The organism is Streptomyces sp. NPDC008001, assembly GCF_042958085.1.
Lineage (GTDB): Bacteria > Actinomycetota > Actinomycetes > Streptomycetales > Streptomycetaceae > Streptomyces.
The window spans coordinates 1-57,067 of sequence record NZ_JBIBIZ010000008.1 but is presented as its reverse complement, the minus strand read 5'-3'; the positions used below and the strand labels follow the sequence as shown (position 1 = coordinate 57,067).

Sequence of the window (57,067 nt, the reverse complement as noted above, 5' to 3'; positions counted from 1 at the left end):
GATGACACGATGGAGTGACGTGCACATCACGTTCCCTTGGAGGCATGAACCATTTAGGCTCCGGGCACGTCCTCAAGAACACCGGCAAGCCGGCCGGTGAGGACGAAAGCCCCCAGCGATGTGAAACCGTAGGCCCACGCAATACGGCTCATTCGCCGCCAACCGTCAAGATCTGGCCGACTCGGAAGACACTCGGAAGGAACTTTCGAGGAAAAGCCGCGAGCGGGAACGTTTTCGGCCTGGTTGGATGTTGACCCTGGTACGACAGCTCGTCGAGCTAGAGAAGAGGCGACGTGACTACTGTTCTGACCCCCGCGAGCCCGCTGACGGCCGCTGACCGCTGCGACCGGTGCGGCGCTCAGGCCTACCTGCGCGTCGTTCTCATGAGCGGCGGTGAACTGCTCTTCTGCGCCCACCACGGCCGCAAGTTCGAGCCAGAACTCAAGAAGATCGCCGCGGAAATACAGGACGAGACGGAGCGGCTCACCGCCCCCCCGGCGTCTGCGCCCGACGAGGACCGCTGAGTCCGTAGCGGAACGCTGACACATCGCATCCGACGACGAGCGAGGTCCGGCCCCGAGCCGGACAGCCGCGGGCGGCTGCCCCCACACCGGGGGAGGCCGCCCGCTCTCGTGCGTTCCTCGGTGCGATCCTGGGACCCTTCCCGCCCTGCGGCTTCTGCGGCTGCACCGCCGCCTGCTGACCGGTCCCCGGGGCCGGCTGGGCGGCCGGCGGCTGGGCCGGCGCCTCCGGCGGCCGTGCCGCATCGCCGCTGTGCGCCGCCACGAGCGCCGTGTAGGCCGACATGCGGGTGTAGACGCCCGGGTACAGCGGCTGGCCGCAGCCGGCCCCCCAGGACACCACGCCCACCAGCTTGCCCTTGGCCACCAGCGGCCCGCCGCTGTCGCCCTGGCAGGCGTCCCGCCCGCCCAGCGGCATTCCGGCGCACAGCATGGACGCCCGGCGGTAGACCCCGTCCGCGCTTCCCGGATAGGCCCGCTCGCACGCCGCGTCCTGCAGGATCCGCACCCGCGCCCCGCGCAGGATGTTCGAGTACGTGCCGTTGCCCAGGACGTCGCCCCAGCCGTAGACGGTGGCCTGCCCGCCCGCCTGGTAGGCGGCGTCGCCCTGCTGCGCCATCGGGACCACGTAGCTGTCCGGCACAGCGTTCCGCAAGGTCAGCACGGCGATGTCCCCGGCGTTGGTCCCCGGGTCGAAGCCGGGGTTGACCCAGACCTCCCGCGGCTCCACCTCCGCGCCGCCGGCGCCCCGCAGGTCGTCCCGCCCGAGGATGACGCGCAGGTCGTTCGCCTCGCTCACGTCGACGCCCAGCACTTCACGGCTGAGGCAGTGCGCCGCCGTGACGACCGTTCTGCGGCTCACGACGACGCCGCCGCAGAACTGCCCGGCCCTGGCGCCCCCGAACCGCTGACGGCTACCCAGGGCCACCACCCAGGGCACCTCTGAGCTCTTGACGGCCTGCCCTCCGACGACCGCACGATCCGCCACCGCCGGAGCGGGGACCGCGACCAGCAGCGCGATCGTCCCGGCCAGCAGGCAGCTCAGCGAACGCATACGATCTCCTGACTCTGCGCGGTTCCTTGTACACCAAGAGTCAACCCGCAGGGCCTGCGGCGCATCCGGAACCTGGACGGCATGCCTCCGGATCCGCCGCACTGTCACCCGGACAGCCCACAGGGCCCGGTCCCTCGGAAGAGGTACCGGGCCCTGTGGGGACTGCTCTGTGCCGCTCCGGGTCTAGTCCAGGTAGTCGCGGAGGACCTGGGAACGGGACGGGTGGCGCAGCTTGGACATCGTCTTCGACTCGATCTGACGGATGCGCTCGCGCGTCACGCCGTAGACCTTGCCGATCTCGTCCAGCGTCTTCGGCTGGCCGTCGGTGAGGCCGAAGCGCATGGAGACCACGCCCGCCTCGCGCTCGCTGAGCGTGTCCAGGACGGAGTGCAGCTGCTCCTGGAGCAGGGTGAAGCTGACGGCGTCGGCCGGCACGACCGCCTCGGAGTCCTCGATGAGGTCACCGAACTCGCTGTCGCCGTCCTCACCCAGGGGGGTGTGGAGGGAGATCGGCTCGCGGCCGTACTTCTGGACCTCGATGACCTTCTCCGGGGTCATGTCGAGCTCCTTGGCCAGCTCCTCCGGGGTGGGCTCGCGGCCCAGGTCCTGGAGCATCTGACGCTGGACACGCGCGAGCTTGTTGATGACCTCGACCATGTGCACCGGGATACGGATGGTGCGGGCCTGGTCGGCCATCGCGCGCGTGATGGCCTGGCGGATCCACCAGGTCGCGTAGGTGGAGAACTTGTAGCCCTTGGTGTAGTCGAACTTCTCGACCGCACGGATCAGACCGAGGTTGCCCTCCTGGATCAGGTCCAGGAAGAGCATGCCGCGGCCGGTGTAGCGCTTGGCCAGCGAGACCACCAGACGGAGGTTGGCCTCCAGGAGGTGGTTCTTGGCGCGGCGCCCGTCCTCGGCGATGATCTCCAGCTCGCGCTTGAGCTTGGGGGCGAGCTTGTCGGAGTTCGCCAGCTTGTCCTCGGCGAACAGGCCCGCCTCGATGCGCTTGGCGAGCTCCACCTCCTGCTCGGCGTTGAGGAGGGGGACCTTGCCGATCTGCTTCAGGTAGTCCTTGACCGGGTCGGCGGTGGCACCGGCGACGGCGACCTGCTGTGCGGGAGCGTCGTCCTCGTCGTCGTCGGAGAGGACGAAGCCCTTGTTCTCGCCGGTCTCGTCCTCCTCCTCGCCCTTGCCCGGGGCCGGGGTCTCCTCGACGAGGTCCTCGTCGAGGAGCTCGTCGGCGTCCTTCTTCGCGGCGGTCTTCTTGGCCGCCGTCTTCTTGACGGCGGTCTTCTTCGCCACCGTCTTCTTCGCCGCCGCCTTCTTGGTGGCGGTCTTCTTGGCGGGCGCCTCCGCGCTCTCGTCGTCGCCGTACGCCGCGGAGGCGGACGTGGCGGACGCCGAGGACGCGGTCTGCCTGGCCGTGACCGTCTTGGAGGCGACGGCCTTGGTGGCGGTGCGCTTCGCCGGGCTCTTCGCTGCGACGCTCTTGCGGGTGCGCTTGGGCGCCTCGGCGGCACTGACCATCAGCGTCACACCCTCCTCGTCGAGGACCTGGTTGAGGCTGCGCAGAACGTTCTTCCACTGGGTTGGCGGAATCTGGTCAGCCTCGAAGGCCCGACGCACGTCGTCGCCGGCGATCTGCCCCTCGGCCTTTCCCTGCTCGATGAGCGCCATCAGAGACTCGGATTCGGCGATCTCCGGCGGGAGCGTACGGGATGTGCTGGCCGACACGAACAACCTCTCGGAACGATGGAAACGGCTTCCGGTCCCGGCTCGCCCTGATCGGGGAACCGGTTCCGACGACCGCCGGCAAGGATGAACCGACGGCGCGCGGGTGATGGGATGCAGACGGACACAGCGCCCCGGACGAGGCCGGTATTCCCTCCGCGTCCACCACCTCTTTAGTCATCGCACTGCCTCAAGGAGCGTTACGCCCAATCCCCGTGGCCCGAGTCACACCTCAAAACGGAACGAATGCCTGCTCAACCGGGCAGAACACCCCACCGCTCCCGGCTTCCCGGCATCCCGGTCCGAGTTCCGGGAGGGGCGCCGGCGCCACCGGACGGCTCACGGACACGGCCGCGCATCCGGCCGCACGCGTGGGCCCGGTTCCCGCCCGGCGCGTGCGGCCCTTCCGTACGACCCCACTCGTACCGTCCCGCTCCTCTCCGCTGTCAGTGCTCGCGCGGTGCGGGCACCACGCGCTCGACGTCCGGGTGGGCGATGAGCAGCTGCCGCATGGCGGCCTCGGCCCCGGCGCCGTCGCCCGCGCCGACGGCGTCGACGATGCGCAGGTGGTGCCCCACGCCGGCCTCGGTGGGGCGGTCACAGCCGCCGGCGGGCACGCCCGAGACGTGCAGGGCGGAGGAGACGATGCCGGCGAGGTGCTCCAGCATGCGGTTGCCGGCGACCTGCAGGAGCAGGGAGTGGAACTCGGCGTCGGCGCGGGTGAAGGTGAGCGAGTCGCCCTGGGCCAGGGCGTGGCCCATGATCTCGGCCATGTCGGCCAGGCGCTGCTGGACGTCCTCGCGGCCGTGCCCGGCGGCGAGGCGGGCGGCCAGCGGCTCGATGGTCCAGCGCAGCTCGCACAGCTCGCGGCGCTGGTCCTCCCGCTGGGGGCCGAAGGCCCGCCACTCGATGATGTCGGGGTCGAGGAGGTTCCAGTCGCTGACGGGGCGGACGCGGGTGCCGACGTTGGGGCGCGCGCTGACGAGGCCCTTGGCCTCCAGGACGCGCAGGGACTCGCGGACAACGGTCCTGGAGACCTCGAAGCGCTGTCCGATCTCCTCGGGGACGAGCGGGCGGTCCGCGCCCAGGTCCCCCGAGACGATCATCTGGCCGAGCTGCTGCACGAGCTGGCCGTGCAGGCCCCGGCCCCGGCTGCCGGCGGCCCTGCGGCCGGCGCGGCTCAGCTCCGCCTCGCCGTCCCAGGCGGGCGGTGCCCCGCGGTCGGGCCCTGGAGCCTCCCCGTAGGAGTAACGGTCAAGCTCGCCCGGGCCTGCGAGGCCGGAGTCGGCGGGGCGAGCCGCGGTCATCATGGTGTGCGCAAGGGTACTCACGCCTCCTTTGTCGGCGACACCTCGAGGTCCCTTGAGGTCTTTGGTGAAAAGCACACGAAAGGGTGATCGCCCATTACCTCACAATTGACGGCCAAACGGACAGAAATGGGCACGCTGAGAGACGGCTCATATGCGGAGCGTGATGCTCGCGGCCTGCGAACTCTCCATGTGAGAAGGGGCGTCGGAGGCCGGGGCGAGCGCGGCGGCGGACTTCATCGCGGCCGCCCGCGGAACACGGCGAGGACATAAGCCCCGAGAAGCGCCCCGAGCGACAACGCGAGCGCCCAGCCGACCGGTTGGGAGACCAGCCGCAGCGCGGCCGAGACGCCGCGGTCCACACCAGACGGCCACTGCACGATCGCGGCGGAGCGCAGCCGCTCCGGCAACCCGACGAGCGAGCGGGCCGCCGGCTCGGCGAGCACGCTGCCCAGCACCGGCACCACGAGCGTCGGCACGGCGAGCACCGCGACCACCCCCAGCGCCGTCGACCGGAAGAGCCCTGCGGCCAGCAGCCCCGCCCAGGCGCAGCCCAGGGTCAGCGCCGTCCAGCCCGCCAGCATCACGGCCCAGTCGTGCGGGAGGGAGACGACGTCGTTGCCGAAGAGCAGCCCGAGGGCTCCGGCGTCGAGGAAGAGGGAGGCGAGGGCGAGCAGCACGGCGGCCACGGCGGTGACGGCGAGCTTGGCGAAGAGCAGGCCGAGGCGGCGCGGAACCGTGCCCTGGTCGGGGGCGAGCGCGGGGTAACGGAACTCGTGGCCGAAGGCGAGCGCGCCGATGAGCCCCGCCCCGAAGACGGCGGGGGGCAGCGGCAGCAGGGCCGGCCAGCCGGTGACCACGCGCGGCTCGGGGGTGGACCCGGCCCTGGCGAGGAACACGGAGACCAGCAGGGAGGCGACGAGCGCGACGGCCGCGACGATCCAGCCGGTCCGCACTCCGGCGGCCCGGCGCAGCTCGTACCGCAGCGGCCAGGCGGGATCGGGCGCCGGGAGGCGGGGCTGGAGGCGGGGCAGCTGGACGGTGCCGGCTTCGGCGGACAGTGCGGATGCCGGCTCGCCCGCGCCTGCACCGCCGGACGCGTCGGCGGGGCGCGCGGCGGAGCCGGAGCGGCGGCCGTCGGCGCGCGTCAGGGGGGCGACGGGGCCGGTGTCGCCGATCTCCTCGGTCAGCCGGTGGAGCAGGATGCCGTGCCGGTAGGCGGTCTCGCCGACGACGGCGCAGGTGCTGCCGTAGACCGACAGCTTGCTGCCGCCTTCCTGCACGACCTCCATGGCTTGCCCGCCTTCTGCCGCCGCCTGGTCCGCCTCGGCGGTGAGGGCATGGGCGAGGCGGCCGGCCAGCGGCGACTGGACGGCGACGCGCGGCCGCAGGCGGGTCCGGGAGAACTCGGCGGCCTCCTGGTCGGCGATGAGGCGGCCCTCGTCGATGGTGACGACCTGGTCGGCGATGCGGGCCGCCTCGCGGGGGTCGTGCGAGGTGACGAGGACGGCGCCGCCGTGGTCGGCGTAGGCCCGCAGCATGCCGTGCAGCCAGGCGGTCTCGCGCGGCGAGAGCTCGTGGGCGGGCTCGTCGAGGACGAGGGTGTGGGGGTCGCCGAGGAGGGCGGCGGCGAGGCCGAGGCGGCGGTCCATGCCCAGGGAGAAGTCGCCGAGGCGCTGTCCGGCGAGGCCGGTGAGGCCGACGACCTCCAGCACGTCGTCGGCGCGCTCGGCGGGGACGCCCGCCGCGGCGCTGAGCATGCGCAGGTGTCCGCGGGCGGTACGGGCCGGGTGGCCGGGGACGTCTCCGAGGACGACGCCGATCTCGCGGGTGGGGTGCGGGACCCGGTCCAGGGGGCGGCCGCGGAAGAGGGCGACACCGCGGCCCGGGTCGAGGCGCAGCAGCAGGCGCAGGGCGCTGGTCTTGCCCGCGCCGGGAGCACCGAGCAGGACGGTGACCCGTCCGGGGCGGGCCTCGAAGGTGAGGTCGTCGACGGCGGGGAAGCGGTTGCGTTGGGGGGCGCTGGTGAGTCCGATGGCCTGGATCATGGCTTCTCTCGCGGGGCGTGAGACGGCTCGGCGGCGCCCCTCGGCCCGCTCGGTGACCGAGGCGGCCGAGGGCGCGGAGGATCGCTGGGACGTACGGCAGCACCGTAACCCGATATGCCCGAATTGCTCCGTAATGCAGGCAGTTGTTAGCGTGTCCCCTCATGGGCATGCACTCCACGGCATACCTGGTCACCGGGTGCGGCTGCGGCGCACGGCACTCCCGGCGGGGGCGGTGAGGGCTAGGCCTCGGGGCGCAGCATGGGCGGGTTGAGGAGCGTGGCCCCGCCTGCGCGGAAGAGCTGGGCAGGACGGCCGCCCTGACGGGTCGTCGTGCCGCCCGTGGGCACCAGGAAGCCGGGGGTGCCGGTCACCTTCCGGTGGAAGTTGCGCGGATCCAGGGCGACGCCCCACACCGCTTCGTAGACGCGGCGCAGCTCGCCCACGGTGAACTCCTGGGGGCAGAACGCCGTGGCCAGCGAGGAGTACTCGATCTTGGAGCGGGCACGCTCGACGCCGTCGGCGAGGATCTGCGCGTGGTCGAAGGCGAGAGGCGCCGCCTGCTCGCCGTCGCGGCCGTAGCCGGCGTCCTGGTCCAGCAGCTCCTCCACCGGCGCCCAGCGCACGCTGTGCGCGTCGCCCCCGGGGCGCGGGGCGGGCAGGTCGGGCGCGAGGGCCAGATGCGCGACGCTCACCACCCGCATGCGCGGGTCGCGCTTCGGATCGCCGTACGTGGCGAGCTGCTCCAGATGGGCGGCGTTGGGCAGCACGGGGCCCGCCGGGTCGTGGGCGTGCAGCCCGGTCTCCTCGGCCAGCTCCCGCGCGGCGGCGGTCGTCAGGTCCTCGTCGCCCCGGACGAACCCGCCCGGCAGCGCCCAGCGGCCCTGGTAGGGCGGCTCGCCGCGGCGCACGGCCAGCGCGCACAGCGCGTGCCGGCGCACGGTGAGCACGACCAGGTCGACGGTGACGGCGAAGGGCGGGAAGGCCGACGGGTCGTAGGGCATGAAGCGATCATAGTCGTCTTCCTGACGATAAACAGGGTCTTGCGAAGGGCCGGCGAGCGCCCCTTCCGCGAGCCTCGGAAGCAACCGGCTCACACCCCCAGCTGCAGGCCGTCGGCGGCTTCCTCGACCATGCCGAGCCCGAGCCTGCTGATCCGCATCGCGAAGGGCTGCTCGGCGATGCGCAGCCCGGTGAACCTGAGCGCCCCGAGCGGGGCGGTGTGCAGCGGCCGGACCGCCACGCACCCCGCCGGAGCGTCGGGCCGCAGACCGGCGAGCGCGGTCAGCAGGTGCACCGCGCCCGCGGCGGCGACGGCCGCGGGGCGGCAGGCGGCCGGGTGCGGCAGCGGCGCGCTCCCCGCCGTGCGCTGCTCCCCCGCGTACATCTCCGGCAGCCGGTGCCCGAAGGCGGCTGCCGCATCCAGGGTGCCGCGCAGCAGCGCGCCGGCCTCCTTCTCGTATCCGGCGGAGGCCAGGCCCGCGACGGCCACGGCCGTCTCGTGGACGCGGACCGCGCCGCTGCGGTGGCCGAAGGGATTGTGCCCGGGCTCCTTGGCCCCGAGGCTGCGCAGGCCCCAGCCGGAGTCGAGCGCCGGTCCGCCGAGGAGCCGGGCGAGCTGTTCCGTCTGGACCTTGTCGAGCAGCCCCGGTGCCTGCATTCCCCCACCCAGCAGGCCGGTGTCGAGGAGGTGTGCGGCCGCGCCGCCCAGGTGCGGTATCCGGCGTCCCTCGGGGGTGCGGGCGGCTACGGGGCGCCCGCCGGCCGGGTCCTCCACCCAGAAGTCCTCCCGGAAGCGCCCGCGGAGATCGGCCGCCCAGCTCCGCCACTGCTCGGCCCCGGGGCGGCCGCAGGCGTCCAGGAGGTCGGCCCCGAGCAGGGCCGCGCGGTGGGCGTGCGCCTGCGTCTCGCACCGGTACGGCCCGCCGGGCGCCGGATCCGCCAGATACCCGTCCTCACCCGCCGCGGCCTGCAGCCATGCGAGGCAGCGCTCGGCGGCGGGCAGCAGCGCCTCCGTCTCCCGCTCCGGAAGCCCCCACCGGCGGGCCTCGGCCAGGACGGCGGGGAACAGCAGGGTGGCTTCGATGCCGGTGCACCCCGGCGGCAGGTGCGCCCCCGAATGGCGCAGCGCCCCCGGGATCCGCCCGCCGTCGGGGCCCGGCCCCTTCAGCTGCGTACGGGCCAGGGTGCGCAGCGTCCCCGCGGCCAGCCGGACGCCGAGGGGGAGCGTCATCCGCGCCGCCCAGAGGGCTTCGGCGGGAGCGAGGCCGCAGCGCCAGGGGACGCCCGCCGCCAGGTGGACGTCGCCGGGGCTGCCGGGGTCGCGCACGAGCAGCGCACGGAGATCGTCGAGGGCGGCGGCGAGCAGGGCGCCCGCCCGCGGATCGTCACCCTCCGCCTGCGGGTCGCCCCAGGGCACCGTGGCGGCGCGGCCCGTCGGAACGGCCGCCTCGGGCTGCCGCACCCTGCCCGGCTGCTCGGGCAGGACGCGCAGCTCGATGCTGCGCGTGCCCCCGGGCGGCAGCTCGATCTCCCAGCACAGCAGCCCCGCCGAGGCCAGGGCATCACCCGGCGGCGGATCGGCGGTGACCGCCGCCTGTGCCTCATCCGTGGACCACCGCAGACCGGAGGCGTGCACCCCGGCGGGGACCTCGGGCCCGGCCACCCCCGCAGCGACCGCCCCCAGCTCCGCGAGGTCGGTGCCCAGCGACACCTCGACGGGCAGCCGCAGGGCACGGGCCGCAGTGCTGCGCAGGGCGATCCGCTCCACGCCCTCCGCCGAGCGCAGGCGCTCGACCGTGACGGCGGGGTCCGGCCCGGAATCCGCGGCCGTCCGCACCGCGCCGACGAAGCGCGCCCGGTCGGCACCGAGCATCAGCCCCTGCACGGGCAGCGGCTCGGCACCGCCGACCCGCACACTGCAGCGGGCCAGGAGCCGGCGCCCGCCGCGGTAGAACCCGTCGAGCCCCTGCCCCGTCATCTGACCGTGCTCCCCGGAGATCGCCAGGGCCGGCAGGGCGACGCAGATCATGACCGTGTGCACGGGCTGCGGGGCGGGCGGGCGCCCTGGCGCGGGGCGTTGAGGCGGCGCATGACGGGGTCGGGGCGGCTGACCATGGGGGACGATGCCTTGCACTTGACTGCGCTCCCCTGTGGGTGTCACGGACCGGGACGACGGACAACGTTTGCGGGCCACACGGATGAACGGCGCCGGACCCGCCGAGGTCACGGTGTGGGAGGCCGCCTGTGTGGGCCAGGGGTTCACTGCGGCCGCTCCTGCCGGCTGCAGTCCCCCTTCCGGGGGCTCCTCCGGCGTGCGCGAGCCTTGCCCGCAGGCCCGGTCATGCCCGCTGGGCGGGTGCTGCCCGCCGGGCCTCCGGGCCGCGTACGGCGGCGGACGCTCCGTGCACCGCCGGCGCCTTGTCCCGCCGAGGCCGCCGTTGCCGCGGTGGCCGCCTCAAGGCGCTCCACCTCCGCACGGACCGCGTCCTGCAGGGCGCGGTCGGCCTGCTCCTGCCGCAGGCACTGGCGGAGCGGCTCCGGGTCCAGGCCTTCGTTGCACGCGCGGTAGAGCAGCTGGGCGAAGACGTACTCGGGGTCGGCGGCCAGGGCCCGGCTCAGCGCGACCCGCGCTTCCGGCTGGTCGTCGGCGGCCCAGGCCACCCAGCCGGCGAGCGTGACCGGAGCGGCCGCGTACTCCGCGTACGGAGGCACGCAGCGGCGGGCCAGGGCGCGCCACACCCTCAGCACGGCAGCGGCCTGCGGGCCCTCCATCCACTCCGCGGCCCGGTCGCGGGCGACCCGGTCCTGCAGGCCCACGATGACCGTGGCGGCCTCCTCGTCGGTGAGGAGGGAGTCGTCGCACGCGTCGGCCGCCGGACGGCCGGGCGGCGGCGGCGCCGCGTGGAACCGGTCGACCAGGGTCCGCGCGAGGGCGAGCGTCTCCTGCCGCACGGGCTCGCAGCCGTCGCCGCCGAGGATGCGGGGCACCATCGTGAAGGCCGCGGTGTCCAGCGCCTTGCGCTGCTCAACTGCCCTGTCCCCCGTGAGGGGGGTGTACCGGTCCTCCATCTCCCGCAGGGTGCCGCGCACCTCGATGCCCGCGTAGGTGGCGGCGGCCGCCATGACCGACGTGCCGGGCAGGGAGAGAGGGGTGCCCTCGGGCGGGCAGCAGCGGGGGTCGGGGCAGCAGTACGACCAGAACCGGCCGTCGGAGATGCAGAGGGCTTCGTGCACGGGCATGTCCAGCCGGCCGCAGGCGCGGCGCAGGCTCTGGGCGAACGGGCGCAGCCGCTCCATCACCTGCTGGGGCGTCTGGCCGGCGGCGGTGTCCGGGTCCTGGCAGAAGAAGATGACCACGCCGTCGGGGCGGTTGCCGCGCTTGCTGCTGCCGGTCAGGAGGGTCTCGGCGAGCTGGTCGCAGACCTCCGGCCACTCCTCGCCGCTGCGCGGGATGCCGAGCCTGAGCCGGCCCCCGAAGCGGCCCCGGTCGCCGTGCAGCGCCACGAGGACCACGCTGTCCGTCGGGTGGAAGCCGAGGAGATACGGGAGGGCGTCGGCCAGCTCGGCCGGGGAGCGGAGGGTGACCTGCTGCTCGGGGCTCGTGTCCGGCGCTCCGGGCACGCCGGCGGACGGGGAGGAGGGGACGGACGGACGGGCTGATTCGTTGTGCTGCGTCATGGCCCGAGAGTCCCGCGGGGCCGCCTGGGCCCGCCAGGCCTGTGGATAACTCCGGAATATGGTCCTACTAATCCTGTGGACAGCGGTTTCCACAGCCGACCGGCCTCGTTCGCGCTTTGTCAGTGGACTCGTGTTGCATGGGGGCATGACGAACGAAGACCTCCGCGCCTCGGCCGACGCCGTCCTGGCCCGCCTCGTCGGGGACCCCACGGGCACGGCAAGACTGCGCGAGGACCAGTGGGTGGCGATCGAGGCGCTGGTCGCCCACCACCGCCGCGCTCTGGTCGTGCAGCGGACCGGCTGGGGCAAGTCGGCGGTGTACTTCGTCGCGACCGCCCTGCTGCGGGCCCGCGGCAGCGGTCCCACGGTGATCGTCTCGCCGCTGCTGGCGCTGATGCGCAACCAGGTCGACGCCGCGGCGCGGGCCGGGATCCGCGCGCGCACCATCAATTCCGCCAACGTCGAGGAGTGGGACACCGTCCAGGCCGAGGTGGCCGCGGGCGAGGTCGACGTTCTGCTCGTCTCGCCGGAACGGCTCAACAACCCCGACTTCCGCGATCAGGTCCTGCCCAAGCTCGCCGCCGCGACCGGGCTTCTGGTCGTGGACGAGGCCCACTGCATCTCCGACTGGGGCCACGACTTCCGGCCCGACTACCGGCGGCTGCGCACCATGCTGGCCGACCTGCCGCCGGGCGTCCCGGTCCTCGCCACGACAGCGACCGCCAACGCCCGCGTGACCGCCGACGTCGCCGAGCAGCTGGGCACGGGCGAGGAGTCCACCCGTGCGCTGGTGCTGCGCGGTCCTCTGGACCGCGAGAGCCTGAGCCTCAGCGTCCTGCAGCTGCCCGACGCCGCGCACCGGCTGGCCTGGCTCGCCGACCACCTCGCCGAGCTGCCCGGCTCGGGCATCATCTACACCCTCACCGTCGCGGCCGCCGAGGAAGTCACGGCGTTCCTGCGGCGCTGCGGCCACACCGTCGCCCCGTACACGGGCAAGACGGAGAACGCGGACCGGCAGCAGGCCGAGGAGGACCTGCTCGCCAACCGCGTCAAGGCGCTCGTCGCCACCTCGGCGCTGGGCATGGGCTTCGACAAGCCGGACCTCGGCTTCGTGGTCCACATGGGCTCGCCCTCCTCCCCCATCGCCTACTACCAGCAGGTCGGCCGCGCCGGCCGCGGCGTCGAGCACGCCGAGGTCCTCCTGCTCCCGGGCCGGGAGGACGAGGCGATCTGGAAGTACTTCGCGTCTCTCGCCTTCCCCCCGGAGGACCAGGTCCGCCGCACGCTGAGCGTGCTCGCCGCCTCGGACCGCCCCGTCTCCCTGCCGGCCCTCGAGCCCCAGGTCGAGCTGCGGCGCTCCCGCCTGGAGACCATGCTCAAGGTCCTCGACGTCGACGGCGCCGTGCACCGCGTGCGCGGCGGCTGGACGGCGACGGGACGCCCGTGGACGTACGACGCGGAGCGGTACGCCTGGGTCGAGCGGCAGCGCGGGGCCGAGCAGCAGGCGATGCGCGACTACGCCACCACGACGCAGTGCCGGATGGAGTTCCTGCGCCGCCAGCTGGACGACGAGCAGGCGGCCCCGTGCGGTCGCTGCGACAACTGCACGGGGCCGCGGTTCACCGCGGAGGTGTCCGCCGCGGCGCTGGACGCCTCGCGGGGCGAGCTGGGCCGCCCGGGCGTGGAGGTGGAGCCGCGCCGGATGTGGCCGACGGGGATGCCCGCGGTCGGTGTCGACCTCAAGGGCCGTATCCCGGCGGGCGAGCAGGCCTCGGCCGGCCGCGCCCTCGGGCGGCTGTCCGACATCGGCTGGGGCAACCGGCTGCGTCCGCTCCTCGCCCCGGGCACGCCGGACGGACCCGTGCCGGACGACGTGGCGGCCGCGGTGGTGACCGTGCTGGCCGACTGGGCCCGCGGGCCCGGCGGTTGGGCCTCCGGCGCCGCGGACGCCCCTGCCCGCCCGGCGGGTGTCGTCACGCTCGCCTCGCGGACGCGGCCGCAGCTGATCCGTTCGCTGGGCGAGCACATCGCCTCGGTCGGCCGGATGCCGCTGCTCGGCGCCGTCGAGTACGGGGACGCCGACTCCGGCACCCGGCTGCCGCGCACCAACAGCGCCCAGCGGTTGCGGGCGCTCGACGGTGCGCTGACCGTACCGCCGGACCTCGCGGCGGCGCTGGCCTCCGCCGGCGGGCCGGTCCTGCTCGTGGACGACTTCACCGAAACGGGGTGGACGCTGGCCGTGGCCGCCCGGCTGCTGCGGCGGGCCGGAGCGCAAGAGGTGTTCCCGCTGGTGCTGGCGGTGCAGGGCTAGCCGCGCCCGGCCGGCGGTGCGGCGGGGGCGGCCGGGGCGCCGAATGCCGCGTGCCGCCGGCCAATGGCGCCAATTGATCGTTGCCGCATGCCCCCGGCACGGCGAGAATTGGACGCGATCCCGCTCTCGTCCGTCCACGGCCCGCCGGGACGGGCGTCGTGGCGCGCACTCCTGCCCGGCGCCGCCCGGCCCGTGGCCACGCAGCCGAAGGGAGGGTCATGGCCTTCGACTTCGCACCGCCACCGCCCGCCGAGCCCGGTCACCGGCTGAGCCGGATGCTCGAGCCCTCCGAATGGGCCGCGGCCGGAATTCCCCTGCTGCGCAACCCGCGCGAAGTGATCACCGGTCTGCACGCCCGCCATCTGCCGGCGCCGTCGACGGCTGTCATCGCCGTCCTCGACCACGACGAACGGCTCGCGGCGAGCGCTTCGTTCGTCCGCCGGCCCACCCCGCCCGACGGCTGGGAGCTGCGCAACGCCCTTCTCGCGCAGCTTCGCCGGGTGATCCCGCACGACCTGCGGCGGCGCACCCCGGTCAGGACGGCGGTGCTTCTCTACTGCCGTCCGGGCGGGGCCCATTGGACGGAGGAGGACGGAGCATGGATGTGGGGTCTGCGTGACGCCTGCACGCTGCACGGGCTGCGCTGCGGGGCGTACATCACGCTGACCCCTGGTGGCTGGCAGATCCTCGGCGAGGGCCGCAGCGGACGCCGGCCGCGCTCGCCGGAACACCCGCCGGCACCCGTGACGTCGGGCGGCGGCGCACCGGAAGCGCACCGCCGCACGGCAGCCCGCTGACGGTGGTGAAATCCCGGGCGTCGCCCGCCCGGGATCAGGTCCGGACCCGCGGCCACCCCCGCAGGGAGGCGGCCGCCGGGTCCGGCCTCAGACGCCCGCGGAAATCAGGGCGTTGACGCGCTGCGGGTCGCCGCAGACGATCAGCAGCGCACCGGCGCGGCCCATCGCCGCGGGCAGCCCGCGGGCGACGGCATCGTCGTCGCCGCCGTTGACGGCCACGACCACGACGGGCCGGGTGCCGGCGCGGTCGGCGTCGGCGGCCGCGTAGAAGACGTCGTCACGGGCGTCGTGCTGCGCCCAGTAGGACGCCTCGCCGAAGGACAGCTCGTGCGCCGCCCACGGGTGCGGGTCGCCGGTCGTGAGCACCAGGATCTCGCCGGGTGCACGGCCGGTGTCGAGCAGCAGGTCGACGGCTTCGTCCGCGGCGTCCAGGGCACCCTGCGCGGAGGCGGGGATCAGCTGGACCTGCGGACCGGCGGCCGGCTCTGCCGCGGCGGGCCGGGCCGGCGCCGGGGCCGGGCCGCGCCGGGCGGCGGGGCCGGGACGCGGTGCCGGGCGGGGGCCAGGGACAGGGCGGGGGGTCGGCGTCGTACGGCCGGGGGCCGGCACGGCGCTGGGACCCGGGACACTCTCGTGAATCTGAGGCTCCTCGGGGATGAGAGGCATGAGTTGTTGTTTATCAAACGCCGGTGCGAGTCGCGTCGGCGGGTGGCGGTCAGGGCCGCTCAGAAATCGAAACCGAGCTGGCCACCGGCCTCCAGTGAAGCTGTGTCGGGGACGCTGCGAACCCGCTTGAGGTGCTGCCACCTGGGCAGTGCGTCCAGATAGGACCAGGACAGCCGGTGGTGCGGGGTGGGGCCCAGCGCCTCCAGGGCGGCGCGGTGCACCGGCGAGGGGTATCCGGCGTTGTCACAGAAGCCGAAGTCTTCGTAGCCGGCGCCCAGTTCCGCCATCATGGCGTCGCGCCGGACCTTGGCGAGCACGGACGCCGCCGCGACGACCACACAGGACTGGTCGCCCTTGATGACCGTACGGACCCGCCAGGGATCGCCGAGGTAGTCGTGCTTGCCGTCGAGGATCACCACCTCGGGCCGGACGGGCAGTGCCTCCAGGGCACGGGTCGCCGCCAGCCGCAGGGCCGCCGTCATGCCCAGCTCGTCGATCTCCTGTGGGGAGGAGTGGCCGAGGGCATGGGCGGTGACCCAGGTCTCCAGCTGCCCGGCTAGGACCGCTCGCCGCTTGGGCGTCAGCAGCTTGGAGTCGGTGAGGCCCTCGGGCGGGCGGCGCAGCCCTGTGACTGCCGCGCACACGGTGACGGGGCCGGCCCAGGCGCCCCGGCCGACCTCGTCGAGCCCGGCGACGACCTTGGCTCCGGTCGTTGCGCGCAGGGAGCGCTCGACGGTGTGGGTAGGCGGTTCGTACGGCATGGCGCCAGCAAGCGTACGCCCCTGCGCCTGGGCGGAGTAGCCCCGCCCCCTCCCCTGTCTTCCGGCCGGTTCCATTCCGGTTTCCCGCAGTCGCTCCGGTCACCCGCCGCGGCCGCCGCCGGTGCGCCTACCGGCGGCCGGCGCCCGGGGGAAGCCACTCCGGCAGCTGCTCGGTGTGCCGCAGCCAGTCGGCGGGCGGCGCGCCCCGCTCTCCCGCGGCGACCACTCCGCCGACGATGGCGCAGTTGGTGTCCACGTCGCCGCCCACCTGTGCGGTGGTCCAGAACGCGGACTCGTAGGACGTGAGGTTGCGCGCCGCGGACCACAGGGCGAAGGGCACCGTGTCGTGCGCGCTGGTGCGGCGGCCGCAGCCCAGGACGGCGGCGACCGTGGTCGGGTCGCCGTAGTCGAGCATGTCCCGCGCGCGGCGCAGCCCGGCCTGGACCGCGCTCCGCGGGACGAGGCCGATGACTCCGTCCAGGAGCGCTTCGGGGGCGACGGGGCCGGTCAGCCCCGCGGCGATGGCCGCCGCGGCGGCCACGGCCATCGTCCCGGCCACCGCCTCACGGTGCTGGTGGGTGGTGTACGCGGAGATCTCCGCCTGGTGCGTGGCCTGTTCCGGGTCGTCCGCGTACCAGGCGCCGAGCGGGGCGATGCGCATGGCCGCGCCGTTGCCCCACGAGCCCTGCCCGTTGAAGAGGGCCGAGGCCAGCTCCCGCCAGTCACCGCCCTCCCTGACCAGGCGCAGCATGCGGCCCACGGCCGGCCCGTAGCCCCGGTCGAAGTCGTGGTGCTCCGCGAAGGAGCGGGCCAGCGCGTCCTGGTCGATCCGCCCGTGCCCGGCGAGGACGGCCAGCACGGAGCAGGCCATCTCGGTGTCGTCGGTCCACTGCCAGGGGGGCGGGGGCAGCTCGCGGCGCTTGAGGGACGGGTAGTTGGCGGGGACGAAGAACTGGGAGCCGAGGGCGTCGCCGAGGGCCAGCCCGCGCAGGCTCGCCAGTGCGCGGTGGAAACGGTCAGCGGTCATCGCAGCGAACTCTAACCGGTGAAGCCGTACGGTTCAGGCGTACACCAGCGCTCGAACGGCCGGTCGAGGTGGTAGCGGCCGTCGGGGCCGAGGAGCAGGGAGCGGCTCTCGGCGTTGCCCGGGTTCGACAGGCACTCGAACTCGGCGACCGTCCAGTGGAACCAGCGCATGCAGAAGAGCCGCATGGTCAGGCCGTGGGTGACGAGCAGGACGTTCGGCGGGTGCCCGGGGTCCTCGAAGCTGCGCCACAGGCTCTCCAGGAAGGCACCGACGCGGTCGTAGACGTCGGCACCGGACTCGCCCTGGGCGAACCTGTAGAAGAAGTGGCCGTAGGCGTCCCGGTACGCCTTCTGCTTGCGTACGTCGATCGGGTCCTGCCAGTTTCCCCAGTCCTGCTCGCGCAGCCGCGGTTCCTCACGGACGCGCACGCGGCCCGGGTCGAGCCCCAGGGCGTGGAACGTCTGGTGAGCGCGGCGGTACGGGGAGACGTAGGCGGAGACGCGCTCGTCACCGAAGAGCTCGCGGAGCGGTCCCCCGGCGTCCCTGGCCTGGCGGCGGCCTCTTTCCGTCAGGCTCAGGGCGTGGTCGGGTTCCCGCTCGTAGACCGTGTCGTCGACGTTGCCCACCGACTCTCCGTGCCGGATGAGAACGATGCGTCGGGGGCGTGCCATGCCGCCACCCTAAATCGAGCGCCGGGACGCCGCCTCGCTAGCCCTCGGGCAGCGCCCGGCCGGCCCGTATCTCGCACCTCCGGCCCTCGAAGCGCTCCCGCAGCAGCCGGTCGTGGGTGACCACGACCAGGGCGCCGGCCCATGCGGCGAGTGCCTCTTCCAGCTGCTCGACGAGGCCGAGCGCGAGGTGGTTCGTCGGCTCGTCCAGCAGGAGGAGGTCGGCGGGCCGGGCGAGGAGGCGGGCGAGCCCCAGACGGCGTCGCTGCCCGGCGGAGAGCGCGCCGACCGGGACGTGGAGATCACGCTCCCGGAAGAGCCCGTAGGACATCAGGAGAGCCCGCTGCTCCTCCTCCGTGCCCGGCAGGCCGCGGCCGAAGGCGGCGAGCAGCCGCTCGGCGGGCCGGGTCACGGGGATCTCCTGGGCGAGGTAGCCGATGCGTCCGCGCCTGGTCACGGTGCCCTCGTCCGGTTCGGTGACGCCCGCGAGGAGGCGCAGCAGGGTGCTCTTGCCCGCGCCGTTGGCCCCGTGGACCAGTAGCCGCTCGCCCGCACGGACCTCCATGCGGTCCACCGCGAGCCGTTCCCCCGCGCGTACGCCGTCCAGGGCGACGAGGACGCCTTCCGCGGTGCCCGCGGCCGGGCGGGCGGCGAAGCGCAGCGGCTCCGGCGGGCGGGGCACCGGGTTCTCCCGGAGCCGTCGCAGCCGCTCCTGGGCGTTGCGCACCCGGCCGGCGACAGAGGCCTGGACCCGGCCCTTGTCGCGGTCGTAGGCCATCTTGTTGCCGTCCTTGGCGGCGCGGCCCGGGGCGACCCGGCGCGCGACATCGGCGGCGGCGTCCTCCAGGGCCGCCGTTTCGGCCGACCACTCCTCGTACGCCTGCTCCCAGCGGCGGCGGGCGGCGGCCTGCTCCTCGACGAATCCGGTGTATCCCCCGCCGTAGCGGACGAGGCACCTGCGGTCGGCGTCGAGCTCCACCACGGCGGTGGCGACGCGTTCGAGGAAGACGCGGTCGTGGGAGACGGCGAGGACGGTGCCGGGGTGCGCCCGCAGGGTGTCCTCGAGCCAGGTCAGGGCTGCGCCGTCCAGGTGGTTGGTGGGTTCGTCGAGGAGCATGACCTCGGGGGCGGCCGCGATGAGGCAGGCGAGTCCGAGCCGCGCCTGTTCGCCCCCGGAGAGGCTGCCGAGCAGCCTCTCCCGTCCGATGCGGGCGAGGCCCAGGGCGTGCAGGGCCTTGTCCACCCTGGCGTCGGCCTCGTAGCCGCCGCGAGCCTCGAAGGCGGTGAGCAATTCGCCGTACTCCGCGAGGGCCTCGGGGCGGCCCTCCCCCAGGGATGCCTCCAGCTCCCGCAGCCCGCGCTCCATGGCGCGGAGGTCGGCCAGGGCGTGGTCGACGGCGTCGCCCACCGTGCGGTCCGGCGGCAGTTCGGGCGTCTGCCCGAGGCGGCCGACACCGCCCTCGGCGGCGGAGACGACGGTGCCGTCGTCGGGCGTCTCGGCACCGGCGAGGAGCCTCAGGAGCGTGGACTTCCCGGCGCCGTTCTCGCCGACGATGCCGATCCGCTCGCCCGGCCGCACCGAGAACGTGACGTCGTCGAGGAGCGGGCGGTCGCCCCGGGACATGGACACACCACGCAAAGAGAGCTGAGTGGGCAAGCGAACCTCCGTCGGCTTCGGCAGGGACCGGGGTACGCGAGGGGACCCACGGAACGCACACCGGCCCGCCACCAAATGCGACCGGAGTTGCGTTACGCTCAGCATGACACGCCCCACCCAGCTAATGCAACAGGAGTTGCAGTTGCCTTCGAACCCTCCCCGGCCCCCCGCCGCCGAGCCGACGACGCCCGGCACCGTGCGACCCGGCACCGTGCGACCCGGCGGCCGGACCGCCCGCACGCGCGCAGCCGTGCGCGACGCCGTCCTCTCCGGCCTGGTCGAGCACGGCTATCCCGGCCTCACCGTGGAGTACGTCGCCGAGCACTCCGGCGTCCACAAGACGACGCTCTACCGGCGCTGGAGCAGCGTCGAAGGACTCGTCGCCGACGCACTGGACATGGCCGGCGAAGACAGCTGGACGCCGCCCGACACGGGCTCCCTGGAGGGCGATCTGCGCGCCCTGGCCCAGGAGGTCGTCGACACCTTCGGCGATCCGGCCGCCGGGGCGGCTCCCACCGCCTTCATCGCCGCCGCGTTCCAGTCGGAGCAGGCGGCGGACGCCCTGCGCGGCTTCTACGCCGGGCGCTTCGCGCGCTGCGCTCCCCTGGTCGAACGAGCCGTGGCCCGGGGGGAGCTGCCGGCGGGCACCGACGCCGGCTCGCTCGCCCGCGCCGTGTCGGCCCCGCTGTTCTTCCGGCTGTTCATCACCCGCGAGCCGCTCGACGGGACGGCCGCCGGTCAGGCCGCCGGTGCCGCCCTCGCCGCGGCCCGCGCGGGAGTCTTCGCATCACCGGCCTGATGCGCAGAGGCACCGCAGCAGACCGCACGGCGTGCCGTCCGGTGCGTCGTCCGGCACGCCATGCGTCACGTCACACGGTCCAGGACGGCTCCAGTGCGACGATGTCGCCGCCGATCGCCGCCACGTCCGCCTCGATCTGCGCGCGCAGGGCGAGCCGTTCCACCCGCTCCGTGCGGTACTTTCCGTGCTCGGCCTCGGAGTTCCACACGGAGAGCACCAGGAACTCCCGGCCGGGGGCCTCCCCGAAGACGCCGCGCAGCATGCCCGGGGACCCGGCCATGGCCGGGTTCCACACCTTCTCCTGCATCAGGGTGAAGTGCTCCACGCGGTCCTCCCGGACGCGGCAGTGGGCGATCCGCACCACGTCCGCGTCCGTGAACTGCGGGCGGAAGCCCACCTTCACGTCGAAGCGGTGCTCGAACAGCCGCACTTGGACGTCTTTGACCGTCCCGGCCTGCGCGGCCGCCAGCCTGTCGTGGGAGCGCGCCATGAAGGAGTCGTAGAACGCCCGGCTCTCCCAGAAGCCGAAGAGGTGCACGACGTGCGGGCGCCCCCTGCTCCATCCCCCGCCCTGCCCCCGGAAGCCGGGCTCGCCGAGCAGTCCCGCCCATTTTCGTTGGCCGCGTTCGAATCCGCGGCGGTCGACCACGGTGCAGCGAGTCCACTTGACCAGCACCGCGCCATCGTAAGGCCCGGGCAGCGGCCCGCAGTCACGTACCGGAGGACTGCACCCGTCCGAGGACCCCACCGTGCGCCGCACCCGGCTCGTTGCGGATCTCTCAGGCCGACGTCCGCACCAACATCGCCGCGCGCACCACCCGTTGCCCCTCCGAACAGTCCGCATGCGCAGCGACGAGCACGGGCTCACCGTGCTCCGCCGTACACCGGGCTCCGCCTGCCGCACCACCCGCGCGGGACGAAAGGCGGGGCGCGTGCGGGGAGATGCAGCGGTTCATGACTGCGCGGTCGACCGGGAAACGCTCCTACGGGCCGGAGGCGCGACACCGGCGGCCCCCAGCAACACTGCGGCGGCTTCACATGCGCGTCGCGCAGGGGCGGGCGTTCCGGCGACCGCCGCCGTGGTGATCGCGCCGTCGGCCAGGACGGCCAGCTGCTCCGCCAGGGGCGCAGGTTCCGCGACACCCGCATCCCGCACGAGGCCTTGCAGGTATCGCAGCACCTCGTCCTTGTGGTCCTTCACGGCTGCGGCCACCGCCGGGGAGCCCGTACCGAGTTCACCGTAGGCATTGATGAACGCGCAGCCCCGGAAGCCCGGTTCGGTGAACCACTGCTCCAGCCAGTCGAATACCGCGAGGGGCCGCTCCCCCACCGAGGGCTGCGTGGCGACGTACTCGGCCAGCGCGCCCCGCCAGCGTCTGTCACGACGCCGCAGATAGGCCTCCACCAACACTTCCTTCGAGGGAAAACGCTGATAGAGGCGCTTGAGCGAGACGCCGGACGCCTCGCGGATCCGGTCCATCCCGACGGCCTGGACACCGTGCTCGTAGAACAGGGACTCCGCGGCGTCGAGCAGGCGGCCGTCGGCTTCGGTGATGTCCATTTGCCCCTCCCGGGCTGGCGCGGAGAACGATCGTTCTCTAGGCTACACACGAAACCGGAGAACGGACGTTCTCCCATTGTCCACCGGACATTTCAGAAGGGCATGCCATGACCCAGCGCCCACCCCTGCCCCCCTTCGACGAATCCTCGGCCCGGGCCAAGGTGCAGGCCGCCGAGGACGCCTGGAACAGCCGCGATCCCGAACGGGTCGCCCTCGCCTACACCGAGGACTGCGTCTGGCGGAACCGCGACGAATTCATCACCGGCCGCGACGAAATCCGGGCCTTCCTGCGCCGCAAATGGGAGAAGGAACTCGACTACCGGCTGCGCAAGGAGCTCTGGTCGTGGTCCGGCAACCGGATCTCGGTGTGCTTCCGGTACGAATGGCACGACGCCGGCGGCCGGTGGTGGCGCAGCTACGGGAACGAGCAGTGGGAATTCGCCCCCGACGGCCTGATGCGGCGCCGCGAGGCCAGCATCAACGACGTGCCGATCACCGCGGACCAGAGGGAATTCGCCGCGGGGGCATGACGAAGGCGGTGGCCGGAGGAATTCCTCCGGCCACCGCCTTCAGGTGCTATTCAGTGCCGGGCGGCACCCGCGTCAGCTGCAGCCGCTGGTCGAGCCGCAGCCCTCGCAGAGGTAGCAGCTGCCCGCGCGGCGCATCTTCGTGCCGCAGGAGAAGCACAGCGGAGCGTCCGCGTTCAGCCCGAGCTGCATCTCCACGAGCTCGGTGGAGTTGTGCGCCTGCTTCGGGGCCGGGACCGCGGCGGCCGGCTGCGACGGCTTCGGGGCCTCGGTCTGGCGCGGCGCGGACTGGGCGAGGCCCTCCACGTCGACGTCCTCGTCGATCGGCTCGTACGAGCCGGTGTCCAGGTGACGCTGACGCTCCTCGGCGGAGTGGATGCCGAGGGCCGAGCGGGTCTCGAAGGGCAGGAAGTCCAGCGCCAGGCGGCGGAAGATGTAGTCGACGATCGACTGCGCCATCCGCACGTCCGGGTCGTCCGTCATGCCGGCCGGCTCGAAGCGCATGTTGGTGAACTTCGAGACGTACGTCTCGAGGGGCACGCCGTACTGCAGGCCGACCGAGACGGCGATGGAGAAGGCGTCCATCATGCCCGCGAGGGTCGAGCCCTGCTTGGACATCTTCAGGAAGACCTCGCCGAGGCCGTCGTCCGGGTAGGAGTTGGCGGTCATGTAGCCCTCGGCACCGCCCACCGTGAAGGAGGTGGTGATGCCCGGGCGGCCCTTGGGCAGGCGCTTGCGGACCGGGCGGTACTCGACGACCTTCTCCGCGGCGGCGGGGGCGGTCTCGGCGGCCTTGGCCTCCTCCTTCTTCTTGGCGGAGAGCGGCTGGCCGACCTTGCAGTTGTCCCGGTAGATCGCGAGGGCCTTCAGGCCGAGCTTCCAGCCCTCGAAGTAGACCTCCTCGACCTCCTCCACGGTGGCCGACTCCGGCAGGTTCACCGTCTTGGAGATCGCACCGGACAGGAACGGCTGGGCGGCCGCCATCATGCGCACGTGGCCCATGGCGGAGATCGCGCGCTCGCCCATGGCGCAGTCGAAGACCTCGTAGTGCTCGGCCTTCAGACCGGGGGCGTCGATCACATTGCCGTGCTCGGCGATGTGGGCGACGATCGCCTCGATCTGCTCCGGCTGGTAGCCCAGGCGCTTGAGCGCCTTCGGCACCGTGTTGTTGACGATCTGCATCGAGCCGCCGCCGACGAGCTTCTTGAACTTGACCAGGGCCAGGTCCGGCTCGACGCCCGTGGTGTCGCAGTCCATCATCAGGCCGATGGTGCCCGTGGGCGCCAGCACGGAGGCCTGGGCGTTGCGGAAGCCGTTCTTCTCGCCGAGGCGGATGACGTCCTGCCAGGCCTCGGTCGCGGCGGCCCACACCGGGGTGTCCAGGTCGTCCATGCGCTTGGCGACCGTGTTGGCGTCGGCGTGCTGCTTCATGACGCGCTGGTGGGCGCCGGCGTTGCGGGCGTAGCCGTCGTACGGGCCGACGACCGCGGCCAGCTCGGCGGAGCGCTTGTACGAGGTGCCGGTCATCAGGGAGGTGATGGCACCGGCGAGGGCGCGGCCGCCGTCGCTGTCGTAGGCGTGGCCGGTGGCCATCAGCAGGGCGCCGAGGTTGGCGTAGCCGATGCCCAGCTGGCGGAAGGCGCGGGTGGTCTCGCCGATCTTCTCGGTCGGGAAGTCGGCGAAGCAGATGGAGATGTCCATCGCCGTGATGACGAGCTCGACGACCTTGGCGAAGCGCTCGGCGTCGAACGACTGGTTGCCCTTGTCGTCGTCGCGGAGGAACTTCATGAGGTTGAGGGAGGCGAGGTTGCACGAGGAGTTGTCCAGGTGCATGTACTCGCTGCACGGGTTGGACGCGGTGATCCGGCCCGACTCCGGCGAGGTGTGCCAGTGGTTGATCGTGTCGTCGTACTGGATGCCCGGGTCGGCGCAGGCCCACGCGGCCTCGGCCATCTTGCGGAAGAGGCCCTTGGCGTCGATCTCCTCGATGACCTCACCGGTCATCCGGGCGCGCAGCCCGAACTTCGACCCGGTCTCGACGGCCTTCATGAACTCGTCGTTGACGCGGACGGAGTTGTTGGCGTTCTGGTACTGGACGGAGGTGATGTCGTCGCCGCCCAGGTCCATGTCGAAGCCGGCGTCGCGCAGGGCGCGGACCTTCTCCTCCTCCTTCACCTTGGTCTCGATGAAGGCCTCGACGTCGGGGTGGTCGACGTCGAGGACGACCATCTTGGCCGCGCGGCGCGTGGCGCCGCCCGACTTGATCGTTCCTGCGGAGGCGTCGGCGCCGCGCATGAAGGAGACCGGGCCGGAGGCGTTGCCGCCGGAGGAGAGCAGCTCCTTGGAGGAGCGGATGCGGGAGAGGTTCAGGCCGGCGCCGGAGCCGCCCTTGAAGATCATCCCCTCTTCCTTGTACCAGTCGAGGATCGACTCCATGGAGTCGTCGACGGAGAGGATGAAGCAGGCGGAGACCTGCTGCGGCTGCTTGGTGCCGACGTTGAACCAGACCGGCGAGTTGAAGCTGAAGACCTGGTGCAGCAGGGCGTAGGTCAGCTCGTGCTCGAAGATCTCGGCGTCCGCGGGGGAGGCGAAGTAGCCGTGCTCCTCGCCCGCCTTGCGGTAGGTGAGCACGACGCGGTCGATGAGCTGACGGAGGCTGGACTCGCGCTCGGGGGAACCCGTCGCACCGCGGAAGTACTTGCTCGTGACGATGTTGACCGCGTTCACCGACCAGAAGTCGGGGAACTCCACGCCGCGCTGCTCGAAGTTGATCGAGCCGTCGCGCCAGTTGGTCATGACGACGTCACGGCGCTCCCACACGACCTCGTCGTACGGGTGCACACCGGGGGTGGTGTGGATGCGCTCGATACGCAGACCCTTGCCGCCCTTGTTCCCCTTGGAGCGGGAACCTCGTGCCGGGCCGCTCGTCGTCTCGGTCATGCCGCCTCCCTCTACGGGCAAAACGCCCTAATGCGCCCAATTCTTCCGTGGCGCGCTATGTCTGTCTTCGCCCGGGCGCGCGGCGCGCCGGGCAGGTCTGTGGTGGCCGCGGCTAGTCGGCGGCCGTGGTGGGCGCGGGAACCTGGGGGCTCCCGTCGCCGTCGCCGGCGGTCGCGGCGGACCGCTGCTCGCGGAGCTCCGCGACGGCGGCCTCGAAGTCCTCGAGCGAGTCGAACGCCTGGTACACGGACGCGAACCGCAGATACGCGACGAGATCGAGGTCCCGGAGGGGGCCGAGTATGGCGAGACCCACGTCGTGGGTGGAGAGCTCGGCGCTGCCCGTGGCGCGCACCGCCTCCTCGACCCGCTGGCCGAGCTGGGCCAGGGCGTCCTCGGTGACCGGGCGGCCCTGGCACGCCTTGCGCACCCCGGAAATGACCTTGGTGCGGCTGAAGGGCTCGGTGACCCCGCTCCGCTTGATCACCATCAGCGACGCGGTCTCCACGGTCGTGAAACGACGGGAGCAGTCGGGGCACTGGCGCCGACGCCGGATCGAGCAGCCGTCATCGGTGGTCCGGCTGTCGACGACGCGGCTGTCGGGGTGCCTGCAGAAGGGGCAGTGCATGGCTCTCCACCCTCCTCACCCTCTGGGACTGTGCACGATCTTCAGCCTCGGCGGACCCTCGAACGGAGGCCCCGCGAAGCAGCCCCCAGCATAGGCGATGACAGCGCCCGCAAATGACCGGCGATGCCCCTCGACCACAATCTGTGGGCGGCTGCCGCCAATCAAACCACTAGATCTGGTGCCGTGCGGTGAACCGCGCCGGGCGCGTGTCGTGACCGCCGGGGACGGCCACGAGCCTACGCGAGCCGCCCCTGCGCCAGGAGCACGGGGCTTTGATGACACACTGGAGCCACCGCGCGGAGCCCTCCGGCCGGGGCCGGCCGGGCCTGCACGGGGCCCTGCGGGGCCCGGAACCCGCCCGGTGCGCTTCGCACCGAAGGGTACCGTAATGGTCGAATTGATCTTCAGCCGTACACCCCCAACCTTGATCACGTCAGGCAAACTTCGATATTTCACTCGAACGTGTGTTTGGCGCAACCTTTCGAAAGCAACTACCGTTGTCCAGCTAGGGAGAACATCTCGAGAGGGGCCGACGTGACCACCACCGCAGACAGCGCCACAATCACCGCCCAGGACCGCTCCCAGAACCGACTCGACCAGGCACACCCGATGAATGACGCAGCCATGAGCGCCGAGGGGCAGAAGCCCGCCCGGGCCCTCCCTGGGCGACCTCCAGGAATCCGGGCCGACAGCTCGGGTCTCACCGACCGCCAGCGGCGGGTCATCGAAGTGATCCGGGATTCCGTCCAGCGCCGGGGCTACCCACCCTCCATGCGGGAGATCGGCCAGGCGGTCGGGCTGTCGAGCACGTCCTCGGTGGCGCACCAGCTCATGGCGCTGGAGCGCAAGGGCTTCCTGCGCCGTGATCCGCACCGGCCCCGCGCCTACGAGGTGCGCGGCTCGGACCAGCCCAGCTCGCAGCCCACGGACACCACGGGCAAGCCCGCCGCGTCCTACGTGCCGCTGGTCGGCCGGATCGCCGCAGGCGGTCCGATCCTGGCCGAGGAGTCCGTCGAGGACGTCTTCCCGCTCCCCCGCCAACTGGTGGGCGACGGTGAGCTGTTCGTCCTCAAGGTCGTAGGCGACTCCATGATCGAAGCCGCCATCTGCGACGGCGACTGGGTCACGGTCCGCCGCCAGCCCGTCGCGGAGAACGGCGACATCGTGGCCGCCATGCTCGACGGCGAGGCCACGGTCAAGCGCTTCAAGCGCGAGGACGGCCATGTGTGGCTGCTGCCGCACAACGCCGCCTACCAGCCGATCCCGGGCGACGAGGCCACCATCCTCGGCAAGGTCGTGGCGGTGCTGCGCCGCGTCTGAAGGTGCGGGCCGCAAGGCCGGGCCCCGGAACCATCTGCGCCGGTTCCGGGGCTCTTTTACTTTCCCGCCTTTTCCCGCCTCAAGGCCTTCAGCGCCTCCAGACCCTAGCGGCCGTCCGCCTTCGCCGCCTCGTCGATCGCCGCCAGCGAGCGCCGCACCTGATTACGGTCCGTGGTGTACCAGAAGTCGGGCAGCGACGAGCGCAGGAAGCCGCCATAGCGGGCGGTGGCCAGCCGGGGGTCCAGGACGGCGACCACGCCACGATCTCCCGAGGCCCGGACGAGCCGGCCGGCACCCTGGGCCATCAGCAGCGCCGCATGGGTGGCCGCCACGGCCATGAAGCCATTGCCGCCCGCCTCCTCCACGGCCTTCTGCCGGGCGCTCATCAGCGGGTCGTCCGGGCGCGGGAAGGGCACCCGGTCCATCACGACCAGCTGGCAACTCGGCCCCGGCACATCGACGCCCTGCCACAGGGACAGCGTGCCGAACAGGCACGTACGGGCATCGGCGGCGAAATTCCGGATCAGCTCGCCGAGCGTCTCCTCGCCCTGGAGGAGGATCGGCACGTCGAGGCGGCCGCGCAGCGCCTCGGCCGCGGCCTGGGCCGCGCGCATCGAGGAGAACAGCCCGAGCGTCCGGCCGCCGGCGGCCTCCACCAGCTCGGCCAGCTCGTCCAGCATGTCCGTACGGCTGCCCTCGCGGCCGGGCTGGGAGAGGTGCCGGGCGACGTAGAGGATGCCCTGCTTGGGATAGTCGAACGGCGAGCCGACGTCGACGCCCTTCCACTCCGGGCTGTTCACGCCGCCGGTGCCCTCGGGGGCCAGGCCCAGGGACGCGGCGACGCCGTTGAAGTCCCCGCCGAGCTTGAGCGTGGCCGAGGTGAGCACCACGGACCGCTCGCTGAAGAGCTTCTCGCGCAGCAGCCCGGAGACGGAGAGCGGCGCCACCCGCAGCGACGCCCCGAAGCGGTCGTGCCGCTCGTACCAGACGACGTCGTACTCGGAGCCCTCCACGATGCGCTCGGCGACCGCGTGGATGCTCTCCACGGCGGCGAGGGCCTGCTTGCGGACCGCGTCCTCGTCCTGCACGGACTTGTCGCGGGTGTTGCCGATCGCCGAGATGACCGTACGGGCTGCGTCACGCAGTGCCGCCAGGGCGTACTCGAGATCGTCCGGGAGCTCCTCCAGGCGGCCGGGGAGGGCGAGCTCCATCAGGCGCTCGAAGCTCTCGGCGGCGGTCTGCAGGGCATCGGCGGCCTTCTCGTCGACCAGCTTGGCCGCTCGCCGCACGGCGCGGTTGACCTGGCCGGGGGTGAGCTCGCCGGTGGCGACGCCGGTCACGCGGGAGACCAGCTCATGGGCCTCGTCGACGATCAGGACCTCATGGCCGGGCAGCACCGGGGCGCCCTCGATGGCGTCGATGGCCAGCAGGGCGTGGTTGGTGACCACCACGTCGGCGAGCTTGGCCCGCTCCCGGGCGGCCTCGGCGAAGCACTCCGCGCCGTACGCGCACTTCGAGGCGCCGAGGCACTCGCGGGACGTGACCGACACCTGGGACCAGGCACGGTCGGACACGCCCGGGGTGAGATCGTCGCGGTCGCCGGTCTCCGTCTCGTCCGACCAGTCGCGCAGGCGCAGCAGGTCCTTGCCGAGCTTGCTGGAGGGCGCCGCCGCCTCGAAGGGGTCGAAGAGCCCCTCCTCCTCTTCCTGGGGCACCCCCTCGTGCAGCCGGTGCAGGCACAGGTAATTGGACCGGCCCTTGAGCATGGCGAACTGGGGGCGGCGGCGCAGCAGCGGCTGCAGGGCGTCCACCGTCCGCGGAAGATCGCGCTCCACGAGCTGGCGCTGGAGCGCCAGCGTCGCGGTGGCCACCACCACGCGCTCGCCGTGGGCCAGGGCCGGCACCAGATAGCCGAGGGACTTGCCGGTGCCGGTGCCGGCCTGGACGAGCAGGTGGGAATTGCCGTCGACGGCTTCGGCGACGGATTCGGCCATGGTGACCTGGCCGGGCCGCTCGGTGCCGCCGACGGCGGTGACGGCGGCGTGCAGCAGATCGGCGAGGGAGGGCGAGGAGGAGGCAGTCATAGCTCTTCCACCCTAAGGGGCGGCACTGACATCGGCGGCGGCGTCACGGAATGTGCGGGCGTCACGGAATGTGCAGCGGATTGGGCACGGTCCCGTGGACGGCCGCGTGCGGGCGGTCCGGGCGGTCGCGGTAGCCGTCGAGGTGCAGCCGGTTGCGGTTGAGGCAGAGCCGCTCGATCCGGGGTGTGAGCAGGTCGAAGGCCTCGTAGCGGTCCTTCATCCGCGGGAAGCGCTCGTGGTGCCGCACGATCTCCGCCCGTACGAGCGACCAGAAGGCTGCCTCGGGCACGCCGAGTTGTTCCTCGCACAGCGGCGCGAGGTAGCGGAAGACGCCGACGAAGAGGCCGGAGTGGATGAACTGGGTGAGGAACCGGGGCGGTTCGGTGAGCAGGACGTCCCGTACGTCGCCGGGCATGGAGTCGTGCTCGGGCAGCGGCACGGCGCTGACGTTGATGTCGTCGACGAAGTCCTTGACGGCGAGGCGGGTGGGGATGTCCTGGTCGTCGAAGACCACGATGGCGTTCTCGCCGTGCGGGGAGAACACGGTGCCGTAGCGGTAGAGGAAGCGCAGGAGCGGCGGGAGCAGCGCGGCGAAGAGCCGGCGCAGCCAGTCGGCCGGGGCCAGGCCGGAGCGGTGGACCAGCTCGGCGGTGAAGGAACGGCCGGCGGGATCGGTGTGCAGCAGGGCCGCGAGGGTGCGGGCGCGCTCGCCGGGGGCGAGGGCGGGACCGAGGGGCTCGCGCCAGATGCAGCCGAGCAGTTCCTTGTACTGGTAGGGGACGCCGGGCAGCCGGTCGTAGAGGGGGTGCTCGACGGTCACGGAGGCGGTCTCGCCGAGCAGGATCACGCGGGTCTCGTCCCGGAGGAAGTCGTCCTCGTCCCGGACGGCGTGGACCCAGGCGGTGACGGCGGGGGCGGCGAGGGTGCGCTCCGTGGGCAGGCCGCGCCAGACGAGGGTGTTGAGGATCGAGAGCGGCAGCTTGACGGTCCGGGCGTTCGGCCGGCTGGCGTTGAGGAAGGTGCGGACGGACTGCTGGGGCAGCCGGAGGTCGTTGTCAGTGGGCAGGGGGATGATGGTTCCGTCGGCGAGACAGGGCGCGAAGAGGGGGGCCACGGTCTCGTCCCACTGCCAGGGGTGGACGGGGAGCCAGAGGTAGTCGGCGGGGTCCCGGCCGTGGTCGGTGACGGTCCGGGCGAAGGCGGCGCGGGTGCCGGGGGCGAGCTCTTCGGCGTAGAGGAGATCGGGGGTGGCCAGTGCGGGGACGGCCCGGTAGCGCGCGAGGTCGCGGTGGGCGGCGATCCAGGGCAGGCGGCGCGGGGTGCGGGCCTCCGGGGCCCAGCGGGCGCTGTCGGAGGCGGAGAAGCCGAGCCGGCCCTTGTTGGCGATCAGCCAGGGGTGGCCGGTCTGGTGCCCCTCCAGCGCGGCGTAGTCGAGATCGGCGAGCTCGGCCGCGCTGAGGGCGCTCGTCTGGAGGCGGGTGTCGGCGGCGAGGGTGGCGAGGAGCTCCCTGACCAGGTGGCCGGTGGTGTCGCCGGACAGGCCGAGCACGGTGTCATGGGCGTGGGTGAGGAACTCGAAGGGGTCCTGTGAGGGGGATACGGAATCGGGGTCGACGCGCCAGTGGCCGTACGCGCCCCGGCGGGCGCGGAAGCGGTAGGTGACGTCGCCCGTTAACCGCAGCCGGTAGGGGGCGGCCGGCGCGGGGGTCATGGCGTCCTGCCCGGGGGATGTGGCGTCCGGCCCGGGTGGCGTCTTGTCCGGTGCGGGGGCCGAGTCGTCCGGCCCGGGGGCCACGGTGTCCGGCTCCGGGAGAGCGGTGTCCTGCTCGGGGATCACGGTGTCCGGCTCGGGGGCGAGCACGCCCTCGTAGCTGAGCTCGCCGATCATCTTGGCGAGCAGGCGGGAGCCCGCGAGGGTCCAGTGCGAGCCGTCGGGGCGGACGGGGCGCGTGGGGCGATCAGTGGCGTCCTCGGGATACGCATGGCCTGCGCGTTCGGCGCTGCCTACGCGTCCGGTGCTGCCCGCGCGGGCGGAACCGTCCGGGCCGGGAAGGCTGCCGAGGTGTTCGGACCGGTGTGAAGGAGACAAGAGGGCTCCTCAAGAAGGCCGACGGGAGTGGTGGTGCGTGTGAGTGGTGATGCAAGGGCGTAGTGGTGTGGGGAGGCGCTAGAGAAGAGTGCGCAGGGCGCGGTCGCGGACCACCAGGGCCGCGCGCTTGTCCGGGAGGTCGACTTCCGCCATCAGCCGGAATCCGGCGCTCAGGAACGCGGAGACGCACGGGGTGTTCCGCAGGTCGGGTTCGGCGACGACGCGGCCGCAGGAGGGCCTGTGCTCCAGCACCAGGTCGGCGACGGTCCGCAGCAGACGGGTGCCGAGACCGCGGCCCCGGTCGGCGACCTTGCCGATCAGGAGGTGGATCCCGGTGTCGTGCGGGCGGGCCGGGTAGTGGCGCGCGAGGGGGTCGAGATCGGCGCGGTAGATCTCCCAGTAGCTCATCGGCACGCCTTCGAGCACTCCGAGACAGGGGATGCTCCGTCCGTCGCCGCCGGTCTGGGCCCTCAGGTGGGCCTCGGTGACGCTCTCCGGGCCGCCCAGCTTCCAGAAGGCAGCGACGGCCGGGTCGTTCATCCAGCGGGTGATGAGCCGCAGATCGCGCTCGACGCGGACCGGTACGAGCTGGAAGGTGCCCGCGCCGGTGTCGGCGGGTCCCCAGTCTGGCAGCGAGTCCAGGAGGTCGGAGCCCGGGCCGATGGCTCCCGCGGGTCCGCGCCCGGCGGTGATCGCGGGGGGCTCCGGCGGGCCGTGGTCGAGGAGTTCGATGAACTCTTCGGACAGCTTCAGTTCGAGGGTGGTCTCGCAGTCGGTGGGCGGGCCTGCGCCGTCGCCCGGGCAGGCTCTCTCGTCACGCCGGTGGCCGGTGCCCGCGCCGGCGGTGTCGTCGGAGCTGGGGCCGGGGCCCGGGATGGCGCCGAGTTCGGGGCGGGCCCCCGGGCTCGTACTGGGGTCGGTGGGCGGCACGGAGATGCTCTCCTCTCGGAGGATCCCGTCGGTGTCAGGGATCCCGTGGGCCCTGCGGGGCCCGTGTCCTCAAGGGCCCCGTTCGCCCGGGGCCGGGGCTCGCGCCGGTCATCGGGCCGACGTGACCAGGGGGTTGGCGATGGTGACGTAGACGGACTGGGTGTCGACCGGGCCGACGAGCTCGTCGAGCCCTCGCAGCCTGGTCAGCATGTTGGCCTTGCAGCGCAGGGTGGGCGCTTCGAGGAGGCGGGCGGGCAGGGACGAGCGGGTGGCGGCCGGGCCGCCGGCGGCTTCCCTGAGGAAGCGGCGCAGCGCGGCCAGCAGGAGCTGTTCGTCGGCCAGGCGCTGCGCGCCGAACGCCCCGATCAGGCCGAGGATGTTGTTGATGCCGAGGTAGTAGGCGAATCTCTCGTCGGTGACCTCGTCGGGCACGAAGGTGTCGCTCTTGGTGCCGATTCCGGGCAGCCACCGTTCGAGGGTGTCCCGGTGGGAGGTGCGGAAGTAGTAGCCCTGGTTGTCGCGGTAGCGGCCGCCCGCGGGCCAGCCGTCCCGGTCCAGGAGGACGAGGGTGTTCTGCTGGTGCGCCTCCAGGGCGATGCCCGCCGCGCCGTCCAGCCAGAGCACGGGGCGCACGACCGCTTCCAGGTAGCGCAGGAACCACTCTGCCGAGACGGCGCCCGCGGGGCGGCCGGTCCGGTGCGCGAGGCGGCTCACGATGTGCGCGAGGCGGGAGCGCATGGCGAGGCCGGGGGCGGGCGCGCCGGTCTGCTCCTGTTCCGGAGCGGGCCAGGGGCGGGGCGAGACGAGTCCCGCGAGGCAGACGGCGTCGTCGCCGGGGCCGAAGGGGTTGTGCCGGATGACGGCGTCCAGGCCGCTCAGCGGAGCGCCCTCCGGGGTGTCGGCGGCGAGCCAGGCGGGGTCGCGGACGACGTCGAAGCCGAGCCCGCCCGGGCAGGCCGCGCGCCACTGCTCGGCGAGCCCGCTGCGCAGGAGGCGGTGCACCTCGACTCCGCGGTGCAGTTCCTTGCGGAGGTTTTCCCGGCGGGAGTTGGTGATGCGCAGCCCGAGGGAGAGCTTCAGCATGGCGGGCGCGCCGGGCCGGTGCACGGTCCGTACGGAAGAGGTGGCGTACCAGGGCGCGCCGAGGGGGCCGAGGTCCTGGAGGAGGCCCGCGTCGAGGAGCGCGCGGACTTCGGGGCGGCTGCACAGGTCGTGGGCCTGCCAGGGGTGCAGGGGCAGCGCCGCGGTGTCCGGGGGCGGGCACAGCTCCGGGCCGGCGAGCCGGGCGGCGAGCGTGACGGCGTCGACGGGCCGGCCCCGTTCGGTCCACGCCGAGTCCGTGGCGAGGAGGGAGCGGTGGACGGCCATCCAGTGCAGCGGGAAGGATCCGCGCAGCTCCGGGGAGTAGGCGCGGGCTTCGGCGTCGGAGAGGCCTTCGCGGCTCTTGGGGGTGGGGTGGAGGGGGTGGCCGAGGAGGAGGGACTGCTCGGCGTAGAGGAAGAGCTCCGCCGCGGCCGGGTCGGCGGGGCGGGCGCGTCTGTCGGCGAGGAAGGCGGCCGTGCGGCGTGCGGAGTCCGCCACCCGGGAGACGAGGTCGGCCGTCTCGCCCGTGGCGGGGCAGCCGCCGCGGGCGGCGCGGTGCGCGGCTTCCCGGCCGAGGAGCGCGGCCAGGGTGACGGCGTCGACGGCGGGGGCGTCGTCGGGGCCGTCCGCCATGGCCGGCGGGCCGAAGCGGTGCCAGCCGGCGGCCGACCAGTATCTGACGGGGACCGTCAGGGCGGTTCCGGTCGCGGGGAGCGGCAGGTGCAGTGCGGGCCCGTCCGGCCGTGGCACGCCGGTCTCGCGGATCCAGCAGCGCAGCAGGTTCTCCACGGCGGCGGCATCGGCGGCGACGCCGGGGTCGGGGTGTTCCAGGGGGTCGGGGGCTCCCGGGGGGCCGGGGTCCGGGATCTCGCCGCGCGGCGCGCCGCCCTGGCGGGGCACGGCGGAGACCACGGCCTGGTCGTGGGCGGACGGCTCACGCCCCTGAACGGCCCGTTCGCCTCCCTGCGCGCTCCGCTCGCCTCGCTGGGCGGGATGTCCCCGCTCGTGGGCCGGCGGTTCGCAGTCGTGAGCGGCGGCCCCGCCCTGAGCGGAAGCGGAGGCGCAAGCGGAGACCCTGCCCTGAGCGGACGGCTCGCGTTCCTGGCCGGCCATCGAGGCACCGGTTCCGGTGGATGCGTTCATACGGTGTACGGCGTGCATGTCGCGGCGTCAGGCCGGGGATGCGGCGCCTGCCTCCTTCGGCGTGCTCGGGGCGGGGATACGGGGACCGGGCCGGCAGACGGCGGCGACGGCGTCCGAGAGCCGGTCGAGAACCGCCTCGGCCTGCTCGTCGGTGATGGTCAGGGGCGGCAGGAGGCGGACGACACAGGAGTGGCGGCCGCTCAGTTCGACGATGAGGCCGCGGCGGAGGCACTCCCGCTGAACGGCCGCGGCCCGCGCGGGGGAGGCGGGCAGCGGGCCGGCCGCGGAGGGGTGGCAGGACTTCGAAGCGGTGCCCGCACCGGTCCCCGCCCCCGCACCCGCGCCCGTACTCGCCCCCGGCTCGACGAACTCGATGCCGATCATGAGCCCGGCCCCGCGGACCTCGCCGATGCAGTCGTACTCCCCCGCCAGCCGCCGCAGCCGGTCCAGCATGCGTCCGCCGAGCGAGGCGGCCCGCCCGGCGAGGCCGTTCTCCCTCACGTACCGCAGAGTGGCCGCCCCCGCGGCCATCGCCAGCTGGTTGCCCCGGAAGGTGCCCGTTCGGTCGCCCGGCTGCCAGGCATCGAGGGCGTCGCGGTAGACGATGACGGCGAGCGGGAGGCTGCCGCCGATCGCCTCGGACAGGACCATCACGTCGGGCTCGATCCCGCTGTGGGCGACCGCCCAGAACGCGCCCGTGCGCCCCACGCCGGTCTGCACTTCGTCGGCGATGAGCGGGATGGAGCGGGCCGCGGTGAGCTCGCGCATCCGGCGCAGCCAGCCGTCCGGGGCGGGGAGCACGCCGCCTTCGCCCTGCACGGGTTCGACGATCATCCCGGCGGGCTCGGGCATCCCGCTCCCGGGGTCGTCCAGCAGGCTCTCGGTCCAGCGGGCGGCGAGGCGCGCCCCGTCCTCCCCGCCGATGCCGAACGGGCAGCGGTAGTCCTGCGGGTAGGGCAGCCGGGTCACCCGTGCGCCCGGGGCCTCGCACGGGGCGGCGAGGGCCCCTTCCGTCATGCCGTGGCGGGCGCCGGTGAAGGCGAGCAGGCCGGCACGGCCCGTCGCGGTGCGGACGAGCTCGAAGGCGGCCTCCGCGGCATCGGTGCCGGCCGGGCTGCAGAACCGGATCCGGCCCGAGGCGGCCAGCCCCGGGGGCAGCGTGGCGAACAGCTCGTCCGTGAAGGCGTCCTTGACCGGGGTGGCCAGGTCGAGCACGTGCAGCGGGGCGCCGGAGTCGAGGACGCGGCGGATGGCCTCCAGCACGACCGGGTGGTTGTGCCCCAGCACCAGCGAGCCGGCGCCCGAGAGGCAGTCGAGGTACCGGCGGCCGTCGGCGCCCTCGATGGTCAGCCCCCGGGCCCGCACCGGCACGACGGGCAGCGACCGGGCGTACGTACGCGCGGCCGGTTCCCGCAACGACTGCCGCCGCAGGATGCCTGCGTACGCCGCGGCCGGTGACGCCGCCGGCGGTAGCTGGGTCAAGGCCACGGGCTACGGCTCCTCTTGCTGCTGCTGAACGCTGGTCGGCACTCCCCCGTACGTACCAACGACGCCGCACGCGACGGATCACGGCCCACCGTCAAGATCCTTGCCGGACGGAACCGAGGACCCGCCCGTGCCCGTCTCCCACCGCACCGGCATAGTGGGGCCCTGCCTCCCTGCTGGGGCGGTGCATGACAACTCCACACCGTGGTCGCGCACATTGCGGGCACGTCCGAACAGATCGACTCAGGGGGAACCCACTCCATGCCATCCATCCGCAGGCCGGCGCTGGCCGCGGCCGCTCTGACGGCCGCGCTGGCGCTGACCGCCACCGCGTGCGGCCCGACCGACGACACGGCGGCGGGGAGCGACAAGCCCAGTACGACCGCCTCGCAGAAGGACGACCAGGGCCTCGAGCTGCCCAAGAACCTCCCCAGTTCCCTCAAGGACCTGGACAAGTGGAAGAACGGCGCCTGGAAGAACTGGGACAAGGAGCAGTGGCTGCGCGAGGCCCGCGACTTCATCAATCCCATCATCAAGGACCACTGGAAGCCGGGCACGATGAAGGACGCCCGTCCGGGCGACAAGACGCTCGCGACGCAGGGTGCCCCGGGCACCGCGCCGGGCGCCTCCGGTGACCAGGGCGTCACGGACCCCGAGCCGCAGCCGGTGCAGGCCAAGGCCGTCGGCCTGCCGTACCACAACAACGCGGCCCCGGTCGGCAAGGTGTTCTTCGACAGCCCCGAGGGCCACATGGTCTGCTCGGCGACGGTCGTCAAGGACCCGGCGCACCCCGGCAAGTCCAACATGGTGTGGACCGCGGGCCACTGCGTGCACGCCGGCAAGAAGGGCGGCTGGTACCGCAACATCGCCTTCGTGCCGTCCTACAACGACAAGGGCCTGCCCGGCGCCCAGGTCAACAGCGCACCGGTGCAGGACGTCGCTCCGTACGGCGTGTGGTGGGCGGACTGGGCGCAGACCTCGTCCCAGTGGATCACGCAGGGTGCCGAGACCGGTGGCGCGGGTGCCCCGTACGACTTCTCCGTGCTGCACGTGAAGCCCGAGGCGGGCTCCGGCAAGTCGCTGGAGGAGACGGTCGGCAACGCCCTCACGGTCGACTTCAGCGCTCCGCAGGTGAAGTCCATCCCGTCCATGGGCGCCTGGGGCTACCCGGCGGCTGCGCCCTTCGACGGCCAGAAGATGTACGACTGCGTCGACCGGCCGAGCCGGCTGACGATCGAGCCCGCCCAGCCGACGATGTACCGCATCGGCTGCACGATGACCGGTGGCTCGTCCGGCGGCGGCTGGTTCGCCAAGGGGCCCGACGGCAAGGTGGTGCTGGTCTCCAACACCTCGATCGGCCCGGCGAACAGCACCTGGCTGGCCGGCCCGCGCCTGGGCCCGGAGGCGAAGGGCGTCTACGACGCGATCAGCCGGAAGTTCGCCAACCGGTGACGGCCCGCGGCCGGTGACCTCGCGGCAGCACCGCAGGCGCCGGCGCGCGCAGGCCGAAAGGCCCCGCACGGCGAAGGCCCCGCTTCCTGATCAGGAAGCGGGGCCTTCGTTCATAGCGCCGCAGTGCGCGCGTTCACAGTGCCGCAGTGGGCGCCGTACAGCCGCTGCTGCTGTCGCCGGACGTCAGCTGCGGGCCGCGGGCACGTACTGCTGGAGCTCGGCGGCGAGCTCCTCGTGCACGCGCGCCTTGAGCAGCGTGCCCTCCGGGGTGTGCTCCTCGGAGATCACCTCGCCGTCGGCGTGCGCCCGCGCGATCAGCGAACCGCGGGTGTACGGCACGAGGGCCTCGATCTCCACGGCGGGGCGGGGCAGCTCGCGGTCGATGAGGGCCAGGAGCTCGTCGATGCCTTCGCCGCTGCGCGCGGACACCGCGATCGAGTGCTTCTCGATCCGCAGCAGCCGCTGCAGGACCAGCGGGTCCGCGGCGTCGGCCTTGTTGATCACGACGATCTCGGGCACGTTCGTGGCACCGACGTCGCGGATCACCTCTCGCACGGCGGCCAGCTGCTCCTCGGGCGCCGGGTGCGAGCCGTCCACCACGTGCAGGATGAGGTCGGAGTCGCCGACCTCCTCCATGGTGGAGCGGAACGCCTCGACGAGGTGGTGCGGCAGGTGCCGGACGAATCCGACGGTGTCGGCGAGGGTGTAGACGCGCCCGGTGGGCGTCTCGGCCCGGCGGACGGTGGGGTCCAGGGTGGCGAACAGGGCGTTCTCCACCAGCACGCCCGCGCCGGTGAGCCGGTTGAGCAGCGAGGACTTGCCTGCGTTGGTGTAGCCGGCGATGGCGACCGACGGGACCTTGTTCCGCCGGCGCTCCTGGCGCTTGACGTCGCGGCCGGTCTTCATCTCCGCGATCTCCCGGCGCATCTTCGCCATCTTCTCGCGGATCCGCCGCCGGTCCGTCTCGATCTTGGTCTCACCGGGGCCGCGGGTGGCCATGCCGCCGCCGGACGAGCCCGAGCCGCCGCCGCCCATCTGCCGGGAGAGCGACTGGCCCCAGCCGCGCAGCCGCGGCAGCATGTACTGCATCTGGGCGAGCGAGACCTGGGCCTTGCCCTCGCGGGACTTGGCGTGCTGGGCGAAGATGTCGAGGATCAGGGCGGTGCGGTCGACCACCTTGACCTTGACGACGTCCTCGAGCTGGATGAGCTGGCCGGGGCTGAGCTCACCGTCGCAGACGACGGTGTCGGCGCCGGACTCCAGGACGATGTCCCGCAGCTCCTGGGCCTTGCCGGAGCCGATGTAGGTGGCGGGGTCCGGCTTGTCGCGGCGCTGGATGACGCCGTCGAGGACCAGGGCACCCGCGGTCTCGGCGAGCGCGGCGAGCTCCGCGAGGGAGTTCTCCGCGTCGTGCACCGTGCCGGACGTCCAGACGCCGACCAGCACCACGCGCTCCAGGCGCAGCTGCCGGTACTCGACCTCGGTGACGTCCTCCAGCTCGGTGGAGAGGCCGGCGACGCGCCGCAGGGCGGCCCGCTCGGAGCGGTCGTACTGCTCGCCGTCGCGCTCCCCGTCGATCTCGTGGCTCCAGGCGACGTCCTCTTCCATCAGGGCGTCGGCCCGAAGGCTCTCCGGGAGGCTCTGCCGGTCCTGGGGAAGGGAAGAAGAGGAGGTCATTTGATCCTTTGCATCGTTGGGAGGGTGCGGCCCCCGTACCGTGGCCGCACCGTCGACAACGCGTGAGCGGCCCCGGGGATTCCCGCGGCCGGCGGCCTCGCCGACCCGTTGATGGTCCCACGGGGCCGCCGGGGCGTCACGCGGGTTTCCGTGCCGCCGCCTTCCAGTCGGGGTGGCCGGGCATGGGCGGGGTCTTCGCGCCGTACAGCCAGTCCTGCAGGAACTCCCTCAGGTCCTGGCCGGAGACCTGGGAGGCGAGGGCGGTGAAGTCGGCGGTGCCGGCGCCGGCGTCGCGGTGGAGGTTGACCCACTCGCGCTCCAGGCGGTCGAACGCCGCCGCGCCGATCTTCTGCCGCAGCGCGTAGAGCACGAGCGCGCCCCCGTCGTAGACGACGGGCTTGAAGATGCTGTTCCGCCGGCCCGGGTCGGGCACCTTCGGCCGGGCGGGCGGCCCGCCGTCGGTGCGCCAGGTGTCGGAGTGCTCGTAGGCGGCGCGCATCCGGGCGTCGAGCGTGTGGCCGCCCTTGTGCTCGGCGTACAGCGCCTCGTACCAGGTGGCGTGGCCCTCGTTGAGCCACAGGTCGGACCAGGTGTCCGGGCTGACGCTGTCGCCGAACCACTGGTGGGCGAGCTCGTGGACCATGACGGCTTCGAGGTACCAGGCGGGGATGTCGTCCCGGACGAACAGGCTGCGTTCGAAGAGGGAGAGCGTCTGCGTCTCCAGCTCGAAGCCGGTCGACGCGTCGGCGATCAGCACGCCGTAGTTCTCGAACGGGTACGGGCCGACCTTCCCCTCCATCCAGGCGATCTGCTCGGGCGTCTTGGACGCCCATTTCTCCACGCTCTGCCGGTCGGCCGCGGGGACCACGTCCCGTACGGGCAGGCCGTGCGGCCCGGCGCGGTGCACGACGGCGGAGCGGCCGATGGAGACCTGGGTGAGCTCGGTGGCCATCGGGTGCGCGCTGCTGTACGTCCAGGCGGTGCCCGCGCCCCGTGCCGCGCGGCCCTCCGGCCGGCCGTTGGCGACGACGGTGAGGGCCTTGGGGGCGGTGACGTGGAAGGTGAAGCGGGCCTTGTCCGAGGGGTGGTCGTTGCAGGGGAAGACCCGGTGCGCCGCGTCGGCCTGATTGGCCATGACCAGTCCGTCCTTCGTACGGACCCAGCCGCCCCCCTTGCTGTTGCGCGGGTCGCTGGTGTGGTGGACGACGACGGTGAACAGGCCCTCGGCCGGCAGGGCGACGGCCGGGGTGACGACGAGGTCCTCCTTGACGGAGGCGAACTGCGCGGGCAGGCCGTTGACGGTCACCGCGCGGACCGTGCCGTTGGCGAAGTCGAGGTTGAAGTGGTCCAGCCCCGTGGTGGCCCGTGCCGCGATGGTGGTGACGGCGTCGAGCGGCCGGTCGTTGCCGTGGTAGTCAAACTTGATGTCATAGGCGGCCACGTCGTAGCCGGGGTTGCCGAGCTCCGGGAAGAGCCGGTCGCCGAGGCCCTCGGGGCTCGCGGAGGGGGGAGCGGCTGCGCCGACGAGGAGGGCCGTGACGGCGGCGGCGAGGGCGGCGCGGCGGCGCACGGACCGCCAGGGGACCATGGCCGGTTTCCCGGATGAGTGCGGCATGCTCCCATCGCTACCAGCGCGGGGGCCCGGCACTGCGGCGGCACGGCGTCGCCCCACCCGTACGAGCGTGCCCGGAAGGCTGTACGACCAGTGCCCCGCACGGGGCGGGATGCGGCCCCTCCGCTGCCGGCTGCCGTCCTGTCCGGAGGCCGGCTGCCCTCCTCCCCCGGAGGCCCGGTCAGAGGCGCGCTGTAGCCACCGGCCGGCCGGCCCGCTCGACGTCGTAGACCCCCGGTACCCGCCGCATGGCGCGCATCAGCTCCGGCAGCCGGTCGGCGTCCGGCAGCTGGAGGGTGTAGGTGTGGCGCACGCGCTGCTCGTGGGGCGGCTCGACGGCCGCCGAGATGACCGCTGCTCCTTCGGCCGCGATGGCCTCGGTGAGGTCGGCCAGGAGGTGCGGCCTGCTGAACGATTCGGCGCGCAGGGTGACGCGGTAGTCGCACGCACCGCCCTGCTCGGGAGTGCTCCACCGGACGCCGACGGGCTCCCGTCCGGAGGTGACCATGCGGTGCACGGCCGGGCACTGCGCCCGGTGCACGGTGACCGTGCCGCCCCGTACGGCGAAGCCGGTGACCTCGTCGGGCGGCACGGGGGTACAGCAGCCGGCCAGCCGTACGCTCGCGGCCGCGAGGTCCGCCCCGTCGGCCGTGACGGCGACCGGCCACCGGGCGGCGGGCGCGGTCGCCCGGGGCGGCGGGCAGGGGCGGCCCGGGGCGAGCGGGACGGGCGGGGCCGGCTCGCCCGCGGGGTGGGTGGCCAGCCAGCGCTCGATGGCGATCCGGGCGGCGGGCGTACGGGCGTGCTCCAGCCAGTCCGGGGCGGGTCCCGAGGCGCTGTCCCGGGACATCAGCAGCTGCAGGGTGTCACCGTCGCGCAGGACCGTGCTGAGGGTGGCGAGGCGGCCGTTGACGCGGGCGCCGATGCAGCTGTGCCCGCCGTCCCCGTGCTGCGCGTAGGCCGCGTCGACACAGCTCGCCCCGGCGGGCAGGCCGATGGTGCCGCCGTCGGCGAGGAAGACGGTGATCTCTCGGTCCAGGGCGAGCTCGTCGCGGAGCGAGGTCCAGAACGTGTCGGGGTCGGGCGTCGCCTGCTGCCACTCCAGGAGCCGGGAGAGCCAGCCGGGGCGGGTCGGGTCGGCGCGCTCCCCGTCGGCGGCGTCGGGCGCCTCGGGGGCCGCGTACGGGTTTCCCAGGGCGACCACGCCGGCCTCGGCGACCTTGTGCATCTGATGGGTGCGGATGAGGACTTGCGCGGCCTCCCCGCCGGGGCACGCCACGGCCGTGTGCAGCGACTGGTAGAGGTTGAACTTCGGGGTGGCGATGAAGTCCTTGAACTCCGAGATGAACGGAGTGAAGCAGGTGTGCAGCTCCCCCAGGACCGCGTAGCAGTCGGCGTCCTCCGTGACCAGCACGAGCAGCCTGCCGAGGTCCGAGCCGGTCACCTCGCTGCGCTTGAGGCGCACCCGGTGCACGGAGACGAAGTGGCGCTGCTTGACGAGGACGTCGGCGGCGATGTCCGCCTCGCGCAGCACGGACCGGACCCGCTCGGCCGTCTCCTCCAGGGTCGCGAGGCCGCCGGCGCGCCCGAGGACGAACTCGCGGGTGCGGGCGTACTCCTCGGGGTGGAGGATCGCGAAGACGAGGTCCTCCAGCTCCGTCTTGAGCGCCTGGACGCCCAGCCGCTCGGCGAGCGGGATCAGGACGTCCCGGGTGACCTTGGCGATGCGGACCTGCTTCTCGGGGCGCATCACGCCGAGCGTGCGCATGTTGTGCAGCCGGTCGGCGAGCTTGATGGACATCACGCGGACGTCGTTGCCGGTGGCCACCAGCATCTTGCGGAAGGTCTCCGGCTCGGCGGCGGCGCCGTAGTCGACCTTCTCCAGTTTGGTGACGCCGTCGACCAGGAAGCGGACCTCCTCGCCGAACTGGCTCCGGACCTGATCCAGGGTCACCTCGGTGTCCTCGACGGTGTCGTGCAGGAGGGAGGCGGTCAAGGTGGTCGTCTCCGCGCCCAGTTCGGCCAGGATGAGCGTGACGGCGAGGGGGTGGGTGATGTACGGCTCGCCGCTCTTGCGGGTCTGGCCCCGGTGGGAGGACTCCGCGAGGAGGTAGGCCCGCCGGAGGATGTCGAGGTCCGCGCCCGGGTGGTGGGCGCGGTGCACCTTGGCGACGTGGTCGATGGCGTCCGGCAGCCTGCCGCGCGAGCCCGAACCGCCGAGGGCCGCGCGCCCCAGCCGTCTCAGGTCGAGGCGGGCACGGCCGCGCCAGCGGCCGGGAACACCTTCAGGCGTGGTGTCTGTGCTCATGGGCACACCTCCGGCAGCGTCGACCGGCGGTCGGCTGCGCGCCTCCGTACCGGTGCTTGATGCTACCGAGCCCATCACGCGCTGCTCACCCGCTCTCGCCCAGAGTGAAACGGATCACCCATTCGAGCGAGCCACGCCGACCGGAGCCCGGCCGGCGGCCCGGAAAGGAGGTAGTGCACCCGGCGGGCTCCGCGGCGCTTCATGCGGGCGCCCCGTGCCGTGCCGCGGGCGCCCGGGCGGGCCTCCCTAGGCGAGCGCCTCGGCCAGCCAGGACGGGTCGAAGGTGCCCTCTGCGACGATCACGGCGGGGCCGGTCATCTCGACCGTGCCGTCCGGCCCCTCGGTGATCAGCAGGCGGCCGCCGGGGACGTCCACGGTGTACGTGACGGGGAGGCCGGTGAGGGCGGGGTCGGCACCGTCGCGGCGGGCGGTCGCGACCATCACCGCGCAGGCGCCCGTGCCGCAGGAGCGGGTCTCGCCGGAGCCGCGCTCGTGGACGCGCATGGCGACGTGCCGCGGGCCGCGGTCGGCCACGAACTCGACGTTGGTGCCGTCCGGGTAGGCCTCCGCCGGGGCGACACCGGGGGCGGTGAACAGGTTTCCGGCGTCGTCGAGGTGCTCGACGAAGGTGACGGCGTGCGGGTTGCCCATGTTCACGTTGCGCGCGGGGCGGGTGCGGCCGCCGACGGTGACGGTCACCTCGCCCTCGGGGAGCACGGCCCGCCCCATGCCGACGGTGATCTCGCCGGGGGCGCCGTCGGGGCCGTCCTTGGCGATGTGGGCCTTCCGGACGCCCGCGCGGGTCGCGACGGCGAGGTCGCCGGCCTCCACGAGGCCCGCGTGTCGGAGGTAGCGGGCGAAGACCCGGACGCCGTTGCCGCACATCTCGGCGATGCTGCCGTCGCTGTTGCGGTAGTCCATGAACCACTCGGCCTCGCCGGCCATCGCGCGCGCCTCGGGGTGCGCCGCGGACCGTACGACCCGGAGCACCCCGTCGGCGCCGAGGCCCGCACGGCGGTCGCAGAGGCGGGTGACGGCGGCCGGGGACAGCTCGATGCGGCCGTCGTGGTCCGGGATGATCACGAAGTCGTTCTCGGTGCCGTGACCCTTGAGGAAGGCGATCTGTGCGGTGCTCACGATTCGATGGTACGGGGACGGGGCCGCCGCCCCCTCCCGAGGCCCCGGGGCCCGTGCACGGCTACGGGCCGTTCAGCGCAGGCGCGCCACGCGCCACACGGCGAGGACGACGGCCAGGGCGACGAGGACCGCGTACGAAGCGACGTACCGCCAGTCCGGACGGCCGCCGGAGCCGGGGGCCGGCATGCCGGGCCAGGTGTAGCCGACACGACGGGCGGCCATCACCCCCCAGCCCGCGGCGCAGCAGCTGATGAGCAGGCCGAGCATGGCGACGACGGGTCCTCCGTCACCGAACTCGAAGGCGAGCGGGAAGGCGAACATCAGGGAGCCCACGGCGGCGAGCCCGACGATCGGGGCGAGCTGCCAGATGCGCAGCCTGCGCTGCGGGCGCAGTTCCCGGAACGACGCGGGCGCGGTGCTGCCGGCGCCGGCCTCGGCACCGGCCTCGGTGTCCTCGGGGCCGTCCGGGGTCAGCGCCTCCGGCTCTCCCCCGGCCACCGGCGGGAGGTGTCCCCTCCGCGGCGGCTGTTGCGGTCTGTCGCGAGGGCCGGCCTCCATCGCCACGCGCCCTCCCAACCCGGACTTCACGGCTCGATCGAAGCTTGATGATGGCACGCTCGCGCAGGCCGGAATGGCCTGCGTAGCGTCCCGATGCCATCACGTGATCAGGCTGTGACCGCCCGTTCGAGCAACGCCAGCGCGAGGCCGGGAAGTTCCGCCCTGCGGTCGGCCGCCCCGCTCAGCCAGTGGACGCGGCTGTCCTTGCGGAACCACGAGTCCTGGCGGCGCGCGAACCTCTTGGTGGCCCGTACGGTCTCGGCGCGCGCCTCGTCCTCGGTGCACTCGCCGGCGAGGAAGGCGAGCACCTGCTGGTAGCCGAGCGCGCGGGAGGCGGTGCGCCCCTCGCGCAGCCCCTGCCGCTCCAGGGCGCGGACCTCGTCGACGAGTCCGGCCTCCCACATGCGGTCCACGCGGACGGTGATCCGCTCGTCCAGCTCGGGGCGCTCCACGTCGACGCCGATCTGCAGGGCGTCGTAGACGGGCTCCTCGCCCGGCAGGTTGGCGGTGAAGGGCCGGCCGGTGATCTCGATGACCTCCAGGGCGCGCACGATGCGGCGGCCGTTGCCGGGCAGGATGGCGCGGGCGGCGGCCGGGTCGGCGGCGGCGAGGCGCGCGTGCAGGGCGGCGGGCCCCTGGCCGGCCAGCTCCTCCTCCAGGCGGGCGCGGACGGCCGGGTCGGTGCCGGGGAAGTCCAGGGCGTCGATGGTGCCCTTGATGTAGAGCCCGGAGCCGCCGACGAGCACGGGGGTGCGGCCCTCGGCGAGGAGCCGGTCGATCTCCGCGCGGGCCAGCCGCTGGTACTCGGCGACGCTCGCGGTCTCCGTCACGTCCCAGATGTCGAGGAGGCGGTGCGGGACGCCGTGCCGTTCCTCCTGGGTCAGCTTGGCGGTGCCGATGTCCATGCCCCGGTACAGCTGCATGGAGTCGGCGTTGATCACCTCGCCGCCCAGGTGCCGGGCGAGGGCGACGCCGAGATCGGACTTGCCGGCCGCCGTGGGGCCCACGACGGCGATGACCCGCGGGGCGGGAACTGCGTTTTTCACCGGGTTTTTCACCGGATCAGTCTCGCAAACCCCGGCCGCGCCCCACGAACGAGCGACGTGACGCGGTGCTGCCGGGTTCGTTGCCTGTTGCGAGGTCCCGGCAGCCGGTTCACGGCCGGTGCCCGGGTGCGTGCCGCGGCACGCACCCGGCGGCACGGGGTTTCGCTCACACCAGTAAGGTAATGGAGTAGATATGGGCGTGTTTTCCAGGTTCCGCCGCAAGTCGTCCGAGGCGTCAACCGAAGAGACGGCAGCGACCACCCAGACGGCGGAATCGACCGGTGCCTCGGAGCAGGAGGCCGGGACGGAGGCCGCGGCGGAGGGGTCCGGCGAGGCCGAGGCTGCGGCCGGCGAGGGGGTCGAGATCCCCAAGCAGCAGTCGGCGGAGAAGGCCGCGGACAGCGAGGCCGGTGAGGGCGCCCGGAAGTAGCTCTTGAACCACGAAGACGAGGGAAGGTGCCATGGGCCTGCTGGACACTCTCAAGACCAAGCTCGCCCCCGCGAAGGACAAGATCGGCGACCTCGCGCAGCAGCACGGGGGCAAGATCGAGCAGGGGCTGGAGAAGGCCGCCAAGGCGGTCGACGAGAAGACCAAGGGCAAGTACCACGACCGGATCCGGACGGGCACCGGCAAGGCCAAGCACGCCATCGAGCGGCTCGCCGAGAAGGAAGGCGGCAAGGACGGCGGCACCGCCGGCCCGGCCTCCTGAGGGACTGCCGGGCGGTCCCGGCCCACCGACCTCGTCGGCGACGGGGCGCGGAGCATCGGCTCCGCGCCCCGTCGCTGTGTCCGGGGCCCTGACGGGGCTCCTGGTCGGGTTTCTGACCGGGTTTCTTACCCGGGCTGCAACGCGTACGCGTCGCGCTCCTGCGGCACATCGCCCTCACGCTGCGGCACGTCCGCCTCGCGCTCACCGAAGGGCCTGTACGGCTCCCTACCGGCCGTTCGGCCGCCGGAGCGCCTCCGGGAGCCCGGACCGGTCGCGTGGCCGCCCAGGGCCCTCCACGGCCGTTACGGGCGGCGTCCGGCCCGCACGGTCTCTACGACCAGGTCGCCACGAAGTACCCCACCCCGTAGGGCGCCTCGTCGTACAGGAGCTCGCCCTTGAGGCCCGCGCCCTCGCCGGCCCCGGCGAGCACCTGCCAGGGGGCGCGGCCCGCGGCCTTCAGCTCCTGGGCGAGCGTGGTGTCGAGGGCGGCCAGTGCTGCCGTGTCGGCGGCGCCCAGCGCCCGGGCCGCCTGCGCGTCGAAGTCCGCGGCGCGCTCGTCGAGGTAGCCCGGCGCCTTGAGCGTGCGGCAGGCGCTGCCGTCGCCCATCACCAGCAGGGCGGTCCGGCCGTTTCCTCCGGCCAGCTCCCGGCCGGCCGCGAGGCAGTCCCCGGGCTCCAGCGGCTCCCCGACGCCCAGGCCCTCGACGGGTGCGACCGCCCAGCGCGTACGGTCCAGCAGCCAGGCCGCGACGGCCAGGGACTGCGGAAGCTGCCGCTCCGCCGCCGGTTCGCCCTGCCCCAGGCGGACGTCGACGTCCACACCGAAGCCGCGGAAGGAGCCGGCCGCTCCCTGCGGGTGCGGCCCCGTGCCCGGCTGCGGGGCGGGGCCGACGACGACGAGGCGGTCGGGGCGCGCGGCGGCGAGGACGCCCATCGCGTCGAGGCATGCGGCCCGCAGGCCGTCCAGCTCGGGTGCGGCCCCGGCGGCGACCTCGGGGACGAGCAGCGGCGGGCAGGGGCATACGGCAGCGGCGACGAGCATGGCGGGAACGATACGCCCGCAGCGCCGCCCGTGCAGGCGCGGCCCGGGTCGCCCCGGGCCGCGGACGGGGCGTCAGTCGCAGCCGCAGCCCGCGCCGGCGGGGGCGGTGCTCGGCGCGGGGGCGCCGATGGACGGGATGCCCAGCATCACGCCGGCCGGCTTGGCGGCGGCAGCGGCGTTGCGCTTCTCCCACGCGTCGCCTGCGCGCGTGCGGCGCACGGCCTTGGCGGCGCCTTCGGCGAGCAGGTGGTGCGGGGCGGCGTAGGTGATCTCGACGGTCACGACGTCGCCCGGGCGGACGTCCTCGTCCGGCTTGGTGAAGTGCACGAGGCGGTTGTCGGGGGCGCGGCCGGAGAGGCGGTGCGTGGCGCCGTCCTTGCGGCCCTCGCCCTCGGCGACCATGACCTCCAGGACGCGGCCGACCTGCTTCTTGTTCTCCTCCCAGGAGATCTCCTCCTGGAGGGCGACCAGGCGCTCGTAGCGCGCCTGCACGACCTCCTTGGGGATCTGCCCGTCCATGGTGGCCGCCGGGGTGCCGGGGCGCTTGGAGTACTGGAAGGTGAAGGCGTTCGCGAAGCGGGCCTCGCGCACGACGTGCATCGTCTGCTCGAAGTCCTCCTCGGTCTCGCCGGGGAAGCCCACGATGATGTCGGTGGAGATGGCGGCGTCCGGCATGGCGGCGCGCACCTTCTCGATGATGCCCAGGAAGCGCTCCTGGCGGTACGAGCGGCGCATCGCCTTGAGGACCGTGTCCGAGCCGGACTGCAGCGGCATGTGGAGCTGGGGCATCACGTTCGGCGTCTCGGCCATGGCGGCGATGACGTCGTCGGTGAAGTCGCGCGGGTGCGGGGAGGTGAAGCGGACGCGCTCCAGGCCCTCGATCTTCCCGCAGGCGCGCAGCAGCTTGGAGAACGCCTCGCGGTCGCCGATGTCGGAGCCGTACGCGTTGACGTTCTGGCCGAGCAGGGTGATCTCGCTGACGCCCTCGGCGACGAGCGCCTCGATCTCGGCGAGGATGTCGCCGGTGCGGCGGTCCTTCTCCTTGCCGCGCAGCGCAGGGACGATGCAGAACGTGCAGGTGTTGTTGCAGCCGACGGAGATGGACACCCAGGCCGCGTAGGCGCTCTCGCGCCGCGTGGGCAGCGTCGAGGGGAAGGCCTCCAGGGACTCGGCGATCTCGACCTGGGCCTCTTCCTGGATGCGGGCGCGCTCCAGCAGCACCGGCAGCTTGCCGATGTTGTGCGTGCCGAAGACGACGTCGACCCAGGGGGCCCGCTTCACGATCGTGTCGCGGTCCTTCTGGGCGAGGCAGCCGCCGACGGCGATCTGCATGCCCGGCCGCTTCGTCTTCATGGGAGCCAGCCGGCCGAGGTTGCCGTAGAGCTTGTTGTCGGCGTTCTCCCGCACCGCACAGGTGTTGAAGACGACGACGTCGGCGTCGCCCTCCGCGGTGCCCTCGGGCGCGCGGACGTAGCCCGCGTCCTCCAGCAGGCCGGAGAGCCGCTCGGAGTCGTGGACGTTCATCTGGCACCCGTAGGTGCGGATCTCGTAGCTTCGAGTAACGCCCACTTCGTCCACTGCCCCGGTCCGGTCACTGCTGCTGGTCATTCCTCAAGGGTAAAGGGGGCCCGGCGAAGCTCCCGACCACCGCCCGCGGGGCCCTCCGCGAGGGCTCCGTGGCGGTACTCCCGGGAACGCCGGGGGCCGCTTGTCCCGGGCGCGGCCGGGGGTGCTTCAGCAGCCGCCCCCGGGGCTGAGGAGGAGCTTGCCCGTGGAGCGGCGCTCCTGGAGGTCGCGGTGGGCCCGGGCCGCTTCCTCCAGCGGGTACGTTCCGCCGACGGAGACGTCGATCTCGCCGTCGCGCAGCCAGGCGAACAGCTCCGCCGAGCGCTCCCGGAGTTCGGCCGGGTCGGTCGCGTGGTCGTTGAGCGTGGGGCGGGTGAGGAAGAGCGAGCCGTGCGAGGCGAGCAGGCGGGGGTCGAAGGCGGGCACGGGGCCCGAGGCTTCGCCGAAGAGGACGAACGTGCCCCGGGGCCGGAGGGACTTCAGCCCCGCTTCGAAGGTGTCGCGGCCCACGCCGTCGTAGACGACGTCGGCACCGCGTCCGCCGGTCAGGTCGCGCACCCGTGCGGCGATGTCGGTGCCGCCGGCGGTCACCAGGGTCTGCCAGGCGCCCAGCGCCCGGACGGCCTCGGCCTTCGCGGGCGTGGAGACGGTGGCGACGACCTTGACGCCGTTGCGGGTGAGCAGCTGGGTCAGGAGCCGGCCGACGCCTCCTGCGGCCGCGTGGACCAGGGCGGTGCCGCCCTCGCACGCGGGGCGGGTGGAGGTCGTGAGGTAGTGGGCGGTCAGGCCCTGGAGCAGCAGGGCCGCCGCGTCCCGGTCCGTGATGTCCGCCGGCAGGGGGACGGCGGCCCGCGCGGGGACCACAACCTGCTCGGCGTAGCCGGCGGGGGCCGTGCACCAGGCGATGCGGTCGCCCGGCACGAGGGAGGTCACTCCCTCGCCCACGGCCGTCACCGTGCCCGCGCCCTCGGAGCCCGGGGTGAAGGGCGGGGACGGCTTTCCGCGGCCTTCGCGCTCGTAGACGTCCTTGAAGTTGACGCCGATGGCCGAGGTACGGGCCACCACCTCTCCGGGCCCGGGCACCGGGGCGGGCAGTTCGGCGGCGGTGAGGACCTCGGGACCTCCGTACTGGGTGACGACGATGGCGCGCATGGTTCCTTCCCGGGTGGTACGAGGGGGCGTGATGCAGGACGGGGTGAGGGGGCACGGTGCTCAGGGACGGGGTGTGCGTGGGGCCCGGGTGGGAGAGGGCAGAGCCGCGGGTACGGCCATGACGACGACCAGGAAACCGAGGGCGACGAGGCCGAGGCAGATCCGTAGCCCCGCCGGCCCCGGGGAGCCGTCGAGCAGGACGCCGAACAGGGCGATCGACACCGCTCCGCCGACCTGGCGCAGGGCGTTGAGCGCGCCGGACGCCAGGCCCGACCGGTCGGCGGGCAGTGCGCTCAGGACGACGGCGGGCAGGCTCGGCCCCATGAGGCCCGCACCGAGCCCGAGCAGGCCGCTGCCGCAGAAGAAGACCCACCAGCCGGGGTGCCCGCCGAGCGGCAGCAGCGCGCAGGCGCCGGCCGCGGCGGCCAGTGCACCGCCGATCAGCAGGGGGCGCGGACCGGTGCGGCTGACGGCCCGGGCCAGGACGAAGGAGGCGAAGGCCCACAGCGCGGCGAAGGGCACGAAGGACAGCCCCGCGCCGAGCGCATCGAGACCCCAGGCGCTCTGCAGCCGCAGGGAGAGGGCGAACTGCGCCCCGTAGGCACCGAACTGGAACAGTGCACCGATGACCAGGCCGCAGGCGAACCGTGGCCGGGCGAGCAGTCCGAGGGGCAGCACGGGTGCCACTGCGCGGCGCTCGACCGCGACGAACGCCGCGGCCGAGGCGAGGGTGACGGCCAACAGCACCAGGGTCACGCTGCCGGTCCAGCCCTGGGCGCCGCCCTCGATGAGCGCGCCGATGCCGCAGCCGACGACCATGACGGCCAGCATCTGCCCGGCCGGGTCGAGGGCCGCTTCCCGGGTGGCGGACGGCGGCACCTGCAGCCTGGTCAGCCACCAGGCCAGCAGCCCGACGGGCACGTTGATCAGGAAGACCGAGCGCCATCCGACAGCCGTGGTCAGCACTCCGCCGAGCACGGGGCCGAACACGAGGGCGAGGGAGCTGACCCCGCCCCAGACGGTGAGGGCCCTGGCCCGCCGGGCGGGGTCCGGGTACATGCGGGCGATCACCGCCAGGGAGGCGGGCAGCAGGCCGCCGGCCGTGACGCCCTGCAGCACCCGTGCGGTGACCAGGGAGCCCAGGTCCGGGCTCGCCGCACACGCCGCCGAGGTCACGACGAACCCCAGCAAGGAGACTTCGAACACCCGCCGGGCGCCCCAGCGGTCGCTGACGGCGCCACCGCTGAGCAGGAAGGCGGCCAGGGTGATGGTGTAGCCGTTGATGAGCCACTCCAGGCCGGCCAGGCTTCCGGCGAGGTCCTCCCGGACGGCAGGGAGCGCGACATTGAGGGCGCTGCTGTCCATGAGGACCATGAAGAAGCCGAGGCAGACGGCGAACAGGGCGAGCGGACCGGTGGGCCGGGAGGCCTCGCCCGGGGGCACGCTCCCGGCGGCCGGGGCCTGGCGGGACGGCGAGCGGCCGGGCATGACACACCACCGTGCTTCCTGGGACGTCTAAAGTGTTTGACGGAGGTCGATCACTGTGAATGTAAGACCCGAGTCGAACACTTCGTCAACCCCCCCGCCCTGCTTGCCGGATGAGGGACGCGCCCCGTCGCAGCGGGCCCGGAACCTCTCGCACGTCCATCCGGCCGACGTGACGCTGGGCGACGCGCTCACGGCCCTCGCCGATCCCGTGCGGCGCACCATCGTGAAGGAGCTGGCGGGCGGGCCCGACTGGACCCGGGCCTGCGGCACGTTCGATCTGCCGGTCACCAAGGCGACGCGCAGCCACCACTTCGCGGTGCTGCGCCAGGCCGGCGTGATCGAGCAGCGGGACGTCGGCTCCCGCAGGCTGAACAGGCTGCGCAGGCCGGAGTTCGACGCGGCCTTCCCCGGCCTGCTGGACCTGGTCCTGCGCGAGACCTGAGCGCGGGACCTGAGCGCGGGACCCGACGACCCCCGGGTCGTGAATTCCGCAGACGGGTGCGCCCGCACACAAAGAAGGAAATCGACCTCCCGCGGCTCTTCCCCAGCGGGAATCATTCCGCCGGAAAGCGGACGGAAACGGGTTGCGTGAGATTTTCCGCAACACCCTGACGCCGAAGCGTTCGATGCCGTCTCGCGCACGGCTTTCGCGTCGGCGCGAACGTCCTGACGGCGCCTGGAACTACGCCACACCTCTCCGCTCCGACGGATTCCGGAATCCCTCCGGGTGACGTCGGTGCCGACCTCGCCTCGGTACCGCGCCCGCGACCCGGATCGCCCTTCGCCGTTGCCCTGCGTACGCACTCGCGGACCTGCTGTGAGCGGCGGGAAAACCGGCCGCCGGGCCGGTTGCGAGTTGATTGTCGAGTCGGCCGTAAAGATGGAACTAAAGGTTAGTTTCGGTCCCCGAATTCCGGGGTAGCCCTGGAATTTTTGCCCTCATTGGGCACCCGTTACGCACCTCTATGCCCACCCATCATCCGAAATGTCCATGCATGGCACATATATTTTACGGAGCCTTGATGGCAGCTCTGAGCAACCGAAGTGCAAGCTTGTAGTTCTACCGTCCATGCGTGTTCCATGACACTGCACTTAATGGGGGTGTTGTTGCAGTGGAGGGCATCATCGGCACTGAAACTGCTGAGCAAGAAATATGGTCCGAACAACGCCGGCGCGTCGGCCTGCTGACCGATCGGGAATGCCAGGTATTTCTTCTGCTGGGGGCCGGGTATTCGAACCGTAGCATTTCCACACGACTTCGGGTGACCGAAGGAACGGTCAAGGCGCACGTGGCGCAGATTCTCAACAAGCTCCGCGTCGAGTCCCGGCTCCAGGCCGGCCTGGTCTCCCTCACGCACCAGCTCTTCAACGAAAGTCCAATGGTCGCCGGCTGCCAGGTCCGATAGAAATCTTCTGGGCGACGGCCGGACGTTCGATCCCGGCTCCCATCAAGATCGGGGGCCGGGATCAGCCATGCTCCGCGACGTCGATTCCCGCGGCCGTCGCCCCTGTTCGCCCTCCGGAAGGCACCGGAGGGCCGTTCCAGGAAAGTCCAGGAATGACAGACCCGGATCGATCCAGGAGAGCACGTGTCCGTAACCGATGCCCATCCGCGGCAGGCGGGCCCGGCCGCCGCCGCGGCCCTCGACCCGAGAGAGACCATGAGGAGTCTGCCAGGGCTCCTCCAGTCCCCACTCACCGTCTTCACGGGCAAACCCCTTGCCGGACAAACCCCGTTCGGCTGGTCGCCCACCTACCACCTGGCCGCCGCGGTCGCCGCGATGATCGCTGGAGCCGCCATCGGTACAACCGGCTGGGCGCTGGGGTCCTGGTTCCTGTTCCTGCTGCTGCCCGGCTGGGCCGTCACCCTCCACGGCATGCGCAACCTGCGCATGATGGTCTACCACCAGTGCTCCCACAAGAACATGTACCGCAAGCGCAAGCTCGACGCGGTCATCGGCCGGGCGACCTCCAGCCTGCTGATCATCCAGAACTTCGAGCGGTACAGCCGCGAGCACGTCAGCGACCACCACGCCGCTCACCACATGACCCTCCGCGACCCCACCGTGCAGGCGTTCCTCGTCAGCCTCGACCTGCACCCCGGCATGACGCGCCGTCAGATGTGGCGCCGCGTACTGGCGAAGCTCGGCTCACCGCGCTTCCACTTCGCGTTCGCCTTCGCCCGGACCCGCTCCTTCTGGAACAAGTCGGCGACGAGCGAGAAGGTCACCTCCGTGGTGCTGTACGGCGTCGCGGCCGCCGCCACGATCGCGACCGGCACGTGGGACGCCCTGCTCGTCGTCTGGTTCATCCCGCTGATCCCGCTGTTCCAGATCAGCAACACCCTGCGCCTCTGCGTGAAGCACACCTTCCCCCCGGTCGGCACCGAAAACCGGCGCGGCCGTGAGTACTTCGCCTCCCTGACCAACGCCATATTCATCGGTGAACCGGCGCCCGACCGGGCCCTCCCCGCCGGACGGCGCACGCTGGCCTGGGCGCGCTGGACCCTGCGCATGCTGTTCGTCCACGCCCCCTCCCGCTACCTGGTCCTCACCGGCGACACCGTCGTCCACGACTACCACCACCGCGCGCCCTCGAGCCGCACCTGGTCCGACTACCTCTTCGCCCGGCAGCAGGACGTCGACGCGGGGCACCCCGGCTGGCCCCCGTACCACGAGGTGTGGGGCCTGGTACCGGCCATCAACTACGTCTTCGACTCCCTCGCTGCCGCCGACGCCGAGGAGTACGACGTCGCCCGGCTGCGCTCGGTCAGCAAGCGCGAGCTCTTCGCCGCCTTCGACGACTGACCGACGACTGACCCGGCCCGGCCCACCACCGTCACCCATCCGAAGGAGCAGCACTCCCATGTCGCACAGCGAACGCCGCCTCGTCATCCTCGGAGTCGCCGCCAGCGACAGCCACGCCGTCGCCAACCACCTCATCGCCCACGCCCTGCGCGGCCTCGGCTTCGAGGTCGAGAACCTCGGCACCTGCACGCCCGTCGAAGAGTTCGCCCAGGCCTGCGAGCAGCACCCCGACGCGGAAGCCGTCATCATCGGCAGCCTCAACGGCCACATTCACGAGGACCTGCGCGACCTGCCCGCCGCGCGCGAGGCCGGCCGCATCACGTGCCCCGTCATCGTCGGGGGCAACCTCTCCGTCGGCAGCAAGAAGGATCCCAGGGACCTGGAGCGCCTCCAGTCCCTGGGCGTCGACCGCATCCTCCAGGACCCCGCCCAGCTCCTCCCCGCCCTCGACGAGCTGCGGGCGAGCCGGACGGCCGACCGGCAGCGCCTGCCCGTGGCCTCATGACGAAGATCAGCTATCTGCCGGGACACTCCGGGAGCCCCGGCACGGACGCCCTGCCGCCCCTCGCGGAGTCCGTCGACTACATCGCCTCCCTCCGGAAGCCCACGGCCGCCCGCGTCCTCATGGACGCCCGCGACGCCGGCCGGGTGGCCATCCAGCCGCGCTGCGGCGTCGGCGGCCACGAGGAGATGAAGGCCCTCCTGCGCGAGCTCGAGGACCAGGCGGCCCCCGACATCCTCACCCTCACCATCGACTCGCACACCCGCCTCAAACGCTTCGAGCAAGCCCTGCGCTCCCTCAACCGGGCCCCCGCCGACCTCAACGGCTACCCCCTGGTCAGCCATGGCTACCTCCGCGGCCGGGACGTCAACGAGTCCGTCGCCGCCCCGCTGGAGGTACGCCACGGGTCGCCCGACGCCCGCATCCTCTTCGACGTCGCCGTCGCCTCCGGCATCACCTCGTTCGAGGGCGGCGGCATCTCCTACAACCTGCCGTACTCCAAGGCGGTCCCGCTCGCGGAGTCCCTCGCCGCGTGGCACGCCGTCGACTCGGTGTGCGGCGAACTCGCCGGCCTCGGCCTGGTCATCGACCGTGAACTCTTCGGCACCTTGACCGCCGTGCTCGTCCCGCCGTCGATCAGCCTCGCCATCAGCGTGCTCGAAGCGGTGCTGGCCGCCCGCGCCGGTGTGCGCTGCATCTCCGTCTCGTACCCGCAGAGCGGCCACCTCGTCCAGGACGTCGCCGCGCTGCGGGCGATCCCCGTCCTGGCCCGCACCTACCTGCCGCCCGAGGTGGACGTGCACGCCGTACTCCACGAATTCATGGGCGTCTTTCCCAAGAAGCGCGGCAACGCGGAGGACCTGATCTTCTACGGGGCCCTCGTCGCCCGGCTCGGCGGGGCTTCCAAGCTCATCACCAAGACCTACCAGGAAGCGTTCGGCATTCCCGACACCCGCGCGAACGTCGAGGGGCTGCGGCTGGCCGACCGCGCCAACTCGCCGCTCCTGGACTTCGTCAAGGCCGACGAGGAACGCGTCGCCGACGAGCTGTCCTGGATCGTCGACGAGGTCGCCGACATCGTCGAACCCGTCCTCGCGGCACCCGACACCATGACCGCCATAGTCGACGCCTTCGCGGCGGGCCGCCTGGACATCCCCTTCAGCGCCAGCCGCTACGCCAAGTCCGAAATCATCCCCAAGCGCGACGCCGAGGGCGCCATCCGCTATCTGTCCACGGGCTCCCTGCCGTTCGGCGACCGCACCCGGCGGCACAACAGTGACCTTCTCAAAGGCGCCGACCGCAAGGGCTCCGGCGGTACGGGGCCCGTCATCGGTTCCCTGCTGACCGGCCTCACCGACGACATCAATTACTTCCCCACCCTTTTCCAGGAAATGCAGAAACAAACGCCGGAAGAAACGCCGAAGGCCACGCAGAAGGAAACGCGGAAAGAGGACGCCGAGTGACTGCCCCCACCCTCAGCCCCCATCCCCAGTGGTCTCCCGCCGAAGGGGCAGCCCCGGTGAAGGAGGTGCGGCGGCTGGACAGGGTGATCATCCGGTTTGCGGGTGACTCCGGCGACGGTATGCAGCTGACGGGTGACCGGTTCACGTCCGAGACCGCGAGTTTCGGCAACGACCTCTCCACGCTGCCGAACTTCCCCGCCGAAATCCGCGCCCCTGCCGGGACACTGCCGGGCGTGTCGTCGTTCCAGCTGCACTTCGCCGACCACGACATCCTCACCCCCGGCGACGCCCCCGATGTGCTGGTCGCGATGAACCCGGCCGCGCTGAAGGCGAACCTGGCCGACGTGCCGCGCGGCGGGGAGATCATCGTCAACACCGACGAGTTCGCCAAACGCGCCATGGCCAAGGTCGGCTACGCCACCAGCCCCCTGGACGACGGCACCCTGGACGCCTACAACGTCTACCCCGTCCCCCTGACGACCCTGACGATCGAAGCGCTCAAGGAGTTCGGGCTCTCCCGCAAGGAAGCCGAGCGCAGCAAGAACATGTTCGCGCTGGGTTTGCTGTCGTGGATGTATCACCGTCCCACGCAGAACACCGAGGCTTTCCTGCGGCGGAAGTTTGCGAAGAAGCCGCAGATCGCCGAGGCGAATGTGGCGGCGTTCCGGGCGGGGTGGAATTTCGGTGAGACGACGGAGGATTTCGCTGTCTCTTATGAGGTGGCGCCTGCGACGTC

The 57,067-nt window shown here is 72.9% G+C and carries 46 protein-coding genes; 15 read left to right on the top strand and 31 right to left on the bottom strand.

Annotated features, from left to right (window positions below; translation table 11 throughout):
• The first annotated feature begins 293 nt into the window (after positions 1-293).
• A complete protein-coding gene (locus ACFZCD_RS21650) occupies positions 294-524 on the top strand; it encodes a hypothetical protein (protein WP_030368645.1) in 231 nt (76 codons plus the stop codon).
• Here ACFZCD_RS21650 and ACFZCD_RS21645 read toward each other — a convergent pair.
• The 7 genes from ACFZCD_RS21645 to ACFZCD_RS21615 form a co-directional block, all read right to left on the bottom strand.
• Complete coding sequence (locus ACFZCD_RS21645) at positions 484-1,575, bottom strand: S1 family peptidase (protein WP_391833230.1); 1,092 nt, start codon at positions 1,573-1,575, stop codon at positions 484-486. The genes ACFZCD_RS21650 and ACFZCD_RS21645 overlap by 41 nt on opposite strands.
• A 183-nt stretch (positions 1,576-1,758) precedes the next feature.
• Complete coding sequence (locus ACFZCD_RS21640; protein WP_391833228.1) at positions 1,759-3,309, bottom strand: RNA polymerase sigma factor; 1,551 nt, start codon at positions 3,307-3,309, stop codon at positions 1,759-1,761.
• 443 nt (positions 3,310-3,752) lie between these two features.
• On the bottom strand, positions 3,753-4,691 hold the full coding sequence (locus tag ACFZCD_RS21635) for a FadR/GntR family transcriptional regulator (protein ID WP_391833226.1): 939 nt from the start codon (positions 4,689-4,691) through the stop codon (positions 3,753-3,755).
• Positions 4,692-4,849: 158 nt separating this feature from the next.
• Positions 4,850-6,661 (bottom strand): ATP-binding cassette domain-containing protein, encoded by a 1,812-nt coding sequence (locus ACFZCD_RS21630; RefSeq protein WP_391833224.1) that lies wholly within the window; start codon positions 6,659-6,661, stop codon positions 4,850-4,852.
• A gap of 239 nt (positions 6,662-6,900) precedes the next feature.
• On the bottom strand, positions 6,901-7,662 hold the full coding sequence (locus tag ACFZCD_RS21625) for an NUDIX domain-containing protein (protein ID WP_391833222.1): 762 nt from the start codon (positions 7,660-7,662) through the stop codon (positions 6,901-6,903).
• 89 nt (positions 7,663-7,751) lie between these two features.
• On the bottom strand, positions 7,752-9,689 hold the full coding sequence (locus ACFZCD_RS21620) for a glycogen debranching N-terminal domain-containing protein (protein WP_391833972.1): 1,938 nt from the start codon (positions 9,687-9,689) through the stop codon (positions 7,752-7,754).
• Positions 9,690-9,919: 230 nt separating this feature from the next.
• Positions 9,920-11,338 (bottom strand): DUF4192 domain-containing protein, encoded by a 1,419-nt coding sequence (locus ACFZCD_RS21615; RefSeq protein ID WP_391833220.1) that lies wholly within the window; start codon positions 11,336-11,338, stop codon positions 9,920-9,922.
• A gap of 145 nt (positions 11,339-11,483) precedes the next feature.
• On the opposite strand from ACFZCD_RS21615, the gene ACFZCD_RS21610 reads away from it, so the two are divergent.
• Both ACFZCD_RS21610 and ACFZCD_RS21605 read left to right on the top strand, forming a co-directional pair.
• Complete coding sequence (locus ACFZCD_RS21610) at positions 11,484-13,649, top strand: RecQ family ATP-dependent DNA helicase (protein ID WP_391833218.1); 2,166 nt, start codon at positions 11,484-11,486, stop codon at positions 13,647-13,649.
• A 218-nt stretch (positions 13,650-13,867) separates the two neighbouring features.
• On the top strand, positions 13,868-14,446 hold the full coding sequence (locus ACFZCD_RS21605; RefSeq protein WP_391833216.1) for a hypothetical protein: 579 nt from the start codon (positions 13,868-13,870) through the stop codon (positions 14,444-14,446).
• A gap of 87 nt (positions 14,447-14,533) precedes the next feature.
• Here the strand turns inward: ACFZCD_RS21605 and ACFZCD_RS21600 are convergent, their stop codons facing one another.
• The 5 genes from ACFZCD_RS21600 to abc-f form a co-directional block, all read right to left on the bottom strand.
• The gene (locus ACFZCD_RS21600; protein ID WP_391833214.1) at positions 14,534-15,112 is read right to left on the bottom strand and encodes a hypothetical protein; all 579 of its coding nucleotides are present in this window, start codon (positions 15,110-15,112) and stop codon (positions 14,534-14,536) included.
• A 59-nt stretch (positions 15,113-15,171) separates the two neighbouring features.
• On the bottom strand, positions 15,172-15,873 hold the full coding sequence (locus ACFZCD_RS21595) for a ribonuclease HII (RefSeq protein WP_391833212.1): 702 nt from the start codon (positions 15,871-15,873) through the stop codon (positions 15,172-15,174).
• Between the two features lie 127 nt (positions 15,874-16,000).
• Complete coding sequence (locus ACFZCD_RS21590; protein ID WP_391833210.1) at positions 16,001-16,900, bottom strand: ADP-ribosylglycohydrolase family protein; 900 nt, start codon at positions 16,898-16,900, stop codon at positions 16,001-16,003.
• A gap of 11 nt (positions 16,901-16,911) precedes the next feature.
• Positions 16,912-17,571 (bottom strand): histidine phosphatase family protein, encoded by a 660-nt coding sequence (locus ACFZCD_RS21585; protein WP_391833208.1) that lies wholly within the window; start codon positions 17,569-17,571, stop codon positions 16,912-16,914.
• A gap of 37 nt (positions 17,572-17,608) precedes the next feature.
• Entirely contained in the window at positions 17,609-19,225 is a 1,617-nt protein-coding gene (gene abc-f, locus ACFZCD_RS21580; RefSeq protein WP_391833206.1) for a ribosomal protection-like ABC-F family protein, read from the bottom strand.
• 124 nt (positions 19,226-19,349) lie between these two features.
• Between abc-f and ACFZCD_RS21575 the strand changes: the two genes are divergently transcribed.
• Positions 19,350-20,024, top strand: a complete 675-nt coding sequence (locus ACFZCD_RS21575; protein ID WP_391833970.1) for a TetR/AcrR family transcriptional regulator — start codon at positions 19,350-19,352, stop codon at positions 20,022-20,024.
• A gap of 70 nt (positions 20,025-20,094) precedes the next feature.
• Here ACFZCD_RS21575 and ACFZCD_RS21570 read toward each other — a convergent pair whose 3' ends face one another.
• Together ACFZCD_RS21570 and ACFZCD_RS21565 are read right to left on the bottom strand one after the other, a co-directional pair.
• Positions 20,095-20,700 carry a YdbC family protein gene (locus ACFZCD_RS21570; RefSeq protein WP_391833204.1) on the bottom strand — a complete coding sequence of 202 codons (606 nt, stop codon included), beginning with the start codon at positions 20,698-20,700 and terminating at the stop codon, positions 20,095-20,097.
• Positions 20,701-20,976: 276 nt separating this feature from the next.
• Entirely contained in the window at positions 20,977-21,585 is a 609-nt protein-coding gene (locus tag ACFZCD_RS21565) for a TetR/AcrR family transcriptional regulator (protein ID WP_391833202.1), read from the bottom strand.
• A gap of 107 nt (positions 21,586-21,692) precedes the next feature.
• Here ACFZCD_RS21565 and ACFZCD_RS21560 point away from each other — a divergent pair, with 107 nt between their 5' ends.
• Positions 21,693-22,115 carry a nuclear transport factor 2 family protein gene (locus ACFZCD_RS21560; RefSeq protein WP_391833200.1) on the top strand — a complete coding sequence of 141 codons (423 nt, stop codon included), beginning with the start codon at positions 21,693-21,695 and terminating at the stop codon, positions 22,113-22,115.
• A gap of 72 nt (positions 22,116-22,187) precedes the next feature.
• Here ACFZCD_RS21560 and ACFZCD_RS21555 read toward each other — a convergent pair whose 3' ends face one another.
• Positions 22,188-25,052, bottom strand: a complete 2,865-nt coding sequence (locus ACFZCD_RS21555) for a vitamin B12-dependent ribonucleotide reductase (protein ID WP_391833198.1) — start codon at positions 25,050-25,052, stop codon at positions 22,188-22,190.
• A gap of 112 nt (positions 25,053-25,164) precedes the next feature.
• Positions 25,165-25,677, bottom strand: a complete 513-nt coding sequence (gene nrdR, locus ACFZCD_RS21550) for a transcriptional regulator NrdR (RefSeq protein ID WP_391833196.1) — start codon at positions 25,675-25,677, stop codon at positions 25,165-25,167.
• A 534-nt stretch (positions 25,678-26,211) separates the two neighbouring features.
• Between nrdR and lexA the strand changes: the two genes are divergently transcribed.
• Positions 26,212-26,997, top strand: coding sequence for a transcriptional repressor LexA (lexA, locus tag ACFZCD_RS21545; RefSeq protein WP_391833195.1), 786 nt, complete (start codon positions 26,212-26,214; stop codon positions 26,995-26,997).
• 104 nt (positions 26,998-27,101) lie between these two features.
• On the opposite strand, the gene ACFZCD_RS21540 is transcribed toward lexA, so the two are convergent.
• From ACFZCD_RS21540 to ACFZCD_RS21520, 5 genes are all read right to left on the bottom strand, one after another.
• Positions 27,102-29,081: an ATP-dependent DNA helicase gene (locus ACFZCD_RS21540; protein ID WP_391833194.1), complete on the bottom strand. Its 1,980-nt coding sequence runs from the start codon at positions 29,079-29,081 to the stop codon at positions 27,102-27,104.
• Between the two features lie 61 nt (positions 29,082-29,142).
• Positions 29,143-30,969 carry an IucA/IucC family protein gene (locus ACFZCD_RS21535; RefSeq protein ID WP_391833968.1) on the bottom strand — a complete coding sequence of 609 codons (1,827 nt, stop codon included), beginning with the start codon at positions 30,967-30,969 and terminating at the stop codon, positions 29,143-29,145.
• Between the two features lie 279 nt (positions 30,970-31,248).
• The gene (locus ACFZCD_RS21530) at positions 31,249-32,100 is read right to left on the bottom strand and encodes a GNAT family N-acetyltransferase (RefSeq protein WP_391833192.1); all 852 of its coding nucleotides are present in this window, start codon (positions 32,098-32,100) and stop codon (positions 31,249-31,251) included.
• A 108-nt stretch (positions 32,101-32,208) separates the two neighbouring features.
• The gene (locus ACFZCD_RS21525) at positions 32,209-34,326 is read right to left on the bottom strand and encodes an IucA/IucC family protein (RefSeq protein ID WP_391833190.1); all 2,118 of its coding nucleotides are present in this window, start codon (positions 34,324-34,326) and stop codon (positions 32,209-32,211) included.
• A gap of 27 nt (positions 34,327-34,353) precedes the next feature.
• Positions 34,354-35,814 (bottom strand): diaminobutyrate--2-oxoglutarate transaminase family protein, encoded by a 1,461-nt coding sequence (locus ACFZCD_RS21520; protein WP_391833188.1) that lies wholly within the window; start codon positions 35,812-35,814, stop codon positions 34,354-34,356.
• 258 nt (positions 35,815-36,072) lie between these two features.
• Here ACFZCD_RS21520 and ACFZCD_RS21515 point away from each other — a divergent pair, with 258 nt between their 5' ends.
• Positions 36,073-37,263 carry a trypsin-like serine peptidase gene (locus ACFZCD_RS21515; protein WP_391833186.1) on the top strand — a complete coding sequence of 397 codons (1,191 nt, stop codon included), beginning with the start codon at positions 36,073-36,075 and terminating at the stop codon, positions 37,261-37,263.
• 183 nt (positions 37,264-37,446) lie between these two features.
• Here the strand turns inward: ACFZCD_RS21515 and hflX are convergent, their stop codons facing one another.
• From hflX to miaA, 6 genes are all read right to left on the bottom strand, one after another.
• Positions 37,447-38,940 (bottom strand): GTPase HflX, encoded by a 1,494-nt coding sequence (hflX, locus tag ACFZCD_RS21510; RefSeq protein WP_391833184.1) that lies wholly within the window; start codon positions 38,938-38,940, stop codon positions 37,447-37,449.
• A 136-nt stretch (positions 38,941-39,076) separates the two neighbouring features.
• Entirely contained in the window at positions 39,077-40,555 is a 1,479-nt protein-coding gene (locus tag ACFZCD_RS21505; RefSeq protein ID WP_391833182.1) for a M1 family metallopeptidase, read from the bottom strand.
• Between the two features lie 178 nt (positions 40,556-40,733).
• Entirely contained in the window at positions 40,734-42,860 is a 2,127-nt protein-coding gene (locus ACFZCD_RS21500) for a RelA/SpoT family protein (RefSeq protein ID WP_391833180.1), read from the bottom strand.
• 246 nt (positions 42,861-43,106) lie between these two features.
• A complete protein-coding gene (dapF, locus tag ACFZCD_RS21495; RefSeq protein WP_391833178.1) occupies positions 43,107-43,997 on the bottom strand; it encodes a diaminopimelate epimerase in 891 nt (296 codons plus the stop codon).
• A 72-nt stretch (positions 43,998-44,069) separates the two neighbouring features.
• Entirely contained in the window at positions 44,070-44,555 is a 486-nt protein-coding gene (locus ACFZCD_RS21490) for a hypothetical protein (protein WP_391833966.1), read from the bottom strand.
• A gap of 107 nt (positions 44,556-44,662) precedes the next feature.
• Positions 44,663-45,601, bottom strand: coding sequence for a tRNA (adenosine(37)-N6)-dimethylallyltransferase MiaA (gene miaA / locus ACFZCD_RS21485; RefSeq protein WP_391833176.1), 939 nt, complete (start codon positions 45,599-45,601; stop codon positions 44,663-44,665).
• Between the two features lie 193 nt (positions 45,602-45,794).
• On the opposite strand from miaA, the gene ACFZCD_RS21480 reads away from it, so the two are divergent.
• The gene (locus ACFZCD_RS21480) at positions 45,795-46,031 is read left to right on the top strand and encodes a gliding motility protein (RefSeq protein ID WP_391833174.1); all 237 of its coding nucleotides are present in this window, start codon (positions 45,795-45,797) and stop codon (positions 46,029-46,031) included.
• 31 nt (positions 46,032-46,062) lie between these two features.
• Positions 46,063-46,311, top strand: a complete 249-nt coding sequence (locus ACFZCD_RS21475; RefSeq protein ID WP_391833172.1) for an antitoxin — start codon at positions 46,063-46,065, stop codon at positions 46,309-46,311.
• A gap of 331 nt (positions 46,312-46,642) precedes the next feature.
• Here the strand turns inward: ACFZCD_RS21475 and ACFZCD_RS21470 are convergent, their stop codons facing one another.
• The 4 genes from ACFZCD_RS21470 to ACFZCD_RS21455 form a co-directional block, all read right to left on the bottom strand.
• Positions 46,643-47,353 carry a class III extradiol dioxygenase subunit B-like domain-containing protein gene (locus ACFZCD_RS21470; RefSeq protein WP_391833170.1) on the bottom strand — a complete coding sequence of 237 codons (711 nt, stop codon included), beginning with the start codon at positions 47,351-47,353 and terminating at the stop codon, positions 46,643-46,645.
• Between the two features lie 72 nt (positions 47,354-47,425).
• Positions 47,426-48,922 (bottom strand): tRNA (N6-isopentenyl adenosine(37)-C2)-methylthiotransferase MiaB, encoded by a 1,497-nt coding sequence (gene miaB, locus ACFZCD_RS21465; protein ID WP_391833964.1) that lies wholly within the window; start codon positions 48,920-48,922, stop codon positions 47,426-47,428.
• A gap of 165 nt (positions 48,923-49,087) precedes the next feature.
• Positions 49,088-50,071, bottom strand: a complete 984-nt coding sequence (locus tag ACFZCD_RS21460) for a quinone oxidoreductase family protein (protein ID WP_391833168.1) — start codon at positions 50,069-50,071, stop codon at positions 49,088-49,090.
• Positions 50,072-50,131: 60 nt separating this feature from the next.
• Positions 50,132-51,559 (bottom strand): MFS transporter, encoded by a 1,428-nt coding sequence (locus ACFZCD_RS21455; RefSeq protein ID WP_391833166.1) that lies wholly within the window; start codon positions 51,557-51,559, stop codon positions 50,132-50,134.
• A 103-nt stretch (positions 51,560-51,662) separates the two neighbouring features.
• Here ACFZCD_RS21455 and ACFZCD_RS21450 point away from each other — a divergent pair, with 103 nt between their 5' ends.
• The 6 genes from ACFZCD_RS21450 to ACFZCD_RS21425 all read left to right on the top strand — a co-directional run.
• A complete protein-coding gene (locus tag ACFZCD_RS21450; RefSeq protein ID WP_391833164.1) occupies positions 51,663-52,001 on the top strand; it encodes an ArsR/SmtB family transcription factor in 339 nt (112 codons plus the stop codon).
• Positions 52,002-52,632: 631 nt separating this feature from the next.
• Complete coding sequence (locus ACFZCD_RS21445) at positions 52,633-52,965, top strand: response regulator transcription factor (protein ID WP_391833162.1); 333 nt, start codon at positions 52,633-52,635, stop codon at positions 52,963-52,965.
• 183 nt (positions 52,966-53,148) lie between these two features.
• Positions 53,149-54,366 carry a stearoyl-CoA 9-desaturase gene (locus ACFZCD_RS21440; protein ID WP_391833160.1) on the top strand — a complete coding sequence of 406 codons (1,218 nt, stop codon included), beginning with the start codon at positions 53,149-53,151 and terminating at the stop codon, positions 54,364-54,366.
• Positions 54,367-54,424: 58 nt separating this feature from the next.
• Positions 54,425-54,871: a cobalamin-dependent protein gene (locus tag ACFZCD_RS21435; RefSeq protein ID WP_391833158.1), complete on the top strand. Its 447-nt coding sequence runs from the start codon at positions 54,425-54,427 to the stop codon at positions 54,869-54,871.
• Positions 54,868-56,331 (top strand): methylaspartate mutase, encoded by a 1,464-nt coding sequence (locus ACFZCD_RS21430; protein ID WP_391833156.1) that lies wholly within the window; start codon positions 54,868-54,870, stop codon positions 56,329-56,331. The genes ACFZCD_RS21435 and ACFZCD_RS21430 overlap by 4 nt, the downstream gene beginning before the upstream one ends.
• Positions 56,328-57,067, top strand: a 740-nt coding sequence (locus tag ACFZCD_RS21425) for a 2-oxoacid:acceptor oxidoreductase family protein (protein ID WP_391833154.1), incomplete at its 3' end; no start/stop codon positions are given. The genes ACFZCD_RS21430 and ACFZCD_RS21425, both read left to right, overlap by 4 nt.

What these genes read in the sequence shown, in the direction of transcription:
- nrdR (WP_391833196.1), bottom strand. Translation starts at nt 25,677, where the DNA reads ATGCACTGCCCCTTCTGCAGGCACCCCGACAGCCGCGTCGTCGACAGC.
- ACFZCD_RS21490 (WP_391833966.1), bottom strand. Translation starts at nt 44,555, where the DNA reads ATGGAGGCCGGCCCTCGCGACAGACCGCAACAGCCGCCGCGGAGGGGA.
- ACFZCD_RS21470 (WP_391833170.1), bottom strand. Translation starts at nt 47,353, where the DNA reads ATGCTCGTCGCCGCTGCCGTATGCCCCTGCCCGCCGCTGCTCGTCCCC.
- ACFZCD_RS21535 (WP_391833968.1), bottom strand. Translation starts at nt 30,969, where the DNA reads ATGATCGGCGAGCTCAGCTACGAGGGCGTGCTCGCCCCCGAGCCGGAC.
- ACFZCD_RS21610 (WP_391833218.1), top strand. Translation starts at nt 11,484, where the DNA reads ATGACGAACGAAGACCTCCGCGCCTCGGCCGACGCCGTCCTGGCCCGC.
- ACFZCD_RS21480 (WP_391833174.1), top strand. Translation starts at nt 45,795, where the DNA reads ATGGGCGTGTTTTCCAGGTTCCGCCGCAAGTCGTCCGAGGCGTCAACC.
- hflX (WP_391833184.1), bottom strand. Translation starts at nt 38,940, where the DNA reads ATGACCTCCTCTTCTTCCCTTCCCCAGGACCGGCAGAGCCTCCCGGAG.
- ACFZCD_RS21540 (WP_391833194.1), bottom strand. Translation starts at nt 29,081, where the DNA reads ATGACTGCCTCCTCCTCGCCCTCCCTCGCCGATCTGCTGCACGCCGCC.
- ACFZCD_RS21525 (WP_391833190.1), bottom strand. Translation starts at nt 34,326, where the DNA reads ATGAACGCATCCACCGGAACCGGTGCCTCGATGGCCGGCCAGGAACGC.
- ACFZCD_RS21475 (WP_391833172.1), top strand. Translation starts at nt 46,063, where the DNA reads ATGGGCCTGCTGGACACTCTCAAGACCAAGCTCGCCCCCGCGAAGGAC.
- ACFZCD_RS21555 (WP_391833198.1), bottom strand. Translation starts at nt 25,052, where the DNA reads ATGACCGAGACGACGAGCGGCCCGGCACGAGGTTCCCGCTCCAAGGGG.
- ACFZCD_RS21590 (WP_391833210.1), bottom strand. Translation starts at nt 16,900, where the DNA reads ATGACCGCTGACCGTTTCCACCGCGCACTGGCGAGCCTGCGCGGGCTG.
- ACFZCD_RS21625 (WP_391833222.1), bottom strand. Translation starts at nt 7,662, where the DNA reads ATGCCCTACGACCCGTCGGCCTTCCCGCCCTTCGCCGTCACCGTCGAC.
- ACFZCD_RS21615 (WP_391833220.1), bottom strand. Translation starts at nt 11,338, where the DNA reads ATGACGCAGCACAACGAATCAGCCCGTCCGTCCGTCCCCTCCTCCCCG.
- ACFZCD_RS21630 (WP_391833224.1), bottom strand. Translation starts at nt 6,661, where the DNA reads ATGATCCAGGCCATCGGACTCACCAGCGCCCCCCAACGCAACCGCTTC.
- ACFZCD_RS21560 (WP_391833200.1), top strand. Translation starts at nt 21,693, where the DNA reads ATGACCCAGCGCCCACCCCTGCCCCCCTTCGACGAATCCTCGGCCCGG.
- ACFZCD_RS21585 (WP_391833208.1), bottom strand. Translation starts at nt 17,571, where the DNA reads ATGGCACGCCCCCGACGCATCGTTCTCATCCGGCACGGAGAGTCGGTG.
- ACFZCD_RS21620 (WP_391833972.1), bottom strand. Translation starts at nt 9,689, where the DNA reads ATGATCTGCGTCGCCCTGCCGGCCCTGGCGATCTCCGGGGAGCACGGT.
- ACFZCD_RS21505 (WP_391833182.1), bottom strand. Translation starts at nt 40,555, where the DNA reads ATGCCGCACTCATCCGGGAAACCGGCCATGGTCCCCTGGCGGTCCGTG.
- ACFZCD_RS21605 (WP_391833216.1), top strand. Translation starts at nt 13,868, where the DNA reads ATGGCCTTCGACTTCGCACCGCCACCGCCCGCCGAGCCCGGTCACCGG.
- ACFZCD_RS21455 (WP_391833166.1), bottom strand. Translation starts at nt 51,559, where the DNA reads ATGCCCGGCCGCTCGCCGTCCCGCCAGGCCCCGGCCGCCGGGAGCGTG.
- ACFZCD_RS21575 (WP_391833970.1), top strand. Translation starts at nt 19,350, where the DNA reads ATGCAACAGGAGTTGCAGTTGCCTTCGAACCCTCCCCGGCCCCCCGCC.
- ACFZCD_RS21500 (WP_391833180.1), bottom strand. Translation starts at nt 42,860, where the DNA reads ATGAGCACAGACACCACGCCTGAAGGTGTTCCCGGCCGCTGGCGCGGC.
- ACFZCD_RS21645 (WP_391833230.1), bottom strand. Translation starts at nt 1,575, where the DNA reads ATGCGTTCGCTGAGCTGCCTGCTGGCCGGGACGATCGCGCTGCTGGTC.
- ACFZCD_RS21515 (WP_391833186.1), top strand. Translation starts at nt 36,073, where the DNA reads ATGCCATCCATCCGCAGGCCGGCGCTGGCCGCGGCCGCTCTGACGGCC.
- ACFZCD_RS21430 (WP_391833156.1), top strand. Translation starts at nt 54,868, where the DNA reads ATGACGAAGATCAGCTATCTGCCGGGACACTCCGGGAGCCCCGGCACG.
- ACFZCD_RS21595 (WP_391833212.1), bottom strand. Translation starts at nt 15,873, where the DNA reads ATGCCGTACGAACCGCCTACCCACACCGTCGAGCGCTCCCTGCGCGCA.
- ACFZCD_RS21600 (WP_391833214.1), bottom strand. Translation starts at nt 15,112, where the DNA reads ATGCCTCTCATCCCCGAGGAGCCTCAGATTCACGAGAGTGTCCCGGGT.
- ACFZCD_RS21565 (WP_391833202.1), bottom strand. Translation starts at nt 21,585, where the DNA reads ATGGACATCACCGAAGCCGACGGCCGCCTGCTCGACGCCGCGGAGTCC.
- ACFZCD_RS21435 (WP_391833158.1), top strand. Translation starts at nt 54,425, where the DNA reads ATGTCGCACAGCGAACGCCGCCTCGTCATCCTCGGAGTCGCCGCCAGC.
- ACFZCD_RS21460 (WP_391833168.1), bottom strand. Translation starts at nt 50,071, where the DNA reads ATGCGCGCCATCGTCGTCACCCAGTACGGAGGTCCCGAGGTCCTCACC.